We start from the raw sequence: 57,671 nt of genomic DNA, 5'->3' as shown, positions 1-57,671 counted from the left end.
CGTCCCACTTCACGGCGCGGCGCCTGCCGTCCTTGGAGGAGTGGCCGACCACGATGCCGTCGTTGTTGATGGCGATCGGTTCGGTCAGGCTGCGGCTCTCGGTGAGGTGCGGCAGCTTGCGGAAGCCGGTCGCCGCGCTCCAGACGAAGCCCTCGTTCACTTCGAGGTTCCGGCCGGTGGCCGGGTCGGTGATGTTGCCCGTGGCGTTGCCGACGACCGTACCGGAGTCGTTGACGGCGAAGCCGCGCGCGAAGCGGTACGCCTCCCAGTCGGGCAGCGGAAGGACGGTGAGGTTGCCCGCCGCGTCCCAGAAGCCGGCCCGGGTGCCCTCGGCGGGCGTGAGCTGACCGGTGGCGTAGCCCTTGGTCGGACTCTGACTGTAGACATGGCCGTCGCGTGCGTCGGCGTTGTCGAGCAGTGTGACTCCGTTCTCCGCGTCCCAGCGCATCGGGCGGCTCTTGTTCGAGACCTGCTGGGAGCCGGAGACCCGGCCGTTGTCGTCCAGGCTGAACGCGAGGGCCGGGCCGAACGAGGACGTGATCTCCGCGTGCGGGGTGGACACCTTGCCGATCAGCACGTCGGCGCTGCCCAGCAGGGTGCCCGTGTCGGAGGCCAGAGAGAACCGGCCCACCATGCGGCGGCCCGCCGGGGGCACGGTGTCCGCGACCAGCCGGCCGCTGATCTTCATGGACCTGCCGTTGGCGAGGCGCACCGGCTTGTCCTGGTCCACCGTCACCGAGCCGAGCGACGAGGAGAACATCGTGTCCTGGATGTCGAACTCGGTGCTGCCCGACGGTACGTCCGTGCCCGCGATGTAGAGCAGGTAGTAGCCGGGTGCCGGCTTGTCCACCACGATCGACTCGCGGGAGCCGCCGTTGGTCGAGGAGGCGACGAGCGCCCCCGACTGCGCGACCAGGTACAGATCCAGGTCCGCGTCCGGGTCGGAGGCGTTGCCCATCGACACCTCGAAGCGCGTCGCGTCCCGGGGCACCGTGACCTGCTTGCCGGTCATGTCCTGGTCGGCGACGGTCGGGTGGGCCTCGGACAGCGCGCCCAGGGAGCCGCCCACCGCGTGCGCGGTCACCGGGGCGAACCGGTTGACGGCCGTGAAGCTCTTCTCGGCCGCCGAGTGCAGCGCCGCCACGTCGATCACCGAGGACGCCGGGTCGAGCGTGGCGCCCTGCACGGTCGCGGTCAGCCGGTAGGGGTTGGTGAGCACCGGCGAGGTGCGGCGGGCCTCCACCTCGAACTCCCAGACGCCGGGCATCGGCTGCTGGTAGGTGCGCGAGCCGGAGGCGCAGTCCTTCTCGTCCGAGAAGTGGGAGTAGCAGCGGCTCACGGCGGTGTCCTCGACCGGCATGCCCTGCGGGTCGACCGCCAGGAACCGGGTCTGGCTGTCCTTGGTGACGCCGGACAGGTCCACCTTCAGCGCTGCCGCGCCCTTGGGCACGGAGACGAAGAACGAGCGGGTGGCGTTGCGGTCCACCGAGCCTGCGGTGGACACCGCGTACGACGGCTTCGCCGGGTCGGCGGCGGCCACGACGGTGACCGGGACCAGCTGGTCGACGCCCGGGGTGGCCGGGTCGTCCACGCGCAGCAGCGCCGAGTGCGCGCCGGTGGACCTCGCCTGGGCGCGGACGGTGACGGAGGTGGCCCGGCCCCGGTCCAGTCGCACGGTGCGAGGGGCGCTGAACGTACCGTCGTTGCCGACCCAGGAGAGGCGGGCCTCACGGCTGCCGGAGCCGGTGCGGGTGAGCTTCACCGTGTAGTTCTTCGGGCGGTGCAGCGGCTGCCCGCCGTCCTGGGAGGAGCAGCGGTTGTAGATGCCGGTGCCGGACCCGGGGGTGGTCAGCATGTCCGCGAGGACACCGCAGACCGGCGCCTCGACGGAGTAAGCCGTCGGCTTCAGGCCCTTCGCCAGCAGCTTCCACGCCGCCGGTACGGAGACGAGGCCGGCGCCCTGCGCGTACGCCGGCTGGTCCGGCAGATACGTCGCCGAGCCGGTCAGCGCGGACCGCAGCCCGGCCGGCGACACCTTGACGTGCGAGGCGGACGCGGCGGAGAGCAGGACGGCGACGGCACCCGCGGCCTGCGGCGAGGCCATCGACGTACCGTTGAACATGCCGTAGCCCGGAGGCAGTTCGTAACCGGCCTGGGGCACGCCCTCGCCGGGCAGCCAGGTCGGAATGGAGGAGACCGCGGCGCCCGGGGCGACGATCTCCGGCTTCATCCCGCCGTCCTCACGCGGCCCGCGCGCGGAGAACGGGAACAGCGACTGGCGGTCCTTCACCTCGGAGCCGTAATCCGCCCACCAGGTGTCCTTGCTGACCGAGGCGCCCACCGCGATGACCTTGTCCGTCACCGCAGGGTCGGACACCGTGTTCATGCCGGGACCGTCGTTGCCCGCCGACGACACGATGTGCACGCCGTACTCGTCGATCAGCCGGTTGTAGAGGACCGAGCGGACGTTGGCGCCGTCGTTGAGCGCGGGCAGCCCGCCGATCGACAGGTTGACGACGTCGGCGCCCTTGTCCACGACGACGTCGATCATGCCCTCGGTGAGGGCGTACGAGGTGCAGCCGGCGGCGAAGAGACAGACGCGCTCCGAGACGATGCGGGCGCCGGGGGCCGCGCCGTCCATCTTCCCGCCGAACAGCCCGTGGCCCGCGGTGATACCGGCGACATGGGTGGCGTGGGCACCGGAGACGATGCCGATGTTCACGAAGTCGGCCGTCTTGCCCGCGCTCGTGCCGCCCCGCGCCGACAGGTCCACGTCGTCGCGGTACTCGACGGTGAACGGCATCGACTCGGCGACGGCCGTCGCGGGGTCGTCCTTGCCGAAGGTGGCCCACTTGCCGGACTTCGCGTACGGCTCGACCACATCGGCGTCGCCGAAGGTCTGGTCGAGGTCCGCGTCGACCCACACCCGGTGGTCGGCCTTGCGGTACAGGACGCCGAACACGTCCTTGTAGTCGCCGTCCCGGTTGACGTCCCCTTCCAGCTCGCCGCCCCAGGTGTCGGACTCCTTGAAGAGCTGGAACTCGTAGTCCCCGTCCGGCGCCTTGTAGTCGACCCCGCCGTAGCGGAAGGTGCCGTCCTTCGCGGTGACCTTCAGCCGCATCTCCAGCCACGTCGGGTCGGCGTCCGTCACCGGGTCGGTCGCGGTCACCCAGTCCTTGATCTTCGGCTGCCCGGTCGTGGTGGTGCGCAGCGCCGGGTGGGCGAGGTCGACCCCGGTGTCCAGGATGCCGACGGTGACGCCCCGGCCGTCCCAGGAGCGGTGGTCCTCGGTGAAGCCGGTGGCCCCGGTCTCGGCCACGGGCAGGTAGGGGTTGTCGGCCGGGGTGGTGCGGTCGGGGGCCTTCGGCGTGGTGGGGCCGTGGCCGCCGTGGTCCTTCTTGTCCTTGGCGGTGACCGGTGACGGGTCGGGGATCTTGAAGGTCTCGTTGAGGTCGACGGCCCGGACCGAGGAGAGGGCGGCGAGCGCGGTGACCTTGCCGGTCGGCACGGTGGCGCGGACGTAGCCCAGCTTGTCGTCGGCCCTGGCGACCCGGCCGCCGAGGTCCGCGACCTTCTCGCGCAGCGCCTCGGTGTCGCCCTCGCCGGTGGCCAGCAGGACGGTGACCGTCTTGGCCTTCTTGCTCTCGGCCTTCTGGAGCAGCGTACGGTCGTGGGCGCCCAGCTTGTCGTGCGGGGCGGTCAGGGCCTTCTTGGGCGCGTCCGGGACGGCCGTGCCCAACGGGTGCGGCACGTCGGCGGCTTGCGCGGGCAGTGCCGACAGGCTCATGAGTGAGCCGGTCAGGCCGGCCGCCAGCACGGCGGCGGTGAACCGGCGTCTGCGGCGCGTGGTGGTGGGGCGGGACATGGGTGCCCTTTCGCATGGCGGGGGCCTCGGCAGGACCGGGACCACGTCGGCGATCTCCCGCCGGAACCCGGGCACCGGCGGAAGGTCGTGGCACGGGTCTACCGAGCCCGGCCGGGGCGCCGCAGCACACTCGCGTGGCGGATACATGACACGACGTGTTGTCGCCAGCCCCCGAACTCACCTTCTCCCGATGGCGACTTGACGACAGACGTGATCTCGCCACCGGTTCCCCATTCCCACCGGAGGCCCACGCACCGACGATCATGCGATGCCCGTCCCCCGCAGCTCACGAGGTGAGGGGGACCCCGTCCGTCCCTGCCCAGAGGAGCCCACGAATCATGACGCAAGCCCCGGGGCGCAGACACCTCGCCCTGGCCGCGGCGGCAACCGTGCTCGCCACCCTCGCGGCCACCGCCCCCGCAGCCTTCGCCGCACCCGCCACCTCCGGTACGTCGGGTGCCGGCGCGCTGCTCGCCTCCCTGGACGACCAGGAGCGGGGAGCCCTGCACCGGATGGCCGCCCTGGACATGGGCGGCCTGCACCTCACCGACAAGGCCGCGCTGCGCAGCAGCAAGCCCGTCGACGTCATCGTCCAGCTGAAGACCCCGCCCGCCCGGACCGCCCGCCTGCTCGCCGCGGCCGAGGGCCGCACGGTCGGCGAGGACGCGGCGAAGGACGCCGTGACCAAGGCGCACCAGCGCTTCCGCACCGCGCTGGACGGCATGTTCGCGAAGGGCGCCAAGACGGCCAAGGCCCCCAAGCCCGGGCGCACCTACACCCACAGCTTCGACGGGGTCAGCCTCCGGCTCCCCGGCGACCGCGTCGCCGAACTCCTCGACAACGATGAGGTCACCGCCGTCTGGCCGGACACCACCGTCAAGGCACTCGACCGCCCTTCCCCCGTCGACGGCGGCGGGGGAGGGGTTACCGGCGCCGCGCAGGACGACGACGGCGTGGCCCGGCTGCACGCCGAGGGCATCACCGGCAAGGGCGTCAAGGTCGGCATCATCGACACCGGCATCGACTACCACCACCCCGACCTCAAGGCCGCGTACAAGGGCGGCTACGACTTCGTGGACGACGACGCCGACCCCATGGAGACCACGTACGCCGACTGGAAGGCGTCCGGTCAGGCCGAGACCAACCAGGGCTCCGCCTACTACACCGAGCACGGCACGCACGTCGCCGGAATCGTCGCCGGCCGGGGCGACACCGCGCAGGAGCGCGCCGCGCACGGCGTGGCGCCCGGTGCCTCCGTGTACGCGTACCGGGTGCTGGGCCCGTACGGGAGCGGCCGTACGAGTGACATCATGGCCGCGATGGACCGGGTGGCCGACGACGGCATGGACGTCGTCAACATGTCGCTCGGCGCGGCCGTCAACGACCCGATGAGCCCGCAGGCGATAGCCGCCGACAACCTGGTGCTCGCGGGGATCACCACCGTCATCGCCGCCGGCAACAGCGGCCCGGGCGCCAACACCCTGGGCACCCCGGGCGCCGCCGCGCTCCCGCTCACCGTGGGCGCGCACGACGAACCGATGACCCTGCCGGAGTACCGCATCGGGGCGGGCGCCACCACCGCCACGGGGCGGCTGCTGGCCCGGCCCTTCGGCGACGCGCTCTCCCACCTGGCCTCGGGCACCTACCCGGTCGCCGACGTCGGGACCGGCACCGCGGCCGGCTACAGCGGCAAGGACGTCAAGGGCAAGGCCGTCCTCGTGAAGCGCGGCGGGATCACCCTGGACGAGAAGGTGCGCCGCGCCGCCACCATGGGCGCCGTCGCCGTCCTCCTCGTCAACGACAACGCGGACGAGGGGCACATCCCGAACTACATCGGCGAGAGCCCGTCCTATGTGCCGGCCTTCTCGCTCACCGCCGCCGAGGGCGCCGCGCTGGCCGCCGGGACCGCCGACTCCACCGCCCGCCTCACGTTCACGGAGGCCGGCACCTTCGTGCTCGGCAGCGGCGGGCTCGCGGACTTCAGCTCGCGCGGCCCGGCGTACGGTACCGGCGCCATCAAGCCCGAGGTCACCGCGCCCGGCGTCAGCGTGCTCTCGTCCGTCCCGGCGGACACCGTCGCGCCGGAGACCGGTGACTACACCGACGCGTACGCCCGCCTCAGCGGCACCTCCATGGCCTCGCCGTACGTCGCCGGGGCCGCCGCGCTGCTGCTCCAGCACGACCACCGGCTCACGCCGGACGGGGTCAAGGCGGCGCTGATGAACACCGCCCGCCCGATGCCGGGCAAGGTGAGCGTCTTCGACGCGGGCGCCGGCGCGGTCGACCCGTACACCGCCGTGCACACCGAGACCTCCCTCCAGGTCACCGCGAAGACCCCGTACGTCTCCCTGGACGGCACCCGGTCCGAGCTCGACCACCGCACCGGCGCCCTCGATCTCGGGGTGCTCCCGGTCGGCCGGTCCACCCGTGTCGAGAAGCGGCTCGACCTGGTCAACGACAGCGGCTCCAAGGGCCGTTACGCGGTCGAGGCCACGTTCACCCGGGGCAACGGGGCCTCCGGGGACGCCCGCGCCGCCGGTATCACCCTGTCCGCCGACCGCCAGGTGACCAGCAAGCCGCACGGCAGCACGCCCGTCCGCACCACCCTGCGCGTGCCGCACGACGCGCCGGCCGGCTACTACGAGGGCTTCGTCACCCTGACCCCCGTACAGGGCAAGGGACTTCACACCCTGCGGATGCCGTTCGGGCTGCGCGTCGCCGAGTCCGGCTTCGCGGAGATCGACATGACGAAGCCGGTCATCTCGACCAACCAGTTCTCCGACGCCGGGTCCGTGGGCGGCGGCGCCGCCACCTTCAACCTGCGCATGGCCGGCCAGCTGACGAGCGTCGACATCTTCCTCGCCGACGCCCGCGGCAAGGACCTCGGCTACGTCGGCGGGATCAACACGACGGGCCTCACCGAGGGCGTGCTGTACGGCCCGGCGACGGTCGGCGGCTGGTACTTCCCGGTGACCGGGCGCAAGGCCACGCCGTTCGACCCCCGCGGCCGCTGGATCGCGGACGGCCACTACAAGCTGCGCATCGTGGGCACGGACGCCTTCGGCGGCACCGACGCGGAGCTGCGCGACATCTACGTCGACTCGCACGCCCCGGCGTACGAGGACACGTACGGTGCTTGGGACCCGTCCCGCCCCACGGTCGTGGAGATTCCCGCCGACGCCACGTCGTTCGCCTTCTCGGGCCGGCTGCGCGACGGCGAGGCCGACGCGATCCACAAGGCCGGGCTCGACATCGGCCAGAAGGACAACGCGCTGTACTACTCGACGTACAGCCCCAACGCGCCCACCGGTCATGTCAACGCCGACGCCGACGGAAACGTGAACGCGTCGGTGGCCGTCTCGCCCGGCCCGCCGACCGCCTACGTCAAGATGTGGCCCACGGACGCGGCGGGGAACATCGGGGGCGTCCGCTCCCTCAACCTCATCAAGGAGGGCATCCCCTACGTCGTCGCCGACGCCGACGCCCCGGTGGCGCGGGCCGGCGACCGGGTCACGTACACCCTGACGGCCCACGACCTGAAGCACTGGAAGTCCTTCAGCTCCCAGATCCGCTACGACGACCGGAACGTGAAGATCACCGGCATTGAGCCGACCGCCGAACTGGCCGCCCACGGCCCGTCGGAGATCACCACCACCGCCGTGTCCGCCGGGGCCTCCTCGTACACCACGCTCAACTTCGACGTCTCGGACGCGGAGGGCCTGAGCGGCGACTCGATGCCGCTGCTCAAGGTGACGTACGAGGTGACGGGGGAGCACTGGACGGCATCGGCGGGGCTCAACACGGGCACCACGAGCGCCACGGACACCACCGGCACCAAGGTGCCGCTGAACATCCAGTTCTACGGCTCCGTGCGGATGCTCAACCCGCAGTCCACCTTCGCCGCCAAGCCCGCCGCCGAGGCGCTGCTGACCAAGGACTACGCGTACGACACGAAGCGCGACTACAGCCTCGACGGCTTCCAGGCCGAGCTGACCGCCCCGGACGGCACCCGGCACCCGATGGCCGCCGACGCGACCGCCCGGATCTCGGCGGACGGACTGAAGCCCGCCGCGAAGCCGTACCGCCTGAAGATCCGGGTGCCGGGCCACTTCGCCTGGACCGAGGACATCGACCTCGGCCTGGACGGGTACGGGGCCGTGGCCGGGACGAGCGCCACGTCGAAGGCGGCGCTGATCGCCGGTGACGTCAACGGGGACGACGTCATCGACGTCCGCGACGCCGCCGCCGTGTACGACGCCCGGGGCACCTCGAAGCGTTCCGCCGACATCAATCACGACGGGACGGTCGACGGGAAGGACCTGACCTGGGTGGTGACCAACTACCTCCAGCAGAACTCCATGTCCGACCGCTACACCGACCCGGTGAAGCGCCTGCACGGCCGGACGCTGGAGTACTACACCGCCCGGATGTGACGGCCCGCCGCCCGGGGTGCCCACGTGCCCCGGGCGGCCCGCTCACACCCAGTTGTTGCGCATCGCGTACCAGCCGAGCTGGACGCGCGAGGAGACCGAGGCGGCGTCCATCAGGGCGCGCAGCCTGCGCTGGACCGTACGGGGCGACGTGCCGAGCTGGTGGGCCGTCGCCGCGTCCGTCAGCCCGGACAGCATGAGCTGGAGCAGCCGCCGGTCGGCCGGGTCCAGGTCGCCGTCCTCCCGCAGATACGGCCGCGAGCGCTGCCACACGGACTCGAACAGCTCGACCGCCAGCCGGACCAGGGGCGGCCCGAGGATGATCGAACGGCCCGCCTCCAGCTGGACCATGGCCGTCTCCTCGTCCGCTATGAGGAGCTTGATCAGGGGCTGGTCCACCACCCGCACCTGATTGCCGGACGCCAGCCGCTCGTCCAGCGCGCGCAGTGCCTCCGGCTCGGTGAGGAAGGCCCGGTCCACGACCACGCGGTACGCGGCGTGGGGATTGCCGTCCTTGCGCAACGGGGGCTCCGCTTCGGCGTCCCGCGTCTCCTCCGCCTCTTCCTCCTCGGCCTCTTCCTCCTCCGCCGACGCGTCCACCGGGTTCGCCAGCGTGGACGGGACCGGGGCGACCGTGTTGGCCCCCGACTGAAACCCCATCAGGGACGTCCGGGCCCCGTACTCCAGCTCGTACAGACGGCGGGCCTGGGCCTCGCGCCCCTCCCAGAACTCCACGAACTGCCCAGGCACCTCGGCGCCGTCGGGCCGCCACGCCGCGAGCAGACGCACCAGCGAGTCATCGGCTCTGCGCAGGTCCTCCTGCAACCGGATCAGGGAGGAGCGCGCGGCGGCGGACGGCCCGGGTGGCGGCTCGGCCGACGGGAACGGTGGCACTTCTGGCTGGGACGACATGGCACAAGTGTCGCCACCTGCGCGGCGGCCTGGCAACGGACCCCCCGCGCGGTGCCGGCGACCGGCTCGTCACCCGTGTCGGGATTACGTCATGGCAGCCACTCGCCAGCCCCAAGGCCCCCACGGAGCAGCGGTGTTGGCCACGCTGCTGCTCACCGGGCGCCTCCCTCCGAGGTCACCGGACACCTTCTCTCCTGGAGACCCACGATGAGACGTACGAGGCCATGGCGCCGGACAGCCGCCGGGCTGGCCACCGCCGCCCTGCTCGCGGCGGCCGCCCCCGCCGCGTCCGCCGGCACCCCGGCGGACGCCGACCGGCCGCTCACCGACGGCCCCGGCCGCGCGGTGACCGTCACCCTGATCACCGGTGACGTGGTCGAGGCCCAGGTGGACGACGCCGGCCGGGTCCTCTCGGCGGCCCTGCGCGGCGGCGACTCCACCGGGCACGCCGCAGCGACCTGGCAGGACGGCAAGCGGACCTATGTGTTCCCCCAGGGCGTCGAGCGCCTGGTGGACGCCGGGCTCGTGGACGCCGCGCTCTTCGACATCGGACGGCTCGTCGCCGACGGCTACGACGACGCGCACACGGACACCCTGCCCGTCGTCGTGGAGTACGCGGGCGGCGCCGCCGCCCGGGGCCTGCGCGGCGCCCCCGCCGCCGTCCCCGGCACCCGGACCACCGCGACCCTGGAGTCCATCGGCGGCGCCGGACTCGCCGTCAGCAAGGAGTCCGCCGCCGACGCCTGGCAGAAGCTCGCCCCGAGCGACCCGAGCGCCCCGAACACCGAGCGATCCACGGCCCGGACGACCGCCACCGCGACCACCGTCAGCAAGATCTGGCTCGACGCCAAGGTCCGAGGCACCGCCGTCAGCGGCCTCGGCTCCCCCACCGTGCCCCTCACCGGCGCCACCACCGCGCACCGGGCCGGGCTCGACGGCTCCGGCGTCAAGGTCGCCGTCCTGGACACCGGGGTCGACGCCGGCCACCCCGACCTCGCCGGACGCGTCGCCGCGAGCGAGACCTTCGTGACCACCCCGGCCACCGACGACCGCACCGGCCACGGCACCCACACCGCGTCCACCGTGGCGGGCACCGGCGCCGCGTCGCACGGCACCTACGCGGGCATGGCACCCAAGGCGGACCTGCTCATCGGCAAGGTGCTCGACGACGACGGCTCCGGCTCCCTCAGCGGCATCGTCAACGGCATGGAATGGGCGGTCGACCAGGGCGCCCGGGTCGTCTCCATGTCGCTCGGCTCCGACGGCGACACCGCCTGCGCCGGGCCCGGCGTCGACGCGGTGGAACGCCTCAGCGACAAGGCCCTGTTCGTCATAGCCGCCGGCAACGCCTCGCTGCACGGCACCGTCTCCACACCCGGCTGCGCGCCCAGCGCCCTCACCGTCGGCGCGGTGGACCGGAAGAACACCACCGCCTCCTTCTCCAGCCGGGGCCCCTCCGTCGACGGCGTGAGCGCCAAGCCGGACATCGCGTCCCAGGGCGTCGGCGTCGTCGCCGCCAACTCCGGTGGCCGGGGCGCCCAGGCGTACCAGGAGATGTCCGGCACCTCGATGGCCACCCCGCACGTCGCGGGCGGCGCCGCGCTGCTCCTCCAGCAGCACCCCGAGCTGACCCCGGCCGGGCTCAAGGCGCTGCTCACCTCGTCGGCCCGGTCCACCGACGCGCCGGTCCTGGAGCAGGGCGCGGGCCCGATGGACGTGGCCCGCGCGGTGACCCAGCCGGTCACCGCCCCGCCCGTGCCGCTCCTGGGCGACTTCGCGTACCCGCAGCGGAACCTCGCCCCGGCCGACAGGACGGTCACCCTGACCAACCTCACCGGCAAGGACGTGCGCCTGAGCCTGCGCGTCGAGGACGTCCGGGGCGACGACGGCAGCCGCGTCGCCGGCTTCGCGCGTCCGGCCCGCACCACGGTCACCGTCCCGGCGCGGGGGACCGCCGATGTGCCGGTCCGCATCGACCCGGGCGCCCGGCTGAGCGCCGGGGCGTACGGCACGGTCACCGGCCGCCTCGTCGCGACCGGGTCGCACGGGGTCCGCGTCACCGTCCCGTTCGGCGTGCACATGGAGGTCCCGTCCGCCGACCTCACCGTCAAGGGCCTCGACCGGCACGGCGACCCGGCGTCCTCCCCGTCCGCCTTCCAGCTGTTCGACGACCACCGCGACACGGCGAAGCGCTACACCCTCGGCTACCCCGAGCCCGGCAGCACCACGATCCGGGTGCCCCTCGGCACGTATGCGCTGAGCGGCCTCGTCATGACCCGCGACGAGCCCGGCGACATCGGCAGTGTGGAGTCGGTCAGCCAGCTCTACCGCGAGAAGCTGACGGTCTCCGGCGACACCGAGGTCACCCTCGACGCCCGCGCCGCGCGCCGCATCTCCTGGGACACCGAACGCCCCAGCCAGGGCGCCGGTTTCGCCATCGGCCTCGCCCTCGGGCTGGACGACTCGCGCCGCCTCCAGGCCGGCTACCTCACCTCCGTACCGTCCTACGCCAAGGAGATCTACGCCCAGCCGGTGCACGGTGACGACCGGCTGACGTTCCTCGCCTCCGCCCGGCAGACCGCGCCGCGCGCCGCCCTCACCATCCCCGGCGGCCGGGTCCTGGACTCGCTGCCGGTGCAGAAGGGGACCGAGTTCGACGGCAAGGGCTCGGCACCGGTGACGTACATCGGCAAGGGCACCGACGCGAACTTCGCCGCCCACGACCTCCAGGGCCGCATCGCCCTCGTGGACGCGGGCACTGGCGGCGGCAATGCCTTCACCTGGGACAAGGCCGCGCGGCAGGCAGGCGCCGCGGGCGTGCTGGCAGCCGTCCCGGAGAGCGAGGGCCGGTTCCAGATCACCGGCCCCGAGGGCATCCCGCAGGCCACCATCACGGCGGCCGACTCGCGGGCGATCAAGGCCGCCCTGGATCGGGGCGATGTCTCCCTGAAGTGGTCCGGCACCGCGACCGACCGCAGCCCGTACGTCTACAACCTCGCCCTCACCGGGCACGGCTCGATCCCGACCGGCACCCAGCGCGTCCGCGACCGCGACCTCGCGGCCACCGACGCCCGCTACCACGTACAGGGCGCCGACGACGCGACGTACTGGTCGGACGTCAAGGTCGGCCTGCCGGGCATCCCCGCGATCTGGGCCGGCGGCACCACCCTGCCGCTGCACGCGCCCCAGCAGCGCACCGAGTACTTCACCCCGGCCGGCCGCGACGGGGTCGCCTGGACCACCCTGATGCGCCGGGACCTCGGCCCGTACGGCAGCACCTCGTACGACGGGCCCCGCGAGCTCGACAAGGGCCGTACGACGTCCCAGTGGTACAAGTCGCCCTACGGGCCCGTCCGCAACACCTACGCGCAGCCCCTGATGAACCGCGAGAGCAACCGCCTCGGCTACACGATCGCCCCGTTCGGCGACGCGGGCGGGCACGACTCCACCCTCGCCATGACCGACTCCGGCACCCGCCGGCTCCTGGTCGACGGCGAACCGCGGGCCATGGTCTCCGGCACCTTCGACCTGCCCGACAAGAAGGCGGAGGTCACCTTCCAGCAGCAGTGGCAGCGGCGCGCGGGCACGCTCGACCGCACCGGCCTCGCCTACGCCACCGAGTGGGTCTTCACCACCGACGCCTCGGACCAGGGCGCCCAGCACCTGCTGATCCCGGCCCTCGACCTGCCGTCCGACCTGCGCAACTCCCGTCCGGCGGGGGAGCCGACCACGATCGGCCTGAGCGCCGTCACCGACGACTCGGCGCGGCCCGCCACCCTGCGGAAGGTGAGCCTGTCGTACGCGTACGGCACCGAGTCCACCGTCGAGGCGGTCACCGGCTGGCACGAGGCCCGCGCCACGTCCACCCGCGACGGCTGGCAGGTCCGGCTCCCGGGTGACGCGCCCGCCGGAACGTTCGTCCACCTGAAGGTCACGCTCACGGACAAGGAGGGCGCCCGGGTGAGCCAGACCATGATCAGGGCGTACGAGGTGCGCTGAGCGCGCGATGTGGTCTGCGGCACACCCGCCATCGCCCCTCGCACGGTTTCCGCACGTCGTGGGGGCGGTGGCGGTCCCGGCCGCCCGGGAGCAGTGACGGACGTCTCTACCCCGGGACCCGCCGGGCTGGCACTGTGGTCGGGTCCCGGCCGGGTGCTGGGTACACCTTCTGCCGGCCGACCGAACGAGATGCCATGAGCGCGACCGCCGCCACCCTCACCGCCGCCCGCCGCCGCGCCCGTACCGGCGGCCCCGAAGACGGCCCCAAGCTGCTGGAGCACATCGCGGGCTGGACCCTCGTGGTCGTGGTCGCCATGCTCGTCACGCAACTCGGCCTGCTCTAGGGCCTTTCGTTTGGATCAGGGGCGGGGAGTCCGAAAAGGCTCCCCGCCCCTGATGTTTCACCGCGTCACCGGGTCAGTCGATCGCCTTGATCAGCTCGCCGTCGGTGGTGTCACCGCTCAGCTCCCAGAAGAAGGTGCCGCCCAGGCCCTGCTGGTTCTTGTACGCCATCTTGGTGCCGATGGTGGCGGGGGTGTCGTAGCTCCACCAGTTGCTGCCGCAGTGCGCGTACGCCGTGCCCGCGACGGTGCCCGTGGCGGGGCAGGTGTTCTTGAGGACCTTGTAGTCCTCGATGCCCGCCTCGTACGTGCCCGGGGCCGCGCCGGTCGCCGTGCCGCCCGGCTCGTCCTGCGTGACGCCGGTCCACCCACGCCCGTAGAAGCCGATGCCGAGCAGCAGCTTCGAGGCCGGGACGCCCTGCGCCTTCAGCTTGTCGATGGCGGCCTCGCTGTTGAAGCCGTCCTTCGGGATGCCCTCGTAGGAGGTCAGCGGGGAGTGCGGGGCGGTCGGGCCCTGCGCGTCCCAGGCGCCGAAGAAGTCGTACGTCATCGGGTTGTACCAGTCGACGTACTGCGCCGCGCCGCCGTAGTCGGCGGCGTCCAGCTTGCCGCCTTCCGAACCGTCCGCGCTGATCGCCGAGGTGACCAGGTTGTCGCCGCCGAACTTCGTACGCAGCGCCGACAGCAGGTTGCCGTAGGCCTCCCGGCCGCTGGTGTCACAGGTCAGGCCGCAGTCGTTGGGGTACTCCCAGTCGATGTCGATGCCGTCGAACACATCGGCCCAGCGCGGGTCCTCGACCAGGTTGTAGCAGGAGTCGGCGAACGCGGCCGGGTTCTTCGCGGCCTCACCGAAACCGCCGGACCAGGTCCAGCCACCGAAGGACCACAGCACCTTCAGGTCCGGGTGGAGCTTCTTCAGCTTGCGCAGCTGGTTGAAGTTGCCCCGCAGCTCCTGGTCCCAGGTGTCGGCGACCCCGTCGACGGACTGGTCGGCGGTGTACGCCTTCTCGTAGTCCGCGTACGAGTCGCCGACCGTGCACTTGCCGCCCTGGACGTTGCCGAAGGCGTAGTTGATGTGCGTGAGCTTGTCGGCCGAGCCCGAGGTCTCGATGTTCTTGACGTGGTAATTCCGGTCGTAGACACCCCATTCGGTGAAGTATCCGACCACCTTGTCACCGGCCGCTGTGGGGGCGGCGGGTGCTGCTGCCGGTGCGGCGGCCCGGGGCGCGGCGGGGGCCGCGCCGGCGGAGCCGGTGCCGGCGACGCCGAGCAGGGCCGCGCCCAGAGCGGCGGTACACGCGGCAGCGGCGAGGGCCCGCAGTCGGGCTCCCGGGCGCCAATGGACTACCGGCTTCCGGCGCTCGAATTTGGCATGAACGCGGAAAGCCGGTTCGCCGGGAACGGTAGATGGACTAGACCAGTTGGGTCAATGGTTCGGACCAATATCGATGATCTCCGGGCGCCGAGAGCCGGGTGTCCGAAGCCCATTCATTCGTATGTTCGGTCAACCGGTGACGGATGCCATCCGATCGGGCATACTCGTCCCGCCACAGCCGCCTGCCTGCGCCTCTCGCAATCCGAGAGGGCAACATCGGCTGGGCAGCAGTGAATTCGGGCATCGCCCGGAGATCCCCCCGGCGGCGCCGCTCACACCCCGCGCGCGCGACCGCCGCAACGCCCGACAGGGAGGAGAGCGCCGTCATGTCCGACCGTGCCCCGCAGTGGGTCGAACGCCGTCTGCCCACCGAGGAGTCCAGCCAGCTGATCGACCTCGTACGGGACATCGCCCAGCGGGAGATCGTCCCCGGGGCGGCCGAGGAGGAGGAAGCGGGCCGCTTCCCCCGCGAGATCTTCACCCTGCTCTCCGAGTCCGGCCTGCTCGGACTGCCCTACGACTCCGAACACGGCGGCGGCGACCAGCCGTACGAGGTCTACCTCCAGGTCCTCGAAGAGCTCAGCGCCGCCCGGCTCACCGTCGGCCTCGGCGTCAGCGTCCACTCCCTCGCCTGCCACGGACTCGCCGGCTACGGCACGAAGGAGCAGCGCGCCGAACACCTCCCGTCGATGCTCTCCGGCGGCCTGCTCGGCGCCTACTGCCTCTCCGAACCCGCCTCCGGCTCCGACGCCGCCTCGCTGCGCACCAAGGCCGTACGGGACGGCGACGACTGGGTGATCACCGGCACCAAGGCCTGGATCACGCACGGCGGCATCGCTGACTTCTGCACCGTGCTGGCCCGCACCGGCGCCGAGGGCGCCCGGGGCATCACCGCCTTCCTCGTCCCCGGTGACGCCGCCGGGCTGAGCGCGGCCGTCCCCGAGAAGAAGATGGGCATGAAGGGCTCGCCCACCGCCCAGCTCCACTTCGACGGCGTCCGCGTCCCCGACGCCCGCCGGATCGGCGAGGAGGGCCAAGGCTTCGCGATCGCCCTCTCCGCCCTCGACTCCGGCCGCCTCGGCATCGCCGCCTGCGCCATCGGCGTCGCCCAGGCCGCCCTGAACGAGGCCCTCGGCTACGCCACCGGCCGCAAGCAGTTCGGCCGCCCCATCGCGGACTTCCAGGGCCTGCGGTTCATGCTCGCCGACATGGCGACCCGCATCGAGGCCGGCCGCGCGCTCTACCTGGAAGCCGCCCGCCTCAGGGACGCCGGCCGCCCCTTCTCGCGCCAGGCCGCCATGGCCAAGCTCTTCTGCACGGACGCCGCGATGCAGGTGACCATCGACGCCGTCCAGGTGCTCGGCGGCTACGGCTACACGCAGGACTTCCCCGTCGAACGCCTCATGCGCGAGGCCAAGGTGCTCCAGATCGTGGAGGGCACCAACCAGATTCAGCGGATGGTCATCGCGCGCCACCTTGCGGGCCCTGAGTCCCGCTGATCCGCAGCGGCCGCTCGGACCACACGGGCGTCGTCATGATCCGGTTCCAGTCCTGGTCATGACGGCCCGGCAGGGTCCGGCCCGTGCTCTCCCAGTGCCGCAGCAGCGCCCGGTAGATCGGCGGATCGCTCGAATGGGGCACCGCGCGCGGCGCCGACCGGGGTGGTTCGGACTGGGACGCCGGTACGGAACCGGGCTGCGGAACCGATTCTTCGGAGGGCGGAGCGGCGAGTCGGCGGCGTCCGGGGCCGGCCGTGGAATGCAGCGGGGTCATACCGGGCCAACGTCGTGGGACGCGGCGGGGTCACTGCCTGTTCGATTCGGGCGCATGTTCACCCGGTTCTCCCCGGCTGCCGGGTTGCTCACGCACCCCGGCCGCGCGTTCGGAAGGGGGAGGCTCAGGCGGCCTCGCGCCGGAGCGGGTGGTCCACCCGGATCGGGCGGGAACCGGCACCCCCGGCGTGCGAGAAGGGCTGCGTCCGCCAGTCGAGCCCCTGCGGGAGCGTCAGCAGCAGCGCCGTCTCCTGCTCCTGCATCCCGTCCGCCTCCGCGGGGCGGTCCCCGGCGGCACGCCCCGTACCGGGGCACACGGTGAGCACGAACGGGTTCCACGGGGACGGGCACAGCGCGTGCTCCGGGAGCACGTCCTCGTCCGCCAGGAGCGCGATGGGCTGCGCGCAGTCCGGGCAGACGACGCGGTACATCTCGAAGGTGTCGTACGCGTCGGGAGCGGAGTCCTCGAACGGATCAACGGGCTCCGGTTCGGTACGTCCGGTGAGCTTCAGGTGTGGCATGGGAAATCCCCCCTCGGATGGGCCGGCATGACGCTGTGGCCTCGGCCACAGCAAGCACTTCCCGCCACCGATCGGCCGTAACCGTTCCGTGTCCCCCTACTGCCGCGTAAACCTGTGGCGTTGGTCACATGCCCGCCGCAGGTGCCGTCCCAAGGGCTGGGCAGCTGTGCCGGGAACGACTCATGGCCATAGATTGATCCATATGGAGGAGCTGGACCGTCACATCGTGGAGTTGCTCGTCAAGGACGGGCGGATGAGCTACACCGACCTGGGCAAGGCCACCGGCCTGTCCACCTCGGCGGTTCATCAGCGCGTCCGCAGGCTGGAGCAGCGCGGGGTGATCCGCGGCTACGCCGCGGTCGTGGACCCGGAGGCGGTCGGCCTGCCGCTGACCGCGTTCATCTCGGTCAAGCCGTTCGACCCCAGCGCCCCGGACGACATCGCCGAACGGCTCGCCGGCGTCCCCGAGCTGGAGGCGTGCCACAGCGTCGCCGGCGACGAGAACTACATCCTCAAGGTCCGCGTGGCGACCCCGCTGGAGCTGGAGAACCTGCTCACCCGCATCCGCTCCCTCGCCGGCGTCTCCACCCGCACCACGGTCGTCCTGTCGACCCCGTACGAGGCGCGCCCGCCGCAGATCTGAGGGGGCGCGCACGGGGTGGGTGCGCGCAGGCGGGAGACTGGTGCCCATGACCGAGAGCACCGCCCCCCAGAGCGAACACCGCACCGTGCTGCTGCGCGGTGGAGACGTCCACAGCCCCGCCGACCCCTTCGCCACCGCCATGGTGGTCGAACGGGGCCACGTCGCCTGGGTGGGCTCCGAAGGCGCCGCCGACGCCTTCGCGAGCGGCGTCGACGAGGTGATCGACCTCGACGGGGCGCTGGTCACCCCCGCGTTCACCGACGCCCACGTCCACACCACCTCCACCGGTCTGGCCCTCACCGGCCTCGACCTCTCCGGCGCCCGCACCCTCGGCGACGCACTCGCCCGCGTCCGCGCCCACGTCACCGCCCACCCCGCCGACCGGGTCGTCCTCGGCCACGGCTGGGACGCCACCCGCTGGCCCGAGCAGCGCCCGCCCTCCCGCGCCGAGCTGGACGAGGCGGCGGCCGGCCGGGCCGTCTACCTGCCCCGGGTCGACGTGCACTCCGCCGTCGTGAGCACCGCCCTGCTCGACCTCGTCCCCGGCGTCACCACGATGCCCGGATACGACCCCGAGGGCCCGCTGACCGCCGCCGCCCACCACGCCGTGCGCGCGGCCGCCCACGACGCCGTCACGCCCGCCCAGCGCGCCACCGCACAGCGCGCCGCGCTGCGCCACGCCGCCTCCCTCGGTATCGGCTCTCTCCACGAGTGCGGCGGCCCCGACATCTCCGACGAGGACGATTTCACCGGGCTCCTGAAGGTGGCCGCCGAGCAGCCCGGGCCCCGGGTCTTCGGCTACTGGGCCCAGGAGGTGGCCGACGAGAAGGACGCCCGGCGCATCCGCGAACTCGGCGCCGTCGGCGCGGCCGGCGACCTCTTCGTGGACGGCTCGCTCGGCTCGCACACCGCCTGCCTGCACGAGCCGTACGCGGACGCCCCGCACACCGGCACCGCCCACCTGGACGCCGCCCGGATCGCCGCCCACGTCGCCGCCTGCACCGAGGCGGGGCTCCAGGCGGGCTTCCACGCCATCGGGGACGCGGCGCTCTCGGCGGTCGTGCAGGGCATCAGGGCCGCGGCCGAGAAGGTGGGCCTCGCCCGGGTGCGGGCTGCCCGGCATCGCGTCGAGCATGCGGAGATGCTCACCCCGGAGACCGTCGCCGCCTTCGCGGAGCTGGGCCTCACCGCCTCCGTCCAGCCCGCCTTCGACGCCGCGTGGGGCGGCGAGGAGGGCATGTACGCCCAGCGCCTCGGCGTCGGCCGGGCCGCCACCCTCAACCCGTACGCGGCGCTGCTGCGGGCCGGTGTGCCGCTCGCCTTCGGCTCGGACAGCCCGGTGACCCCGCTGGACCCGTGGGGGACCGTACGGGCCGCCGCCTTCCACCGGACGCTGGAGCACCGCGTCTCCGTCCGGGCCGCCTTCACCGCGCACACCCGGGGCGGCTGGCGGGCCCTGGGGCGGGACGACGCGGGGACCCTGGTGCCCGGCGCCCCGGCCGACTACGCGGTCTGGCGCACCGACGAGCTGGTGGTCCAGGCACCGGACGACCGGGTGGCGCGCTGGTCGACCGACCCCCGGTCCGGGACGCCGGGGCTGCCCGACCTCCGGCCCGGCGCCGACCTGCCGGTCTGCCTGCGCACCGTGGTCCTCGGACAAACTGTCTACGTAAGGCCGAACGAGTGACGTGCGGACATTCCGGTCCGCCGATCGAAGGCGGGCCGGCTCTTCCGCTACCTGGGGATCTTCGGGACTGACCAGGCAATTTCCGTAATCGATGCAGGTCAGCCAAGTATTGACAGAATGCGGCCATCGGCCGGTAGGTTCGGCCGAGTCCACCACAGGACGTCCGACCGGTGAAACCTCCACGCAGTCGTCGAACGCCGCTGGGTCACGGGGTGGTGTGCCGCACCGGCGCACCGCCACTGACAGCCAGGTTCAGCGCCCGCGCCTCGGGGGCGAGGGAAGGTTTCAGCCGGACGGAGGGTGCGACCCGGGTGGGGCCCGGACGTTCAGTAGACAACGGCTCTAGGTCGACCCGCAGCCAGCGGGTCCCAGGTCGGCCCGAAGGACACCGGGCCCCGATCCGCACTTCTGTCCCCGATTCCGCTCTTCTGTCCGCCGCGGCTCCCGCGCCACCCCGACCGGGTCGGCATTCCGCGCCGCCGCGCTCGATATGGTGTGCACCTGCGTACGGACGTGAGGGGCAGTAAGTGAACGACGGCGGTCAGCGGCAATTCGGCCCGCTCGGCAGTGTCTTGGTGATCATTCCGACCTATGACGAGGCCGAGAACATCAAGCCGATCGTGAGCCGGGTGCGCGCCGCCGTGCCGGAGGCCCACATCCTCGTCGCCGACGACAACAGCCCCGACGGCACGGGCAAGCTCGCCGACGAGCTGGCCGCGGAGGACGACCACGTCCACGTCCTGCACCGCAAGGGCAAGGAAGGGCTCGGCGCGGCCTATCTCGCCGGCTTCCGCTGGGGCATGGACCACGACTACGGCGTCCTGGTCGAGATGGACGCCGACGGCTCCCACCAGCCCGAGGAGCTGCCCCGGCTGCTCACCGCGCTCAAGGGCGCGGACCTGGTCCTCGGCTCCCGCTGGGTGCCCGGCGGCCGGGTGGTGAACTGGCCCAAGTCCCGCGAGTTCATCTCGCGCGGCGGCAGCACGTACTCCCGTCTCATGCTGGGCCTGCGGACCCGGGACGTCACCGGCGGCTACCGGGCCTTCCGCGCCGAGACCCTGAAGGGCATCGGCCTCGACGCGGTCGCCTCGCAGGGCTACTGCTTCCAGGTCGACCTGGCCCGCCGCGCGATCGAGGCCGGCTTCCATGTGGTCGAGGTGCCGATCACCTTCGTGGACCGCGAGGTCGGCGACTCCAAGATGAGCAAGGACATCCTGGTCGAGGCGCTGTGGCGGGTGACCGCCTGGGGCGTCACCAGCCGGACGAACAAGGTGCTGGGCCGCCGCACCCCCTGAGCCGGACCGGCACCCTCTTACGGCGTACGGATGTGTCTCCAGGCACACTGGGGGCATGACGACCGGCACACCGCCTCCGACCGCCCGCAGGCGCTCGCGCGCCCGGACCCTCGTACCTCTCGCCGTCGCCGCCTGGGCGGTGCTGGAGATCTGGCTGCTGATCCTGGTGGCGGACGCCGCGGGCGGGCTGACCGTCCTGATCCTGCTGGCCGCCGGGATCGTGCTCGGCGCCGCGGTGATCAAGAGCGCGGGCCGCCGGGCCTTCCGCAATCTCACGGAGACGCTTCAGCGGGTGCCGGGCCGGCCGGGCGCGGACGGCTCCTCGCCGGCCACCCCCGAGAGCGGCCGGGGCAACGGCTTCCTGATGCTCGGCGGGCTGCTGATCATGATCCCCGGTCTGATCTCGGACGTGGCCGGGCTGCTGCTCCTGGTCCCGCCGGTGCGCACGGCACTCAGCCGTTACGCGGAACGCTCGCTGGACCGCCGCATGCGGACGGCCGCCCCCGGCGGCTTCTCGGACGCCTTCCAGCAGGCCCGCATCCACCGTCCCGACGGCAAGGTCGTCCAGGGCGAGGTCATCCGCGACGAGCCCTCCGGCCCGGACGACGAGCCGCGCCCGCCGCTGACGCGGTGACCCCGCGATCTCAAGCCCGTCCGGCGATTGAGGACAATCCCTGACCCCGGCCGGGACGGCCCGCGCCGGACACGACAAAGCCGCGGGCCCGGCACGCATTGCGTACCGAACCCGCGGCCTGCCGCGGAACCGTGCTAGCGGGTCACGCAGACTTCCTGCTGTCCCGAGGATGCACGGCGATATTCATCGCCCCGGAGCGCAGGACGGCCAGCCGCTCGGCCAGCACCTCCTCCAGCTCCTCGCGCGTACGCCGCTCCATGAGCATGTCCCAGTGCGTACGTGCGGGCTTGCCCTTCTTCTCCTCGGGGCCATCCCCGTCCACCAGGAGTGCCTGGGCGCCACACGCCTTGCACTCCCACTCCGGCGGAATTTCCGCCTCTACCGAGAACGGCATCTCGAATCGATGTCCGTTCTGGCATGCGTACTCCACCGCCTGGCGCGGGGCCAGATCGATGCCGCGGTCCGTCTCGTAGCTGGTAACCACGAGTCGCGTGCCGCGGAGAGCTCGCTCACTCATGAATCGTGCCTCCCGGGCTTGTCGCCCACAGGACAGGTGTCGCTGTCGTCGTCAATCGGTCAACGTCCGGTCGGCGGCAAAGATTCCCGTTGCCGGTCATGCGTCGCCCGTCGAACCGCTGATTTTCAGGTTTCCCAGGGTTCAAGTACCCGCCCATACCCGGTTTGTCACCTTTGACGGAAGTTGTCACCCAACGGTTCGCGAAGTTCCACTCGCCGTAACGGTCACCCGGGGCAGGCCAAAGGCGTACACTACCGGCCTTTTACTTCAACGTCTAAATCCGCTCCGGTACGGGGTTTCCCGCCGCGGCCACCGCACGCCTGAGCGGGACCCGCGCGAGCAGGACCGAGCCCACGACGAAGAAGACCACCAGCGAGATGATCGCGTCCCGGTAGCTGCCGGTCAGCTGGTAGGCGAGACCGAACACCAGGGGCCCCAGCCAGCTCAGGCCCCGGTCGCTCATCTCGTACGCCGAGAAGTACTCCGCCTCCTTGCCGCGCGGCACCAGATGCGAGAACAGGGAGCGGGACAGCGCCTGGCTGCCGCCCAGCACCAGGCCGATCGCCGCCGCCAGTACGTAGAAGTAGACGGGCGATCCGGCGGGCAGGAAGTAGCCGGCGACCAGGATCAGCGTCCACACGACGAGCGAGCCCAGGATCGTGCGCTTCGCGCCGTACACCCGGGCCATTCGGCCCATCGCCAGCGCCCCGGCCACCGCGAGCACCTGCACCAGCAGCACCGCCGTGATCAGCGTCGACTGGCCGAGGCCCAGTTCCTCGGAGCCGTACACCGACGCCTGCGAGATCACGGTCTGCACGCCGTCGTTGTAGACGAGGTAGGCGAGCAGGAAGGACAGGGTCAGCGGATGGCGGCGCATGTCCGCCAGCGTGGCCCGCAGCTGCCGCCACCCCGAGCCCGTCGCCGCACCCCGGCCGCCCGGCGTCACCCGGCGGTCGCGCAGCCGGCGCAGCGGGATGACGGTGAAGACGCCCCACCAGAGGCCCGCCGACGCCAGGCAGATCCGCACCGCCTGGGACTCGGAGAGGCCGAAGGAGCCGTGGCCCGAGTACAGGATCAGATTCAGTACGAGGACCAGTGCCCCGGAGGTGTACCCGAAGGCCCACCCGCGCGAGGAGACGTCGTCGCGCTCCTCGGGCTCCGCGATCTGCGGCAGGTAGGAGTTGTAGACCATCATCGCCACCGCCGTCGCGGCGTTCGCCACGATGAGCAGGAAGGCGCCCAGCAGATAGCGGTCCCCGTCCAGGAAGAACATCGCGGTCGTCGCCGCGGCCCCGGTGTACGCCGTCGCCGCGAGGAGCGGCTTCTTGCGGCCCGTACGGTCGGCTGCCGCGCCCACCACGGGCATCAGGACGATCGCCAGGACGAGCGAGGCCGACACCGCGTACGCGAACAGCGACCCGGCGCGCACCGGGATGCCGAGCGGGTGGACGAAGCCGTCGGGGTCCGCGGCGGCCTTGGCGACCGAGGTCAGATAGGGGCCGAGGAAGACCGTGACGACGCTGGTGGAGTAGACGGAGCACGCGAAGTCGTAGAAGTACCAGCCGCGCTGCTCCCTGCGCCGGGCGGCCGGGTCGTCCGGGCCGGCCGTGCCCTCGGCCGGCTCGGCGGTGTCTGCGGTCTCGGCCGTCATGGCGCCCCCTGGAATCTCCCCGTGAAGACAACGGCCGGCCGGCGGCGGATCAGGCCCAGGCCCCCCGCTCGCGCAGTACCGTGCGCAGCGTCTCGATGTGATCGGTCATGATGCCATCCACCCCGAGGTCCAGGAGCGCGGCCATCCGCTCCGGTTCGTTCACCGTCCACACATGCACCTGGAGCCCTCGCGCGTGGGCCTCGCGCACGAAGCGGCGGTCGACCACCCGGATGCCGTTCTGGCTCTCCGGCACCTGTGCGCACACAGCCCCGGCGCGCAGCGCGGCCGGGATGCCGTACGAGCGCAGCCGCAGGCCGAGCACCCCGCGCACGCCGTACGAGGTGGCCAGGTGCGGGCCCGCCAGTCGGTGCGCCCGGGCGACCCGGGCCTCGGAGAACGAGCCGACGCAGACCCGGTCCCAGGCGTTCGTCGCCCGGATCAGCTCCAGGAGTGGTTCGAGGGCGGCCTCCGCCTTGACGTCCACGTTCCACCGGGCCCCGGGGAAGGTCTCCAGCAGCTCCTCGAACAGCGGCAGCGGCTCGCGCCCGGCGACCCTGGCCCGGCCTATCTCGCTCCACGGCAGCTCCGCCAGGCGGCCCCGGGCGTCCGTCACCCGGTCCAGCGTGGCGTCGTGGAAGGCGACCAGCCGGCCGTCCGCCGAGGCGTGCACATCGGTCTCGAAGTAGCGGTACCCGGCGTCGGCGGCCCGGCGGAAGGCGGCGGCCGTGTTCTCGGCGCCGTCCGCCGCCCCGCCCCGGTGGGCGAAGGCGAGCGGAGCGGGGTGGTCCAGATAGGGGTGGCGTTCGGAGGTCACCGCCGCAGTATGGACCGCCGGGCCGCGGGCGTCCCGGCCGAGGGGGCGCTTTCCCCGGGGATCGCGAAGACCCGCAGGAAGACCTGGGCGAGCGGGCCGATGGCCAGGGCGTACAGGACCGTGCCGACGCCGAGGGAGCCGCCCAGCAGGAATCCGGTGACCACGACCCCGATCTCGATCGCCGTGCGGACCAGCCGGATCGACCGGCCGGTCCGCCGGTGCAGCCCGGTCATCAGGCCGTCCCGGGGGCCGGGGCCGAACCGGGCGCTGATGTAGAGGCCCGTCGCCACACCGTTCAGCACGATCCCCGCCGCCATCACCCCGGCCCGCGCCGCCAAGCCGTGCACCTCGGGGACCAGGGCGAGCGTGCCGTCCATCGCGAGGCCCACGGCGAACACATTGGACACCGTGCCCAGGCCCGGCCGCTGCCGCAGCGGGATCCACAGCAGCAGCACGACCGCCCCGATGATGATCGAGACCACCCCGATGCTGATCCCGGTGCGCTCGGCGAGGCCCTGGTGCAGCACACCCCACGGCTCCAGACCGAGACCGGCGACGACCAGGAGCGCCGAGCTCGCCCCGTACAGCGCGAGCCCCGCGTACAGCTGGACCAGCCGACGGGTGAGGTGCGCCCCTTGCGGGACGAGGGTGTCGGACAAGGGGTGCCCCCTGGTGTGGTGGTGTTGGACTGCTCCGTGTCACTCTGTGGCAGGGGATTGGCCGCCAACCATGGCCAATCCGAGGAAGGTGGACTGATTCTCATGGCGCAGTGGACTTCGGCGGTCGGTGCGGCCCAGCTGGCCCGGCAGCTCCAGGCCCAGCAGCAGCGGCCGGCCGGCCCCGGCAGCCGCCGCCCGCCCGCCTACCGCGCCCTCGCCGACGGTATCCGGCTGCTCGTCCTGGAGGGCCGGGTCGCGGTCGCCGCCCGCCTCCCCGCCGAACGGGAGCTGGCCCTCGCCCTCGCCGTCAGCCGGACCACGGTCGCCACCGCCTACGAGGCGCTGCGGGCCGAGGGCTTCCTGGAGTCCCGGCGCGGCGCCGGCAGCTGGACAGCGGTCCCGGCCGGCAGCCCGCTGCCCTCCCGAGGCCTGGAACCCCTGCCGCCCGAGGCCCTGGGCTCGATGATCGACCTGGGCTGCGCCTCGCTCCCGGCCCCCGAGCCCTGGCTGACCCGGGCCGTCCAGGGCGCCCTGGAGGAGCTCCCCCCGTACGCCCACACGCACGGCGACTACCCCGCCGGGCTGCCCGCCCTGCGTCAGATGATCGCCGACCGCTACACCGCCGACGGCATCCCGACCATGCCCGAGCAGATCATGGTCACCACCGGTGCGATGGGCGCCATCGACGCCATCTGCCACCTCTTCGCCGGGCGCGGCGAGCGCATCGCGGTGGAGGCCCCGAGCTACGCCAACATCCTCCAGCTGATGCGCGAGGCGGGCGCCCGGCTGGTCCCCGTACCGATGGAGGAGGGGCTCGCCGGCTGGGACCTGAACCGGTGGCGCCAGGTCCTGCGGGACGCCGCGCCCCGGCTCGGATACGTCGTCGCGGACTTCCACAACCCGACCGGCGCGCTGGCCGACGAGGAGCGCCGCCGGGCGCTGGTGGACGCCGCCCGCTCGGCGGGCACGGTGCTGGTCGTGGACGAGACGATGCGGGAGCTTCATCTCGACGAGGACATGACGATGCCGCGCCCGGTCTGCGCGTTCGACCCGGCGGGCAGCACGGTCCTGACCGTGGGGTCGGCCAGCAAGGCGTTCTGGGCCGGCATGCGGATCGGCTGGGTACGGGCCGCGCCCGACGTCATCCGCAGCCTGGTCGCCGCCCGCGCCTACGCCGACATGGGCACCCCCGTCCTCGAACAGCTCGCGGTGAACTGGCTGATGCGCACCGGCGGCTGGCAGGAGGCCGTGCGGCTGCGCCGGGAACAGGCCCGCGAGAACCGCGACGCCCTGGTGACCGCCGTGCGCCGGGAACTGCCGGAGTGGGAGTTCTCCGTGCCCGACGGCGGGCTCACGCTCTGGGTGCGCACCGGCGGCCTCTCCGGCTCCCGGCTCGCGGTCGCCGGCGAAGGGGTCGGGGTCCGCGTGCCATCCGGGCCCCGGTTCGGGGTCGGCGGCGCCTTCGAGGGCTACGTACGGCTGCCGTTCACGGTCGGCGGCCCGGTCGCGGACGAGGCGGCCCAGCGGCTGGCCCAGGCGGCCCGGCTGGTCGGCGCCGGGGGCGGGGCGGGCGTGGAGGCACCGCGTACGTTCGTGGCGTGAGCCACGGGGGCCCCGAGCCCGGCGGCGGGACAGCCTCGGCGTGACGACGGAGGGGCCCCAGCCCGGCGGCGGGACAGCCCCTGAGCGCCGAGGAGGGCCCGGCGCGCCGCCGGGCCCTCCTCCGTCGCCGTCACGCGTTCAGTCGCCGACGGCCACGGCCTCCAGCGCGACCGGCGCCTCCACGGCCTCGGCCGGCGCCGGTTCCGGCGCCCCCGCCTCCACCGCCGTGCGCCGCTCCGGCAGCAGGCTGAGCACCGCCGCGCGCTGCGCCTCGCTGGTGGCGTCGTCGTACGGGTCGGGCGTGGCCGGGACCTGGATGCGCAGGACCGGACCGGCGCCGAACCGGGCGTAGCCGCGCCCGGCCGGGGCGTCCGGCGGCGGGGTGGTGTGCGGTGCGGTGCCGAGCACCGACTCGACCTGCTCGGCGGTGCACTCGCCGAGGACCACCCGGGCCCTGGTGTGCGTCCGTACCGTCTCGCCGAGGCCGTCGAGGTGGTCGAACGCCTCGGCCAGCACCACGACGACATGGGCGGCCCGGCCGTGCCGCAGCGGGATCTGGAGCAGTTCCTGCGCGTCGGGCGTGCCGTCGCCGGCCGGCCGGGCGAGCGCGCTCGGCCGGTCCAGCAGGATCCAGAGCGGCCGCGTCAGGTCCTCGGGGACCGGGTCCCCGGCCTGCCGGGCGCGGTTCGCCTCGATCAGCCGGCGCTCCGTCTCGTTGGCCGCCCACTCCAGCGTGGAGAGCGCCCCGGCGGGCCCGCATTCGACGGCCAGGACGCCTTCGCGGCCGGTGAAGCAGGCGTACTCGCCGGTGCCGCTGCCCTCCACGATGAGGATGTCGCCCTGCTGGAGCGCCTGGAGGGCGATGGACCGCAGCAGGGTGGTGGTGCCGCTGCCGGGCTGCCCGGCGACGAGCAGGTGCGGTTCGGTGGAGCGGGGGCCGGTGCGCCAGACGACGCCGGGCGCGTCCCGGGTGCCGGTGCCGTCGCTCACCGGGAGGGTGCGCCGTACGGCGTCCTCGTCCGTGAAGCCGAGGACGGTCTCGCCGGGGGCGGTGACGAAGCGCTGGGCGGTGAGCGAGGTCGGCAGGGCGTCCAGGACGCTCATCACGAGCCGGTTGCCCTCCTCGTCCCAGCCGAACCGGTACTCCCGGCCGCGGCCCGACTTGGCGTGCAGCAGCTGTTCGATCCGGGCCCGGGACTCGGGCTCGCTGTCGGTGAAGTACGCGGGATAGGCGACCTGGAGGCGCGAGACGCGGCCGTCGCCGTCGAACTCGTAACCGCTGAAGACCTTCTCCCAGTCGCCGCCGTGGCTGAACAGCGGCTCGGGGTCCTCGGCCGTCGAGAAGTACGGCACGAGGGCTTCGTACAGGGAGCGCAGCCGCGCGGTCTCCGCCTCGTCGGGGCCGGTCCTGACGGGGGTGCGGTCGCGTCCCGTCCATGCGGCTGCGCCCATCACCGTGACGAGGGCCAGCACCGGCCCGTACGGGATGAGCGCGACCACGAGTACGCAGGCCGCGACGAGGAACAGCGTGGGGCCACGCCGGTCCTTGGGTGTCGCGGCCCACTTCTGCCGTCCTGCGCCGGCCAGCAGCCGCAGACCGCGCGTCAGCGTGATCAGCGGATGGAGCACGTCGGTGGCGCTGTCGGCGGCCGTGCGCGCGAACTCTCGACTGCGAGTGATCGAAGCGCTGCCGCTGCTCAGAATGCGGGGGAGTGGTCGCCTGGCCACGTCTGTCTCCTGAAGGGGTCGGTGCGGAGGCGGAGGGTCAGAACTTGATCCCGCCCAGGAGTCCGGCCAGGCTCGCTCCGCCCGCGGTGATGCTCGGTGCGATGGCGGTCCCGGCCAGGTAGAAGCCGAACAGGGCGGTGACAAGGGCGTGCGACGCCTTGAGGCCGTCCTTCCTGAAGAACAGGAAGACGATGATGCCGAGGATGACGACGCCGGACATGGAAAGGATCATGAGTGTTCTCCTGGTTGGAGGGGACGGTCACCATGAGTCCTTCCAGGCTCACCCCAAGTATCCGTAGGATAAAAGGCGCAATTGGGTGAAAAGGGTGATTATCCACTCGATCGGCGGAGGGGAAGCCCGGACCTGATCATGTAGTCGCCCGGGCAGTACCCTGTCGGTTCACTCGCACGGCCCCCGCCGTGCACGTCCCGGCCGCCGCTGGCGGCCCGAGCGGTCAAGGAAGGCGGTACCCCGATGAGCGACGCCCCCGATCCCGAGGTCGTGGAGCTGGCCTCCAAGGTGTTCGACCTGGCACGCGCCGGCGACGCCGACGCCCTCGCGGCCTATGTGGACGCCGGGGTGCCCGCCAACCTCACCAACGACCGGGGCGACTCGCTGCTGATGCTCGCCGCCTACCACGGGCACGCCCCCGCGGTCGCCGCCCTCGCCTCCCGTGGCGCCGACCCGGGCCGGGCCAACGACCGGGGCCAGACCCCCCTCGCCGGAGCCGTCTTCAAGGGCGAGGAAGCGGTGATCCGCGCCCTCCTCGACGCGGGCGCCGATCCGGCCGCCGGAACGCCCTCCGCGGTCGACACCGCACGCATGTTCGGCAAGGACGACCTGCTGGAACTCTTCGGCGCCCGCTGAACGGGTACGTCGTAAATGTGGTCGCGGTGGCGAAATGGCTGGGTCATCATGACGTCGCGGGCCCGATCCGGGCCACCCGACGAGAGGCAGAGGAAGATGCTCTACACCAGGCAGAAGACGGCGGTCGGCGAATCATGTTGCTGCGCGGCCTAGGGCTCGCCCCAGTGCTCGTCCCGGAGCACGTGGAACTGCACAGTCCCGGTTGTGTCGACAGCTTGATGTGAGGCTTTCCCCATGTTCGATCCGTTCATAGCGCCGAGCGGCACCCTGCTCGGCCTGCTCCAGAGAGGCCGCGGCGACGGCACGCTCCACGCGCTCGCCGCACCGCGCTCCGAGGCCCTGGCGGCCCTCAACCACTGCGTCCTGAGCGACCCGCGCCACGACTGGCAGGTGGAGAACCGCTCCCTGTACTACGCGCGCCTCTACCTCGACCTCGACGGCGGTATCGAGGAGATCGAGCGGCATCTGACGGACCCCGAGGACCACCTCGACACCGAGGACGCGCGGACCGGCCTCGCCCTGTCCGTCCTCGGCCACCTCGCCTCCTACGGGCGCGGCGACGCCCTCGCCCTGCTGCGGCGCTACGCCGCGACCGGCTCCAACTGGGCCTGGGCCCTGGACGAGCTGGCCCTGCGCGACGACGACGCCGGACTCCGCTCCCTCGCCGAGCCCGTGCTCACCCGCTTCCCCGACGACCCCGAGGGCCGCGCCGAACTCGCCGCGACCGTGCGGGACGCCTACGAGCCCCGCCCCTGGCGGCTGTGGGCCGACGACCCGCGCGAGGCGGTCGGCGCCCGCGTCCGGGCCGCGTCCGAACAGGGGTCCTTCGACCGCTGGCAACGCCAGATGCGCCCCGGCGGCCCCCGGCCCGGCTGGAGCGTCCAGGCGGTCTTCGACTGGGCCCAGCAGGGTCTGGAGCGCGGCAGCGTGCTGCACGTGCCCGCCGCCCGCTGCCTCGCCGCCGTCGCGGGCCCCGAGGACCGGGCCCACATCGTCGCCGCCGCCCGCAGCGGACCCGACGCCGCCCGCTGCGCCGCCCTCCACTATCTGGCCGCCGAGGTCCGCGACCCTGTCGTGCTCGACCTGATCGAGGCCGCCGCCACCGAACCCCGGGGCACCGTCGCCGACGCCGCCGTCGCCGCCTTCGAGCGGATGTGCGGCGAGGACGCCGTGGAGCGCGCCCGCCGCTGGGCCCGCAGGCCCGACGCGCTCGGGGCCTCCGCCGCCGGCGTGCTGGCCGGACGCGGCGGCCCGCAGGACGCGCCGGCGGTGCTCGGCTCACTGCGCGACGCCGTACGCGGCGACGGGCCGGACGCGCCACGGCTGTGGGCGCTCGTGGACGGCGCCGGCCGCCTCGGCATCGCCTGCGCCGCACCCGTACTGCGCCACATCTACCGGGAGACGTCCTCCTCGCAGCTGCGCGGCCGGACCGCCCGGGCCCTCGCGGCCACCGACCCGTCCTTCGCCACCGGGTTCGCCGTCGAGTGCCTGTGGGACTGCGAGGAGACGACCCGCGAGGTCGCCGCCCGCCACGCCGAGACCGGTGACCTGCGCGTCGCCGAACGGCTGCGCCGGCTGGCCGCCGACCCCGCCGAGGAGGCCGAGGTCCAGTCGGCGGTACGCAGCAGGATCGGCCCGGACGCCCCGGCGGTCTGACCGGCGGAACACCCCGCGGTACCCAGGAGTGCAGCGCGTCGGGGGCGCGCCGCTCCCCGCCCTGTTCTGCGATCACCGGACGGCGGGCCAGTATGGGGGCATGACCGGGCGCTGGGAGTTCTGGATCGACCGTGGCGGCACCTTCACCGACGTGGTGGGGAGGCGCCCCGACGGACAGCTCGTCACCCGCAAACTCCTCTCGCACGACCCGGACCGCTACCGCGACGCCGCCGTCGCCGGCATCCGGCTGATGCTCGGGCTCGGACCCGGTGAGCCGGTCCCCGCCGAGCGGGTGGCCGCCGTCAAGATGGGCACCACCGTCGCCACCAACGCCCTGCTGGAGCGGCGCGGCGAACCGACCGTCCTGGTCATCACCGAAGGCTTCCGGGACGCCCTGCGCATCGCGTACCAGAACCGCCCCCGTCTCTTCGACCGCCGCATCCTGCTCCCGGAAGCCGTCTACGACCGGGTCATCGAGGTCCCCGAGCGCATCGACGCCCACGGCCGCGCCCTCACCCCGCTCGACCGCGACGAAGTCGCCCGCCTGCTCCGCGAGGCCCGCGCAGACGGGCTGTCCAGCGCGGCCGTCGTCCTGATGCACGGCTACCGCCACCCGGTCCACGAGCAGGCGGTCGCCGACGAGGCCAGGGCCGCCGGCTTCACCCAGATCAGCTGCTCCCACGAGGTCAGCCCGCTGATCAAGCTCGTCCCGCGTGGTGACACCACCGTCGTGGACGCCTACCTCTCACCGATCCTGCGCCGGTACGTCGACTCGGTCGCCGCCGAACTCCCCGGCATCAGGCTCATGTTCATGCAGTCCAACGGCGGCCTGCGCGAGGCCGCCCACTTCCGAGGCAAGGACGCCGTGCTGTCCGGGCCCGCCGGCGGGGTCGTCGGCATGGTCCGCACCTCCGCCCAGGCCGGCCACGACCGGGTCATCGGCTTCGACATGGGCGGCACCTCCACCGACGTCTCGCACTACGCGGGCGAGTTCGAACGCGAACTGGGCACCGAGGTCGCCGGCGCCCGGATGCGCGTCCCCATGATGAACATCCACACCGTCGCGGCCGGCGGCGGCTCCGTCCTGCACTTCGACGGCCGGCGCTACCGGGTCGGCCCCGACTCCGCCGGCGCGGTCCCCGGCCCCGCCTGCTACCGCCGGGGCGGCCCGCTGACCGTCACCGACGCCCAGGTCATGCTGGGCCGCATCCGCCCCGCCCACTTCCCCGCCGTCTTCGGGCCGGACGGCGACCAGCCGCTCGACGCGGACATCGTGCGCGAGCGCTTCGAGGAACTGGCCGAGGAGGTCGCCCGGGCCACCGGCACCAAGCGGACGGCGGCCGAGACCGCGGCCGGCTTCCTGGAGATCGCGGTCCTCTCCATGGCCAACGCCGTCAAGAAGATCTCCGTACAGCGCGGCCACGACATCACCCGCTACGCCCTCACCGGCTTCGGCGGCGCCGGCGGCCAGGCCGTCTGCGCCGTAGCCGACGCCCTCGGCATCGACACCGTCCTCGTCCCGCCGCTGGCCGGGGTGCTCTCCGCGTACGGCATCGGGCTCGCCGACGCCACCGCCATGCGCGAGCAGTCCTTCGAAGCCGGCCTGGACACGGAATCCGAGGCCCGGGTGCGGGAGCTCTGCGACGAGCTCGCCGCCCGTACCGGCGACGACCTGCGCGCCGACGGAGTGCCCGCCGACGCCATCACCACCCGCGCCCGGGTCCTGCTGCGGTACGAGGGCACCGACGCGAGCCTGCCCGTCGCCCTGGACACGGCCGCCGCCATGACCGACGCCTTCACCCGCGAGCACCGCGCCCGCTACGGCTTCACGGCCGACCGCGGGCTCGTCGTGGAGACGGTCTCCGTCGAGGCCACCGGGACCGCCGGCGGCCACGCCGAGATCCGGCCGGCCGGGCGGGACACGGGCGCCCCCACGACACCCCGCCCCCACGACACCGCCCGCATGTTCGCGGAGGGGCACTGGCAGGAGGCCCCGCTCCACCGCCGGGACGATCTGAGGGCCACCGACGTCGTCACCGGCCCCGCCGTCATCGCGGAGGCCGACGCCACCACCGTCGTGGACCCCGGCTGGCAGGCCGAACTCGCCGCCACCGGCCACCTCGTCCTCACCCGCGCCCGCCCGCGCCCCGCCCGGCAGGCCGTCGGCACCCAGGTCGACCCGGTGATGCTGGAGGTCTTCAACAACCTCTTCATGTCCATCGCCGAGCAGATGGGCGTGACCCTGGAGAACACCGCCCGCTCCGTCAACATCAAGGAGCGCCTCGACTTCTCCTGCGCCCTGTTCGACGCCGACGGCAACCTGATCGCCAACGCGCCCCACATCCCCGTCCACCTCGGCTCCATGGGCGAGTCGATCAAGGAAGTGCTCCGGCGCAACGCCGGCACCCTGCGCCCCGGCGACGTCTACGCCATCAACGACCCGTACCACGGCGGCACCCACCTGCCCGACGTGACCGTCGTGACCCCCGTGTTCGACACGACCGGCGACGGGTCGGTGCTGCGCTTCCTGGTGGCCTCGCGCGGCCACCACGCCGAGATCGGCGGCATCACCCCCGGCTCCATGCCCGCCTTCAGCCGGACCGTGGACGAGGAGGGCGTCCTCTTCGACAACTGGCTCCTGGTCCGGGACGGCGCCTTCCGCGAGGACGCCACCCGCGACCACCTCACCACCGCCCCGTACCCCTCCCGCGACCCCGACACCAACCTCGCCGACCTGCGCGCCCAGATCGCCGCCAACGAGAAGGGGATCGCCGAACTGCGCGCCGTGACCGACCAGTTCGGCACCGAGGTCGTGGACGCCTACATGGGTCATGTGCAGGACAACGCCGAGGAGTCGGTGCGCCGCATCATCGCCGGGCTCGACGACGGCCACTACCGCTACGAGACGGACAACGGAGCCGTCATCGAGGTGACCGTCACCGTCGACCGCGAGGCCCGCGCCGCCGTCATCGACTTCACCGGTACGTCCCCGCAGCAGCCGGGCAACTTCAACGCCCCGAAATCCGTGGTCATGGCCGCCGTGCTGTACGTCTTCCGCACCCTGGTCGCCGACGACATCCCGCTCAACAGCGGCTGCCTGAACCCGCTGGAGATCCGCATCCCCGAGGGCTCCATGCTCGCGCCCGTCCCGCCCGCCGCCACCGTCGCCGGCAACGTCGAGACCTCGCAGGCGGTGACCGGCGCGCTGTACGCGGCCCTGGGCGTCCAGGCCGAGGGCTCCGGCACCATGAACAACCTGACCTTCGGCAACGACCGCGTGCAGTACTACGAGACCGTCGCCAGCGGCTCCGGCGCGGGCGAGGACTTCGACGGCACCGACGCGGTCCAGACCCATATGACCAACTCCCGGCTCACCGACCCCGAGATCCTGGAGTGGCGCTACCCGGTCCTGCTGGAGAGCTTCCGGGTGCGCGAGGGCAGCGGGGGAACGGGCCGGCACCGGGGCGGCCGCGGGGTCGAGCGCCGCATCCGCTTCCTCGAACCGGTCACCCTGGCCCTGCTCACCGGACACCGCCGCGTGCCCCCGTACGGCATGGCGGGCGGCGGACCCGGCGCCCTCGGCAGCCAGCACATCGAACGCGCCGACGGCGGCCGCACCGAGCTGGCCGCCTGCGACAGCGCGGACGCCGCACCGGGCGACGTACTGGTGCTGCGTACGCCCGGGGGCGGGGGTTACGGGAACCGGGACGGGGAGAACGCGGGGGCCTGACCGGTCCGCCGGGAGCGGCCCTTCTGCGCCGTTTCGACCGTTGTCGGTGCGAGGACCTAATCTGTGCACCGTGACTTCGCCTGCCTACACGGACAACGCTGCGCCCCAGCTCAGCGCGGGGCCGCGGCCCGCACCGGGCCCGGCCGCCGACGAGGGGCTGTCCCGGCGGCTGCGCGCGCTCGCCTGCACCGCGCCGCTGCACGACCTGGACGTGCGCAAGGCGAACCTCGCCGGTGAGTACAGCGGTTACGCGATGGCCGAGGTCGCCCTCGCCGCGATCGACCACGTCACGCTCAACATGGACTTCGACACGGGCGCGGACCACGACCAGATAGTGACCAGGCTCCTCCCGCGCGTCGCCGCCCAGGCCCCCACCCGCCCCGCCGCCGAGCACGAACGGGTCGCCCGCTGGGTCCTGGAGAACCTGATCAACGTCGGCAGTGTGGACCGCGGATTCCGCGCGGTCTACGGCACCTTCGGGCCCGACGGCGCCTACGTCCGCCGCGACTACGACTTCAAGCTGATCGAGGAGGTCCCCGGGCACGGCGGCAGCGTCTATCTGAGGGCCACCGACGAGGCGGTCAACGTCCTGGTCGGCGCCCTCGACACGGACGTCACCAGCGCCCAGATCGCCGCCGAGGTCAAGCTGGAGGTCCTGATCAGCCGGGGCCGCCTGGCCGACGCCCAGCTCGCCGCCGAACAGGCCCGCTACCGGACCGTGCAGTACGCGGAGACGCTGCGCAAGACCCTCGACGCCACCCGGCGCAACGTCCGCGCGGTCGACTGGCTCAACGCCGTGCCCGACATGATCGCCGAGGCCCTGGACCACGTCGCCGACCGCTACCGCCACGAGAACGCGATCCTGACCAACATCCGCAAGGCCCGCGACGAGGCCGAGGACCCCGAGCACAAGCGCCGCGCCGCCGAGCTGGTCGACATCGTCAAGGACTGCATCCGCCGCCACACCCAGCTCCAGTCCCGGCTCCTCGAGGCCGGCCCGCTCTTCCGCGCCGAGCAGGACCGCCAGGCGTTCGCCGCCCCCGCCGCCCGCACCGGACTCGACCTGTACGGGCAGCTCCTCGGCCCGCTGCTGCCGCTCCCGGTCGAGCAGGCGAGCCGCGCCACCGACGCCTTCTTCGCCCACGGCACCGGCCTGCGCACCCCGGTCTCCGTCCGGGTGGGCGACCTGGTCGACCTGCTCCTCAGCCCGCCCCCGGCCCGCGAACACCTCGGCGCCGAGATGCCCGAGCCGGACCTGATCGCCACCCCCGACGACAGCCGCTTCAGCGAGGAGCAGCTGACCGCCGCGATGGAGCTGCTCGACCTGGAGCACGACGCGCCGCGCCGGCTCTCCGGCCTCCTCGCCGACGCCCGCCGCCGCGACCCGGACCTGCCCTACCTGGTCGCCCTGCTCGCCGTGCACGCCGCGAGCCCCCCGGTCGGCACCGCCTACCGCCAGGGCGAGCGCCGCCTGCTGTTCTCCGTGGACGACGGCACCCCGCTGGAGGACGAGGAGTTCGGCGGCGCCGACCTGATCGTCGGCACGGCCCTGCTCGACGCCGCCGGCATGGCGGCCGACCGCACGGAGGCGCCGTGACAGCCCCCGGCCCCCGTACCCCCTTCCGCAACACCTTCCGCACCGAGGAGCCCGTGTCGTGAGCGACCACCGCGCAGAGCACGCCGACGCGTGGAGCGAGCCCGCCGACCGGCCCGCCCCCGCCTACGAGCCCGACCGCCCGGCGTCCGCGCCGGCCGCCGTCACCCCGGCGGACGTGGCCGACGCCGCCCGGCTCGTCGCCTTCGGCCTCCAGCCCAAGCTGCTCCCCGCCCGCGACGCCGAGTACGCCGAACTGCTGCGCCGCTACCGGGACGACCCCGCCTTCGCCCGGCTCGCCGACGCCGTAGCCACCGGCCTCGGCCTCATCGTCCTGGAGGTGTCCCCCCGGGCCGGCATGGCCGTCACGGCGGGCGAGGACTCCGTCTTCGCGGTCCGCATGGGCGACTACGCGCGCCGCGCCTCCTCGGACAGCGCCGACCGCTTCCTGCACGGCCTCGCCCACCTCGCCGTCGCCGCCATGGCCTTCCCGCGCCCCGAGGACCTGGCCGACGACGCCTACATCGGCCGGATCACGGTCAACGGTGTGGACGCCTTCGTACGCCAGGCCTGCGACCGGCTGGAGCAGCGCGCCGAGGAGCAGGGCGACAACACCGACCCGGCCAGCGACGCCCCGGGGCTGGAGGCCGGCTGGCGCGTCTACGCCCGGCGCAGCGCCACCGGCGCCACCAAGGACGCCCGCCGGCTCGCCGGATCCACCACCGGCATCATCGGCAAGGCCGCCGCCTTCCTCACCGACTCCGGCTTCCTCCAGCGCACCGGCGACGACGCCGGAGGCACGTACCGCACCACCGCCCGCTACCAGCTCCAGGTCCGCGACATGGCCGGCAGCGCCGCCATGGCCGAGCTCCTCGACCTGGGCGTCGTCCCCGTCACCGACGGAAGCGCCACACTGCTGCCGCCCCCGGACCCCGACGACCTGGAACTGGTGGCCGACGCGGGCCTGCCGTTCCACGGCTGACCGCCGCCCGTCACCGACGCCCTCCCCCCGCTCCCAGAACGACGAGAGTCCGCCGCCATGTACGAGCTGTCCCGGGTCCGCCTCTACTCCATCGGACCGGCCGGCGCACGCTACGCCGACACCGTGCTCGACCTGCGCGGAGTCGGCGAGCCCGTGCCCCGCCCCGCCCCGGCGCAGGCGGAGTTCTTCGAGGACGAGCCGGTCGGCCCGCCGCGCCGCCCCGCCCCCGCGGGCGTCCTCTTCCTGGAGAACGGCGGCGGCAAGTCCGTCCTGCTGAAGCTGATCTTCTCGGTGATGCTCCCGGGCCACCGCAACACCCTCGGCGGCGCCAGCTCCGGCGTGCTGCGCAAGTTCCTGCTCGCCGACGACTGCGGGCACGTCGCCCTGGAGTGGCAGCACACCCTGACCGGCGAATGCGTGGTCGTCGGCAAGGTCAGCGAGTGGCGCGGACGCCAGGTCTCCAACGACCCCCGGAAGTTCGCCGAGGCGTGGTACTCGTTCCGGCCCGGCCCCGGGCTCGGCCTGGACTCGCTGCCCGTCGCCGAGTCCACCGCCGTCGGCCGCCCCGCCGAGGGCGTCTCCGGCGCCCGTGGCAGGCGCCGCACCATGAAGGGCTTCCGCGACGCGCTCACCGAGGCCGGGAAGTTCTACCAGCACCTCGATGTGCACTGGGAGGAGATCCACGACCGCTGGAACGAGCACCTGGGCGACCTGGGCCTCGACCCCGAACTCTTCCGCTACCAGCGCGAGATGAACGCGGACGAGGGCGAGGCGGCCGGTCTCTTCGCGGTCAAGAAGGACTCCGACTTCACCGACCTGCTGCTGCGCGCCGTCACCGACACCCGCGACACGGACGGCCTCGCCGACCTCGTCAGCGGCTTCGGCAACAAGCTCGGCCGCCGCGCCGAACTCACCGCCGAACGCGACTTCACCGCCGGCTCCGTCGACCTCCTCGGCCGCATCGTCGAGGCCGCCGGGACTCGCGCCCGCACCCGCGACATCCACGCCGGATCCGAGCGCCGCACCCGCACCCTCGCCCGCCGCCTCTCCGCCCGCGCCGGCGACGAGCGCGGCCGGGCCGCCGAGCTCGCCCAGCAGGTCACCGCCGCCGCCCACACCGTCACCGGCGCCGAGGAGACCCGCGGCCGGCGCGCCCTGATCGCCGCCGAACTCGCGTACCGGCACGCCTCGCTGGCGCTCACCGCCGCCGAGAAGAGCGCCGCCGCCCAGCGCCGCGAACTGGGCGACGCGCGCACCCTGCACTCCGCCTGGCAGGCCGCCGAGGCCGTCCTGCGCCACCGCGCAGCCGCCGACCGCTCCGCCCGCGTCGCCGTCGCGATCCGGGAGGCCGAGCGCGACGCCGCCCCCGCCCTCGCCGCCCGCGCGAGCGCCGCCGCCGACCTCGTACGGGCCCTGCACACCGCCGCCGAGGCGGGCGAGAGCCGGGCCAACGAGGAGGAGGAGCGCTCCGACACCCTCCAGAGCGCCGGCGAGGCCGCGCACCGGGACGCCACCACCGCCGCCACCGAGGCCCAGCGCGCCCGCAGCGAGGCCGGCCACCTCCGCCAGCGCCTCGCCGAGGTCGAGCAGGAGACCGCCGAAGCCGTCCGGGCCGGCTGGCTGGACGACACCGCGCCGCACGCCGACCCGGCGAGGGCCGCCCTCGCCGCCAACGACGCCGAACAGGCCGCCGTCGCCGCCTGGGACACCGCCCGCGAGGCTGCCGGAGCCGCCGCCGACCGGGCCCGCCAGGCCACCGCGGACGAGGCCCGCGCCGAGCTGGCCGCCGCCCGCGCCGCCGACGCCGCCCGCGCCGCCGAGCAGGCGTACGAGGCGGAGCTGAGGGCCGCCGACTCGATCGCCGCCGAACCCCGCCTCGCCGAACTGCTCGGGCTGTCCGCCGACCGGACCGGCGCGGTGCCCCGCCCCCGCCAGGCCGCAGCCGGGACCGGCCGGACCACTGACGCCCAGCACGGGCACGACGAGGGGCAGGCCCCCGCACCGGCCGCCCCGGACGGAGCCGAGCCCGCCCCGCACGGCGCGCCCGCCGCCACCGCAGCCCTTCCCGGGCCCGCCGGACCGGCCCTCACCGCCGACGAGTTCGACCGCAGCGCCGACGAGCTGCGCGACCTGCTCGACCAGAGCGTCACCTCCGCCGAACGGCGCCTGTTCGAACTGCGCACGGCGGCCGCCGACGACGCCCGCATCCTCGGCGCGCTCGGCGACGGCGGCCTCCTCCCGCCGAGCCCCGACGTCCTGGCCACCGTCGAATACCTCGGCGAACAGGGCATCCCCGCCCTCCCCGGCTGGCGCTACCTCGCCCAGGCCGTCGACCCCGCCGACCACGCGGCCGTCCTCGCCGCCCGGCCCGAGCTCGTGGACGGCGTCGTCATCACCGACCCCGACGCGCACGCCCGCGCCCGCGACGTCCTCGGCGCCGCCGCCCTGCTGCCCCGGTCCGCCGTCGCCGTCGGCACTGCCGCCGCCCTCCTCGCCCCCGTGCCCGGCACCGGCGCGTCCGGCCCCGGCGAAGGCGTCTTCCTCGTACCGCCGAACCCGGCCATGCACGACGAGCACGCCGCCGACGAGGAGCGCCAGGCCCTGCGCAGCCGGGCCGCGGCCCGGGACGAGGACATCCGGGTGCTCGCCGCCCGCCTCGGCGCCGACCGCGCGCTCGCCGCCCGCATCGGCTCCTGGCGCGCCGACTGCCCGCCCGGCATGCTCGCCGAGCTCGCCGAGGGAGCCCGCACCGCCCGCACCGCCGCCGAGACCGCCGAGGCCGTCCTCGCCGAGGCCCGCACGGTCCGTGCCGAGGCCGACGAGGCCGCTGCCGACACCGCCCGCGTCCGCGAGGAGCGCCAGGAGGCCGCCCAGCGCGCCCGCCGGGCCGCCGACGCGCTCGCCGGACTCGCCTTCCGGCTGCGCGAACGGGCGGGCTGGCAGGCCAAGCTGCGCGAGCTGACCGACGAGGCGGCGGAGAGCGAGGCCCGCGCCACCGTCTTCCTGGAGCGCGCCCGGGCCGCCGATGAGGACCGCCGCGCCGCCCAGCGCGCCGCCGACGACGCCCGCCGCACCGCCCGCGCCCTGCGCGCCGAACGCGCCGAGATCGCCGGCGCCCCCGAACACCTCCCCGACCTCGGCGAGGACGCCCCCCGCCAGGCGCTGCCCGCCCTGCGCGAGGCGTACCGGGCGGCGTCCCAGCTGTACGAGAAGGTGGGCGTCGGCGCCGACCTGCGCGCCGAGCAGGCCCGCGCCGAGAGCGACGAGAGCGCCGCCCTCGCCGAGCTGGACCGCCTCACCAACAAGGTCCGCACCCGGGCCGCCCAGCTCCTGGAGGGCACCGACGGCGCCGACGGCCCGTCCCGGCAGGCCGCGGCCGCTCGCGCCGAATCCCTCGTCCAGCTCCTGGAGACCCGGGCCTCCGCCGCCAGCGAGCAGCTGGGCCGGCTGCGCGGCGAGGCCGAACGCCTGGCCCCCGCAGACGGCGAGAGCCTGCACACCGAGCTGCCCGACGGCCAGGTGCCCGCCGACGCCGAACAGGCCCAGGCCCTGCTGCGTACCGCCACCGCCGAGCTGGCCGCCGCCACCGCCGCGCTGGACACCGCCCGGGCCGCCCACGCCGAGCTGCTGCACGCCCACCGCGCCTCCGAGGACGCGGCGGGCGGCTTCGACGAGACGGCCGCCCTGCTGCGCGACCTGCTCAGGGACCACGGCGCCGAGGACGACTCGGAGGAGCCCGAGCCGTACCCGGGCAGCCTGGAGGAGGCCCGGCAGTCCGCCGCCGAGGCCCGCCGCTCGCTGCGCGGCTGCGCCGCCGACCTCTCCGCCGCCGAAGCGGCCGTCCGGGAGGCGAGCGACGTCCTCGTACGGCACGCCAACTCCACCCGCTACGAGCAGGTGCGCACCCCGGCCCGGCAGCAGATCCGCGAACTGCCCGCCGCCGCGCTCCCCGAGCACGCCGCGAAGTGGGCCGCCGCCTTCGCGCCCCGGCTGCGCGTCCTCACCGACGAGCTGGCCCAGCTGGAGCGCAACCGCGACTCCATCGTGGACCGGCTGCGCGGCCTGGTGGAGTCCGCGCTCACCACGCTCCGCTCCGCCCAGCGGCTCTCCCGGCTCCCCGAGGGCCTGGGGGAGTGGTCCGGGCAGGAATTCCTCCGTATCCGCTTCGAGGAGCCCGACCAGGCCACCCTCACCGAACGGCTCGGCGAGGTCATCGACGAGGCGACGAGGGCGGCCCTCCGGAAGAACTCCGACCTGCGCCGGGACGGCATGTCCCTGCTGCTGCGCGGGGTGCAGGCGGCCCTGGAACCCAAGGGCATCGCCGTGGAGATCCTGAAGCCGGACGCCGTGCTGCGCGCCGAGCGGGTGCCGGTCGGGCAGATGGGCGACGTCTTCTCCGGCGGCCAGCTGCTCACCGCCGCCATCGCCCTGTACTGCACGATGGCCGCCCTCCGCAGCAACGACCGGGGGCGCGACCGCGCGGAGCACCGGCACGCGGGCACGCTGTTCCTGGACAATCCGATCGGCCGGGCCAACGCCACCTATCTGTTGGAGCTCCAGCGCGCGGTGGCCGACGCGCTCGGCGTACAACTGCTGTACACGACCGGCCTGTTCGACACGACGGCCCTCGCGGAATTCCCGCTCGTCATCCGGCTGCGCAACGACGCGGACCTGCGCGCCGGGCTGAAGTACATCAGCGTCGAGGAGCACCTGCGCCCCGGGCTGCCGCAGCAGGACCCCGGCAGCGAGACGGTGCACGGCGAGATCACCGCGACCCGCATGTTCAAGCGCGGCGCCCCGGCGCCGAGGACCCCGGACGCGTCCGAAACCGTCGAGGGGACCCGGACACCGTAGGCGGCGTCAGGCCCGCGAGAGGCGGCGGTCCGCGCCCCGGTGGCCTATCCGCGCCGCGTCCCGCTGCGCGGCGCGGGCCTCACGCCGCGCCCTGCGCCGCTCGCGGCGCAACTGCCGGGCCGAGCTGCTGGGTTCGGAGACCACGCCGTTGCGCTGGTTCCACACCTGGCGGGTGACCCAGACGTCCAGCACCGCCCACGTCGCCACCACCGTGCTCGCCACCCCGCTCAGCACCATCGGGAAGGAGAGCCAGGACCCGGCCAGGGCGGTGAGGAACGCCACCATCGCCAGAATCATCGTCAATGACATGACGAGCACCGCCCGCACCGCCGCCGTCCGCACCGGATCGGGCATGCGCCTCCGCGTCGTCGGCTCCTCCACCCACAGGGGCGGCCGCCCCGGCTCGCTCACATCCCCCACCGGCTCCACCGCGCCCTCACGCTCCTGTGTGTCCAAGGCCCTTCACTCCCACCGCTGTCCGACTTCAGGGTTGCTGCCCGGCATACACCCTTTCTACGCGGCCGGTCCGTCCCGTCCGCCCGAGCGTGCCCCGTTGGTCCCCCTACCCCCGTACAGACAGACGAGTGGTCAGCGGTGAAGATTCCTCCCACCCGTCACGAAACGAAGAATTCCAGCCAACCGGGACGTGAAGGAACCTGCCATGCCCCAGGGCCTCTTCTGTCGCTTTCGTGAATTTCATCTCCTGGAATACCGGGACAAGCCATGGTCAACTCCCGGTAAGGCGGCCGAAAATCGTCCGGACATGCCTTCGAGTTGTCTGTGTGTCGGTAGTAGGCTCGCGCCGTTTGTTGACGAAACCCGTCCCCGGTCCCGCGGGGATGACCTGGGGGAGGCATGCGCTTTCGCGGAAAGTCCATCCGCAGGAAGATCGTGGCGTTGCTCGTGGTGCCTCTCGTATCGCTCACCGCCCTCTGGGGATTCGCCACCTATCTCACCGGGCGCGAGGCCGGGAAACTGCTCGGCGCGAGCACCGTCGTGGAGAAGGTCGGCCACCCGCTGGAGGACACCGTCCGGGTCATCCAGAGCGAACGCCGCCAGACGCTGGTCTTCCTCGCCGACCCGCGTGCCTCCGACGCCCTGCCCGTGCTGCGCCGGCAGCGCGCCGCCACCGACCGGGTCGTGGCCGAGGTACGCGCGAGCGCCGGGCAGAAGGACATCCGCGACGCGCTCGGCCCGACCGCCGAGACCCAGCTCGGCTCGATACTCGGCGCCGTCGAAGGACTCGACGCCCTGCGCGACTCCGTCGACAAACGCACCATCGGCCGGCTCAAGGCGATGGCGTACTACAACCGCCTGATCGACCCCTGCTACCGATTCCTGACCGGTCTGCACACCATGGAGAACGTCTCCATGGACCGGCAGGTCCGGGCACTGACCGGCCTGTCCCGCGCCCGCGAAATGCTCTCCAGGGAAGACGCCCTGGTCGCCTCCGGACTTCTGGCCGGCCGCCTCACCGCCCCCGAACTCCGCCAGATATCCGACCTCGTCGCCCAGCGCGGCCTGCTCTACGAGACCAACCTCGACCTCCTTCCCGCCTCCGAACGCCGCCGCGTCCAGGAGTACTGGCAGGGCCCCGACAGCGAACCGCTGCTCTCCGCCGAGGACGGGATCATCTCGCGGGGCCCCACCACCAGCCCGCGCACCGCCGACGCCGCCCGCTGGCAGGAGGTCGCCCCGGCCGCCCTGGAACGGCTGGCCAACGACTCCACGGAGATGAACAACCGCTTCAAGGACCGGGGCAAGCCCGCCGGCTACGGCATCCTGATCAAGGCGGGCATCGCCGGCGTCCTCGGCTTCCTCGCCCTCGTCGTCTCCGTCTTCGTCTCCGTGCGCATCGGCCGCGAACTCGTCCGCGACCTCACCCGCCTCCGCAAGGACGCCCACGAGGTCGCCGGCGTCCGCCTGCCGAGCGTGATGCGCCGCCTCGCCGCCGGTGAACAGGTCGACGTGGAGACCGAGTCCCCGCACCTCCAGTACGAGCGCGACGAGATCGGCCAGGTCGGCCAGGCCCTCAACACCCTGCAACGCGCCGCCGTCGAGGCCGCCGTCAAACAGGCCGACATGCGCCGCGGCGTCTCCGAGGTCTTCGTCAACCTCGCCCGCCGCAACCAGGTCCTGCTCCACCGCCAGCTCACGCTCCTGGACACCATGGAGCGCCGCACCGAGAACACCGACGAACTCGCCGACCTCTTCCGCCTCGACCACCTCACCACCCGCATGCGCCGGCACGCCGAAGGCCTGGTGATCCTCTCCGGCGCCGCCCCCTCCCGGCAATGGCGCAAGCCCATCCAGCTGATGGACGTGGTCCGGGCCGCCGTCGCCGAGGTGGAGGACTACGAACGCATCGAGGTCCGCCGGCTGCCCCGGATCGGGGTGGGCGGCCCCGCCGTCGCCGACCTCACTCATCTGATCGCCGAACTCCTGGAGAACGCCACGGTGTTCTCGCCGCCGCACACCGCGGTCCAGGTGCACGGCGAGCGCGTCGCCAACGGCTTCACCCTGGAGATCCACGACCGGGGCCTCGGCATGCCCCCCGATGTCCTGCTCGACGCCAATCTCCGGCTCGCCGAGACCCCCGAGTTCGAGCTGTCCGACACCGACCGCCTCGGCCTCTTCGTGGTCAGCCGGCTCGCCCAGCGGCAGAACGTCCGGGTCTCCCTCCAGACCTCCCCGTACGGCGGCACCACCGCCGTCGTGTTCATCCCGGCCGCCCTCCTGACCGACGCCCCCGAATCGCACGGCACCGGCTTCCGCCTCGACCGCAGGGCCGAGAAGGCCATCTCCGGCAGCACACCGGACGGCGACACCCGGCGCCCCGAGGCCGACGACTCGGTGCCGGGCCGGCCGAACGGCCTCTCGCCGGTCCCCACCGGACTCGTCGACCCGGGCCTCCTCAACGGCCCGGTCGAGTTGGAGGGCGACGAGCCGCTGGACTTCACCCGCGACCCGGTCCTCGAAGCGGTGGCGGGCCCCGGGCTCGACTCCGTGCTCGACGGCGTCTCCGACCTGGAGGACACCGAGAGCGAACGCGGCGGCATCTTCCGCGCCCGCGCCCTGCGCCGCGAGGGCGACCGCGAGCAGCACCAGCAGGCCCCGGACGACGGGGTGCGGGCGCTGCACCCCGAGGGCGTCCGGCCGCTGCCCCGCCGGCGCCGCCCGCCGACGCTGGTCACCGACCGCGGCCGCCGGGTCGACGGGGACGGCCGCGCCCATCCCGCGTCCGATGACCGCGAACCGGCCCGCCCGGGGGAGCGCGAGCCGGCCCGCCCGGTGGACCGAAGGGGCGACCGCCGCCCCGCCGTGCCCGCACCCCGTACGCCCGAACCCGCCCCCGACACCGTGGGCGGCCTGCCCCGACGCGTCCGGCAGGCCAGCCTCGCCCCGCAGCTGCGCGAGGGGCCGGACGGCCGCACGGCGCGGCCCGCCCCGGTGGAGAGCGCCGACGACATCGAGCGGGACGCCGAAGAGGTACGCAGCCGTATGGCTTCGCTCCAGCGCGGCTGGCAGCGCGGCCGCCAGGAGAACGCCGAGGACCCGACGGGCCCCGGCGACATCGCACCAGGAACCACTCCGGGAGGGGACGGTCCATGACCGCACCGAACGCCGCCGCAACCGAATCCGAACGCCAGGGGTCCGGTGAACTCAACTGGCTCCTCGACGAACTCGTCGCGCGCGTCGCCAGCATCCGCAAGGCGCTGGTGCTCTCCAGCGACGGGCTGCCCACCGGCGCCTCCAAGGACCTGACGCGGGAGGACAGCGAGCATCTGGCCGCCGTGGCCTCCGGCTTCCACAGCCTGGCGAAGGGCGTCGGCCGCCACTTCGACGCGGGCAGGGTCCGCCAGACCGTCGTGGAGCTGGACGAGGCGTTCCTCTTCGTCACGGCGGCCGGTGACGGCAGCTGTCTGGCCGTGCTCGCCGAATCCGAATCGGACGTGGGGCAGGTGGCGTACGAGATGACGCTCATGGTCAAGCGCGTGGGGAGCCACCTGGCCAACGCGCCCCGGACGGCCGGTCAGCCCTCCGGGGGGTGAGCGGACGCCATGAGCGCCGCATCGCCCGGTTCCCCGGAGACCCCGGAAAGGCCGCGGACCCCGCGCTGGTACGACGACGACGCGGGGCCCGTCGTCCGCCCCTACGCGATGACCCGCGGGCGCACCAGCAGTGCGTCCCGCCACCGACTCGACCTGATCGCGATCGTCGTGCCCGAACCCGCGGCCGACGACCCCGACAACGACCAGCTGCTCTCCCCGGAACACGTCGAGATCCTCGAACTCTGCGGTGAGCTGCCCCAGTCGATCGCCGAGCTCGCCTCCTCCCTGGACCTGCCCGTGGGCGTGGTACGGGTGCTGGTGGGCGATCTCGTGGACGACGAGCTGGTCCACGTGACCCGTCCCGTTCCGCCGGCCGAGCTGCCGGACGTGAACATTCTCCGTGAGGTGATCAATGGCCTTCGGGCGCTCTAGCCGCAGCAGGCGGCCCGTGGAGCCCGTCACCCTCAAGATCCTGGTGGCGGGCGGCTTCGGAGTGGGCAAGACGACGCTGGTGGGCGCGGTCAGCGAGATCAGGCCGCTGCGCACGGAGGAACGGCTGACCGAGGCCGGCCGTCCGGTGGACGACCTGGACGGCGTCGAAGCGAAGACCACGACGACCGTGGCCATGGACTTCGGGCGGATCACGCTCCGCGAGGACCTGGTGCTGTACCTCTTCGGCACGCCGGGCCAGGACAGGTTCTGGTTCCTCTGGGACGAGCTGGCGCAGGGCGCGCTGGGCGCGGTCGTGCTCGCGGACACCCGCCGCCTGGCCGACTGCTTCGCGGCCGTCGACTACTTCGAGCGCCGCGAGATCCCGTTCGCCGTCGCCGTCAACCGCTTCGAGGGCGCGGAGCTGTTCCCGGAGGAGACGGTACGGGCGGCGCTCGACCTGGACCCGCAGGTGCCGCTCCTGATGTGCGACGCGCGGGACCGGGCCTCGGCACGCGATGTGCTGGTGGCCGTGGTCGAACACGCCCTGGCCCGCGCGGACCGCCCGCGCGAGCCGGTCACGACCTAGGGCCTTTCGTTTGGATCATGCCGGGCTGATCCAAACGAAAGGCCCTAACGGCCGTTCTCCGCCAGCCACTTCTCGGCGGTCTGCGCCAGCTCGTGGTCGCGCCCGGCCAGCATCATCCGGATCATCTGCGCGTCACCGCGCAGCGACCAGGCCGGGTGGCCGAAGGTGGCCGGGTTGTTCTTCTCGATCAGGAAGTGCGCGGGCCAGGCCGTGCCGTACCCGATGAGCGGCAGCGCGGCCAGATACCGCTTGCGGCCGCGCGCCAGCCCGTACGCGCTGATGGCGAGGCCGGTCAGGGTGCCGGTGAGATGCACCCAGCGGGTCGCCGCCCGCGAGTGCATCGCGACGTAGTACGGCCAGAACTCTTCGTACGAATCGAACGTCTGCTGTGACATACCGGCACCGTAATGGCCGATCCGGCAACCGGAAACGGCTGCGCCGCGTCCGAAAAGGAGAACGGGCGGCCGGAACCCACGGGGGTGGTCCCGGTCGCCCGTTCCTTCGTGCCGGCTCAGTGCCCGGCGACCGACCTGCGGGCCACCGGGAAGTCGAAGTAGGTGTCGGGGAACGCCTCGGGCTGGAAGGTGTAGTGCCACCACTCCTCGGCCAGGTTCACGAAACCGGCCTCGGTGAGCGTCTTCTTCAGGAATTGCCGATGGGCGCGCTGCACACCCTGGATACGGGGATCATCGGTGTGCGAGAGCGTGTCGAAGCAGTCGAAACCCGTGCCCATGTCCACCGAGTTGTCCGGGAAGCGGTCGGCCTGCGGCGCGTAGCACGGCACCAGCTTCTGGCCCGGGTGGTACGGCCTGGTCGGCAGCGCGGGCAGCCGTACGAGCGTCAGGTCCACGGTGCTGCCCCGGCTGTGCCCGGACTTCTCAGCGATGTAACCGTCGGCGAACAGGCGGGACTTGTCGACCCGGGGATAGAACTCGCCCTTCATCGTCTCGTCGTCCAGATCCTTCGCCCACCGCACGAAGTGGTCGACGGCCCGCTGCGGGCGGTAACAGTCGTACACCTTCAGCGAGTAGCCCTGGCGCAGCAGCCGGAGCTGCGCGCGGTGCAGGGCCTCGGCGGCCGGCCGGGTCAGGATGCAGAGCGGCCGGCGGTAGCCGTCCACGGGCTCGCCCATGAAGTCGTGGGCGGTGGAGTAACGCATCTCCTGGATGATCGTGGGGTCCACCGAACGCAGCGAGACGAACTCCCGGGGCGCCTTGGGCTCGGGTTTCGCCTGCGCCACCGGGGCGGTGACGGTCACGGCGAGCAGGGCGGCGGCGGTGGCCGCCAGGGCACGGAAAGCGGTCGCGATGGCTGTCATGAGCACATCCTCCACGGTCCGCGCCCGCCGCAAAGGCGATCCGGTACAGTCCGCGCGTGTCCGCCACCGGTTCCCCGCCCGGTCACCACGAGAGCCGGCCCCCCGAGGAACGGAGCAGCCCATGACGTTCTCCCACTGCCCCGCCTGCGGAGCCGCGTACACCGGCCTCCCGGCCCCCGACACCTGGCCCCGCACCTGCGCCGCCTGCGGCGAGACCGCCTACCGCAACCCGCTCCCGGTCGCCGTCGCCCTGCTCCCCGTCACCGAAGGCGACACCACCGGCCTCGTCGTCATCACCCGCACCATCGAACCCGCACGCGGCGGCCTCGCCCTGCCCGGCGGCTTCATCGACCACGCCGAGGACTGGCAGCACGCCGTCGTACGGGAACTGCGCGAGGAGACCCGCATCGAGGCACGCCCCGAGGACGTCCGCCTCGCCGACGCCCTCAGCTCACCCGCCGGACACCTGCTCCTCTTCGGACTCCTCCCCGAACGGCCCGCCGCCACGCTCCCGCCGTCCGCCCCCACCGACGAGACGTCCGGCCACACCCTGCTCACCGCCCCCGCCCCGCTCGCCTTCCCCCTCCACACCGAGGCCGTCCACCGCTGGTTCGCCGGCCGCTACCGCTGAACCCCCGCGCCGCCGCCCCGCCGGGTACGCCGCAGCGCCACGCTCACACACCCCGCACCCGCACCGGCCACTCCACCGCCCCGCCGTCCCGCTCCACCACGACGCGCCCGCCCTCCAGCCGGGACGTGTACCGCTCGACCACCACCGGCTCCCAGCCGTCACCCGCGTCCCGGACCACCGTCCCGCCACCCGGACGCCCCGCCACCGGCGCCCACACCTCCAGCTCAAGCCCGCCGTCCGCACCCCGCACCGGAATCACCGCCCCCGCCCGGGCCAGCACCGGCACCCGGGACAGCGGCGCCTCCACCACCACCCGCCCCGGCCCCTCGTACACCGCCCCGCTCACCGTGTCGTACCAGCGCCCCGGCGGCAGCCGCACCGCCCGCCGCACCACCCCCGGCTCCATTACGGGCGCCACCAGGAGGGCGTCACCCAGCAGGAACGCGTCCTCGCAGTCCCGCAGCCCCCGGTCCCCGGGCACCGACCACCACAGCGGCCGTACGTACGGCGCGCCCGTCAGCGCCGCCAGCCGCGCCAGGGTCACCCAGTACGGCCGCAACCGCTCCCGCTCCAGCAGCACGTCCCGCGCCCCCGCCAGCACCTCGGGACCGAACTCCCACGGCTCCCGGCGCCCCGCGTCGATCGCCGCGTGCGTACGGAACAGCGGCAGGTACGCGCCCAGTTGGAACCACCGCAGATACAGCTCGGGCGACGGCGACCCGTCGAACCCGCCCACATCCGGACCCGAGTACGGCACCCCGCACAGCCCGAGCCCCAGGACCAGCGCCAACGACGCCCGCAACCCCGGCCAGCCCGTCGCCACATCACCGGACCAGGTGCCCCCGTACCGCTGCATCCCCGCCCAGCCGGAACGCGAGAACAGGAACGGCCGCTCCTCCGGCCGCAGCCGGGCCAGCCCCTCGTAACCGGCCCGCGCCATCGCCAGGCCGTACACGTTGTGCGCCTCCCGGTGGTCACCGCCGCGCCCCTCCAGCGCGTGGCGCGCCGAACGCGGCAACGACGGGTCACCGAACGCCGCGAACGACACCGGTTCGTTCATGTCGTGCCACACCCCGGAGAAGCCCTGCGCCAGCCGCTCCGCGTACAGCCCGCCCCACCACTCCCGTACCCCCGGATCCGTGAAGTCCGGATAGACGCACGCACCGGGCCACACCTCCCCGCGCACCTCACGCCCGCGCGCGTCCCGGACGAACGCGCCCGAAGCACCCACCGCCCGCCCGGAGTCGTAGACCGCGTTCCCCCGGACCGCGGCGACCGCCGGGTCCACGATCGACACCAGCCGCACCCCGGCCTCCCGCAACTCCTCGGCCAGCCCCGGCAGATCCGGGAACCGCCCCCGGTCCACGGTGAACACCCGGTGCCCGTCGTAGTGGTCGATGTCCAGGTGCAGCACCGACAACGGCAGGCCCCGCTCCCGATACCCCGCCACGATCCGCCGGACCTCCCGTTCCGACCCGAACCCCCACCGGGCGTGCTGCGGACCTGGGTCCTGTCTGGAGTTCCCCGTCTGCGCCGCGGCGCCCGGCACTTCCCCAAGCTCTCGGCTTCGCTCGACCGGGGGAGACCCCATTGCTCGCCGCACGGCGCCCCAGGACAGGTGGCTCCGCCACATGACCTGTGCCCCCGCACACCGATCGCACGCACCGACCGCCCCGACGCCCGCGCTCCGCGCAGACGACGGGGAACCCCAGACAGGACCCAGCGCCCAGGACGGCGGCACCGCGGCCGCCCCCGTCAGCGCCGACCACCCCGCCAGCACCCGGGCCGGCGTACCCGCCACCGCCCAGCAGCGCAGCGGACCGCCGTCCACCCGTATCTCCGAAGCGCCCGGCCGGTCGTGCCCGGACCCCGCGCCCTCCTTCCCCTCCCGCAACGACACCTGGCCCGACCAGGAGTTGTCGTAGAAGACCAGGTGCGTCCCCGCGTCCGCCACCACCAGCTGCACCGGCATCGTCAGATACAGCGGATCGTCCCCCGGCCCGAACCGCCCGCCCGGGTCCGTGTTCCACAACGCGTACGACCCGTCCCGCAGCCGGGGCCCCGCAGCCCGCCCGCCGAGCCCGAAGAACCGCGCGTCCGCCGCCACCTCCGAACGCTGCACCCACCGGGCCGCCCCGCCGGCCACCGGCTCCCACCAGCGCGGCGGCAGCTCCCGGCGCAGCACCACCCCGCCCGGCGTCCGCAGCTCCACCGCCCCGTGCCGCGACACCGCGACCGTCAGCCGCTCCGCCACCACCTGCCAGCCGCCGTCCGTACCCGGCTCCAGCACCGCCCGCGGATTCGTGGCGGGCGCCTCCCCGTCCACCGCGTACGACGGCCCCGGCTCAGCCCCGTCCCACCCCCAGAACACCGCACCGCCCACCGCCACCCGAATCCGCAGCTCCGAACGGGCGAACCGCACCACACCGCCCCCGGGCCCCGGCTCCGCCCCCGTCACCTGACCCGGCACCCGCGCCCGCTCCGGCCCGCGCCCCGGTAGCGCCCGCGCGTCCGCACGCGCCCGGCGCCACGCCGCACGCACCGTGCGCAGCCCCCGCTTCGAACCCACCAGTTTCACCGAGCGCACCAGGTCACGACCGTCCATGCCGCCCACCCTGCCACCCGCCCGCCCGCGAACAGACGCCGTTCAACTTCCGTTCACCCCGCACCGGACATGGCCCGACCACATACCGGGACACGACAGCATGTACGGGCAACCCTGGTGCTCGGGACGATCACATGGCATCGTCCGTGACGTCGCCTCACGCGCACACCCCGCACGTGCGCGCGGCCTGCGCACACTCCGCGTACCCGCTACAGCCAGGGAGCCGCCCCCATGACCTCAGCAGCCGACGAAGCCCCCCTGTGGCAGCCCGGCCCCGACCGCATCGCGGCCGCCGCCGTCACCCGGTTCCAGAGCTGGGCCGCCGAACACCACGGCGCCCCCGCCGAGGGCGGCTACGCCAGTCTGCACCGCTGGTCCGTCGACGAGCTCGCCACCTTCTGGAAGGCCGTCGCCGAGTGGTTCGACGTCCGCTTCTCCACCCCGTACGAAGAGGTCATCGGCGACCGCTCGATGCCCGGCGCCACCTGGTTCACCGGCGCCACCCTCAACTACGCCGAGCACGCGCTGCGCGCCTCCGAGGACCCCCTGCGCGCCGACGCGCCAGCCCTGCTCCACGTGGACGAGAGCCACACCCAGGCCCCGACCTCCTGGTCCGAGCTCCGCCGCCAGGTCGGCTCGCTCGCCGCCGAACTCCGCGCACTCGGCGTCACCCCCGGCGACCGCGTCAGCGGCTACCTCCCCAACATCCCGCAGGCCGTCGTCGCCTTCCTCGCCACCGCGGCCGTCGGCGGGATCTGGACCTCCTGCGCCCCCGACTTCGGAGCCCGCAGCGTCCTCGACCGCTTCCAGCAGGTCGAACCCGTCGTCCTGTTCACCGTCGACGGCTACCGCTACGGCGGCAAGGAGCACCACCGCGCCGACACCGTCGCCGAGCTCCGCCGCGAACTGCCCACCCTGCGCGCCGTCGTGCACATCCCGCTGCTCGGCACCGAAGCCCCCGAGGGCGCCCTCGACTGGGCGGACCTCACCTCCGCCGACACCGAACCGGTCTTCGAGCAGGTCCCCTTCGACCACCCGCTCTGGGTCCTCTACTCCTCGGGCACCACCGGCCTGCCCAAGGCCATCGTCCAGTCCCAGGGCGGCATCGTGGTCGAGCACTTGAAGCAGCTCGGCCTCCACTGCGACCTCGGCCCCGAGGACCGCTTCTTCTGGTACACCTCCACCGGCTGGATGATGTGGAACTTCCTCGTCTCCGGCCTCCTCACCGGCGCCACCGTCGTGCTCTACGACGGAAGCCCGGGCTACCCGGACGTCAGCGCCCAGTGGCGCGTCGCCGAACAGACCGGCGCCACCCTCTACGGCACCTCGGCCGCCTATGTCATGGCCTGCCGCAAAGCCGGCGTCCACCCGGGACGCGACTTCGACCTCTCCCGCGTCCAGTGCGTCGCCACCACCGGCTCCCCGCTCCCGCCCGACGGCTTCCGCTGGCTCCACGACGAGGTCGCCGACGACCTCTGGATCGCCTCCGTCAGCGGCGGCACCGACGTCTGCACCTGCTTCGCCGGCGCGGTGCCCACCCTCCCCGTCCACATCGGCGAGCTCCAGGCCGCCAGCCTCGGCGTGGACCTCCACTCCTGGGACCCCGCGGGCGAACCCCTGACCGGCGAGGTCGGCGAGCTCGTCGTGACCGCGCCGATGCCCTCCATGCCGGTCCGCTTCTGGAACGACCCCGACGGCAGCCGCTACCACGACAGCTACTTCGACGTGTACCCCGGCGTCTGGCGCCACGGCGACTGGATCACGATCACCGACCGCGGCTCCGTCGTCATCCACGGCCGCTCCGACTCCACCCTCAACCGGCAGGGCGTCCGCATGGGCTCCGCCGACATCTACGAAGCCGTCGAACGCCTCCCCGAGATCCGCGAATCGCTCGTCATCGGCCTGGAGGAACCGAACGGCGGCTACTGGATGCCGCTCTTCGTCCACCTCGCCGAAGGCGCCACCCTGGACGACGCCCTCCGCGACAGCATCAAGCGCACCATCCGCGAGAACCTCTCGCCCCGCCACGTCCCCGACGAGGTCATCGAGGTCCCCGGCATCCCGCACACCCTTACTGGCAAGCGCATCGAGGTTCCGGTCAAGCGCCTGCTCCAGGGAACAGCCCTGGAAAAGGCCGTCAACCCCGGTTCGATCGACAACCTGGAGCTCCTCCACTTCTACGAGAAGCTGGCCCGCGAACGCCGCTGACCACCCCGTTGTCAGTGCCCATGGTTACGCTGAGTGAGCAATGATCGACAGCGCACTGGGGGACATCATGGCGCAGACAAGGAACAAGCGGACCACCGTCCACGGACGGACCGTGACCACCACCATGCGACGCACGCTGCGCCGCGAAGCACCCACCACGATCGGCCTGCTGACCGATGAGGAGGACTTCGCGGCGATGCGCCGCTTCCGCACCTTCACCTTCGACGACCACGGCGTCTACCTGGAACAGGTGGAGGCCCTGCTCAGGGCCCTCACCGCACAGGGCGTGCACACGACGGTCGCCCTCTTCGACCCGCAGGAGTACGTGCAGTACTGCGCGGAGGCCGGCATCGCCCCCGACACCCCGGCCGGCCGCAGCCGCTTCACCGCGGAGATCGCCGCCTGCGGAGCCACCGTCACCTACGAAGGACAGCCCCTGGACGCCCTGATCCAGGTCCTCGTCGGCCGCGCGGTCCGCCGCGCCACCTGGGAGTACGCCACGATGCTCCTGGCCGGCCTCGGCGACTGCGCGGACTGCGGCCGGGACATCGGCAGCGCCGCCTTCGACCGCGCATCCCACCTCCTGGAACGCACCCTGGAAGCGGCCGGACCCGGCACCCACCACCTGGTGTGCAGCACCCCCACGGAGCACGACCAGCTGCTCGCCGCCCTGCACACCGACCACCTCACCGCGGGGTCCGTCCTGCTCGACACCTCGGAGGGCGCCGAGTTCGTGAGCGTCCTCGCCGTCGCCATCGCCCTGGAGAGCCACGGCGGAGTCGTCCTGCGTACGAGCACCCCCGGCGCCCCGGACCGCGTGCACGGCTGGCGGCTGAGCCGGGGCACCCTCGACCCGCTCACCGCCGGCGAGGTCTTCAGCGCCTACTGCACCGACGCGGACACGGGCGAACCCGTCGCCCCCGAGTCCGGTGTGGAGTACTGCGCGGGCTTCGACATCGGCGCCGACGAACCGGAGGAGCACCGCTGACATGACGAAGGGGCTTCCCGCCGGTCCCGGCGGAAAGCCCCTTCACCTCGCGTCGTCCGGTCCAGGACTACTCGCCCGAGAGCACCGCCTGCGCCGCCCGGCGCGCCTCCTCGGCGGAGTCGGCCGCACGCGCGGCCGAAGCGGCCCGCTCACACTGCGCCAGCGTGTACTTGGCCAGCGTGGCGCGGACGTAGGGAATGGAGGCCGCACCCATCGACAGGGACGTCACACCCAGACCCGTCAGCACACAGGCGAGCAGCGGATCGGAGGCCGCCTCACCACACACACCACAGCTCTTGCCCTCGGCCTTCGCGGCCTCGGCGGACAGCGCGACCAGATCCAGCAGCGCCGGCTGCCACGGGTCCTGGAGCCGGGAGACGGCACCCACCTGCCGGTCGGCGGCGAAGGTGTACTGCGCCAGGTCGTTGGTGCCCAGCGACAGGAACTCCACCTCCTGGAGCACCGAACGCGCCCGCAGCGCGGCGGACGGGATCTCGACCATCGCGCCGAACTTCGCGTTCAGCCCGGCCTCGCGGCAGGCATCGGCGAAAGCCTTGGCATCCGCGCGGTCGGCCACCATGGGCGCCATGACCTCAAGGTAGACGGGCAGCCCCTCGGCGGCCTTCGACAGCGCGGTCAGCTGGGTACGCAGCACGTCCGGGTGGTCCAGCAGGCTCCGCAGCCCACGCACGCCCAGCGCCGGGTTCGGCTCGTCCGCCGGGGTCAGGAAGTCGAGCGGCTTGTCCGCGCCCGCGTCCAGCACACGCACCACGACGCGCCCCTCGGGGAAGGCTTCGAGCACCGCGCGGTACGCGGCGATCTGCTTCTCCTCGGACGGCGCCTGCTTGCTGTCGTCCAGGAAGAGGAACTCGGTACGGAACAGGCCGACGCCCTCCGCACCCGCCTCCACGGCCGCCGGTACGTCAGCGGGACCGCCGACGTTGGCGAGGAGCGGCACCTTGTGACCGTCCGACGTGGCACCGGGGCCCGTCGCGGCGGTCAGCGCGGCCTTGCGTGCGGCGGCGGCGCTCTCCAGCTCCGCCCGCTTGGCGTCGCTCGGGTCCACGAAGATCTCGCCGGTGCTGCCGTCCACGGCGATGAGCGTGCCCTCGGCCAGCTCACCGGCGCCGGGCAGGGCCACCACGGCGGGGACACCGAGCGCCCGGGCCAGGATGGCGCTGTGGCTGGTCGGCCCGCCCTCCTCGGTGACGAAGCCGAGGACCAACGCGGGGTCCAGCAGCGCCGTGTCGGCGGGCGCGAGGTCCCGGGCGATCAGCACGTAGGGCTCGTCGCTGTCCGGCACGCCGGGCATCGGCACACCGAGCAGCCGCGCCACGATGCGGTTGCGGACGTCGTCGAGGTCGGCGACCCGGCCCGCCAGGTACTCGCCGGCACCGGCGAGGAGCGCCCGGTACGAGGCGAACGCGTCGTACACACCGCGCTCGGCGGTGCTCCCGACGGCGATGCGACGTTCGACATCGGCCATGAGCTCGGGGTCCTGGGCCATCATGGCCTGGGCCTCCAGCACGTGCTGGGCCTCGCCACCGGCCAGGTTGCCGCGCGCGATGAGGTCGGCGGCCACGGCCTCCACGGCCTGCCGGGCCCGCCCCTGCTCGCGCTCGGCCTCCTCGGCCGGGATCTGCTTGGCCGGCGGTTCGAGCACCGCGGTGCCCATGTGCCGTACCTCGCCGATCGCCACACCGTGGCTCACGCCTACGCCTCGCAGCGTTGTCTCCATTTCACCCGTCTCCGGTCGTGCGGTGGCCGTTGCCTCCGCGGTGGTGGATATCCAGTCGGCTGTCACTGCGCCGATCGCGTTACTGCCAGCCGAACAGGGAGTCGCCGACCGTTACGTCGCCGGACTCGGCCAGGTCGGAGAGGGAGTCGGCGGTCGCCTCCAGGGCCACGATCGGGCAGATCGGCGACTTGCCGGCCTTCTCGACGGCGGCGGGGTCCCAACGGACGACGCCCTGGCCGCGGGTGACGGTGTCGCCCTTGCTCACGAGCAGCTCGAAGCCCTCGCCGTTGAGCTGGACCGTGTCGATGCCCAGGTGCGTGAGCACACCGTGCCCCTCGCTGTCGACCACCACGAAGGCGTGCGGGTGGAGGGAGACGACGATGCCGTCGACGGGCGCGACCGCCTCGGAGGGCTCGCGGACGGGGTCGATCGCGGTGCCCGGACCGACCATCGCGCCGGAGAAGACGGGGTCGGGTACGGCAGCGAGCCCAATGGCACGTCCGGCAAGAGGGGACGTCACGTTGGTCATGGGGGGCCTCCCAGTGGAGCTTCGAAGGTGCCGCCACGGCTTGATAGGAGGACGGCGTACTGCTCAGCAGAGTAAGTCATAAGAAGTCCCGGTTCCGCCCGAGTCCTGACGGTTCGAGGACCTAGGGGCGCACCGGAAACGATTTGCCTCGACTCCCGGCAGCCTGTACTGTCGTACTCCTGCCTGGCCCCAACGCGACTTTGAGTCGGGGGTCGGCAGCGGCTATTGAGCCCAAACCCTAACCCGAAATCGGGCACCCGCATGTCTGCGGGGGGCCGGTCAGGGGGACCGGAAAGGTTTGATAGTGTCGGACTCGCCGGAAAGGGAAACGCGAAAGCGAAGAACTGGAAAGCGAAAATGGCTTGACCCGCTTCGACCGGGAATCGGACACGAAAGAGTCTGATAGAGTCGGAAACGCAAGAACGAAGGGAAGCGCCCGGAGGAAAGCCCCAGAA

At 73.3% G+C, this 57,671-nt stretch carries 38 protein-coding genes (1 of these 38 running past the window's edge); 22 read left to right on the top strand and 16 right to left on the bottom strand.

Annotation, left to right across the window (positions count from 1 at the left end):
- On the bottom strand, nt 1-3,865 hold the 5' portion of the coding sequence (locus tag ACIQZN_RS20785) for a S8 family serine peptidase (protein ID WP_403995770.1). The gene continues 410 nt to the left of window position 1, outside the view; only the first 3,865 of its 4,275 coding nucleotides appear in the window; its start codon is at nt 3,863-3,865; the stop codon falls past the left edge of the window.
- Nucleotides 3,866-4,203: 338 nt separating this feature from the next.
- On the opposite strand from ACIQZN_RS20785, the gene ACIQZN_RS20780 reads away from it, so the two are divergent.
- Nucleotides 4,204-8,298, top strand: a complete 4,095-nt coding sequence (locus ACIQZN_RS20780; RefSeq protein WP_403995767.1) for a S8 family serine peptidase — start codon at nt 4,204-4,206, stop codon at nt 8,296-8,298.
- A 42-nt stretch (nt 8,299-8,340) separates the two neighbouring features.
- On the opposite strand, the gene ACIQZN_RS20775 is transcribed toward ACIQZN_RS20780, so the two are convergent.
- Entirely contained in the window at nt 8,341-9,207 is an 867-nt protein-coding gene (locus ACIQZN_RS20775) for a helix-turn-helix transcriptional regulator (RefSeq protein ID WP_403995764.1), read from the bottom strand.
- Between the two features lie 207 nt (nt 9,208-9,414).
- Here ACIQZN_RS20775 and ACIQZN_RS20770 point away from each other — a divergent pair, with 207 nt between their 5' ends.
- Together ACIQZN_RS20770 and ACIQZN_RS20765 are read left to right on the top strand one after the other, a co-directional pair.
- Nucleotides 9,415-13,206: a S8 family peptidase gene (locus tag ACIQZN_RS20770; protein WP_403995761.1), complete on the top strand. Its 3,792-nt coding sequence runs from the start codon at nt 9,415-9,417 to the stop codon at nt 13,204-13,206.
- 194 nt (nt 13,207-13,400) lie between these two features.
- A complete protein-coding gene (locus ACIQZN_RS20765) occupies nt 13,401-13,550 on the top strand; it encodes an SCO1431 family membrane protein (protein WP_403995758.1) in 150 nt (49 codons plus the stop codon).
- A gap of 73 nt (nt 13,551-13,623) precedes the next feature.
- On the opposite strand, the gene ACIQZN_RS20760 is transcribed toward ACIQZN_RS20765, so the two are convergent.
- A complete protein-coding gene (locus tag ACIQZN_RS20760; protein ID WP_403996126.1) occupies nt 13,624-14,868 on the bottom strand; it encodes a glycoside hydrolase family 18 protein in 1,245 nt (414 codons plus the stop codon).
- Nucleotides 14,869-15,248: 380 nt separating this feature from the next.
- On the opposite strand from ACIQZN_RS20760, the gene ACIQZN_RS20755 reads away from it, so the two are divergent.
- Entirely contained in the window at nt 15,249-16,421 is a 1,173-nt protein-coding gene (locus ACIQZN_RS20755) for an acyl-CoA dehydrogenase family protein (protein ID WP_403995755.1), read from the top strand.
- 398 nt (nt 16,422-16,819) lie between these two features.
- Here ACIQZN_RS20755 and ACIQZN_RS20750 read toward each other — a convergent pair whose 3' ends face one another.
- Complete coding sequence (locus ACIQZN_RS20750; RefSeq protein WP_403995752.1) at nt 16,820-17,215, bottom strand: hypothetical protein; 396 nt, start codon at nt 17,213-17,215, stop codon at nt 16,820-16,822.
- 202 nt (nt 17,216-17,417) lie between these two features.
- On the opposite strand from ACIQZN_RS20750, the gene ACIQZN_RS20745 reads away from it, so the two are divergent.
- From ACIQZN_RS20745 to fxsA, 4 genes are all read left to right on the top strand, one after another.
- A complete protein-coding gene (locus ACIQZN_RS20745; RefSeq protein WP_018103953.1) occupies nt 17,418-17,858 on the top strand; it encodes an Lrp/AsnC family transcriptional regulator in 441 nt (146 codons plus the stop codon).
- A gap of 46 nt (nt 17,859-17,904) precedes the next feature.
- The gene (locus tag ACIQZN_RS20740; RefSeq protein WP_403995748.1) at nt 17,905-19,545 is read left to right on the top strand and encodes an amidohydrolase; all 1,641 of its coding nucleotides are present in this window, start codon (nt 17,905-17,907) and stop codon (nt 19,543-19,545) included.
- Nucleotides 19,546-20,072: 527 nt separating this feature from the next.
- Nucleotides 20,073-20,840 carry a glycosyltransferase gene (locus ACIQZN_RS20735; protein WP_391263635.1) on the top strand — a complete coding sequence of 256 codons (768 nt, stop codon included), beginning with the start codon at nt 20,073-20,075 and terminating at the stop codon, nt 20,838-20,840.
- 55 nt (nt 20,841-20,895) lie between these two features.
- Nucleotides 20,896-21,474 carry an FxsA family membrane protein gene (gene fxsA, locus ACIQZN_RS20730; RefSeq protein WP_403995744.1) on the top strand — a complete coding sequence of 193 codons (579 nt, stop codon included), beginning with the start codon at nt 20,896-20,898 and terminating at the stop codon, nt 21,472-21,474.
- 142 nt (nt 21,475-21,616) lie between these two features.
- Here the strand turns inward: fxsA and ACIQZN_RS20725 are convergent, their stop codons facing one another.
- The 4 genes from ACIQZN_RS20725 to ACIQZN_RS20710 form a co-directional block, all read right to left on the bottom strand.
- The gene (locus ACIQZN_RS20725) at nt 21,617-21,991 is read right to left on the bottom strand and encodes an RNA polymerase-binding protein RbpA (protein ID WP_003959706.1); all 375 of its coding nucleotides are present in this window, start codon (nt 21,989-21,991) and stop codon (nt 21,617-21,619) included.
- Between the two features lie 274 nt (nt 21,992-22,265).
- The gene (locus ACIQZN_RS20720) at nt 22,266-23,642 is read right to left on the bottom strand and encodes an MFS transporter (protein WP_403995741.1); all 1,377 of its coding nucleotides are present in this window, start codon (nt 23,640-23,642) and stop codon (nt 22,266-22,268) included.
- A 49-nt stretch (nt 23,643-23,691) separates the two neighbouring features.
- Nucleotides 23,692-24,456 (bottom strand): glycerophosphodiester phosphodiesterase, encoded by a 765-nt coding sequence (locus ACIQZN_RS20715; RefSeq protein WP_403995738.1) that lies wholly within the window; start codon nt 24,454-24,456, stop codon nt 23,692-23,694.
- Nucleotides 24,453-25,115, bottom strand: a complete 663-nt coding sequence (locus tag ACIQZN_RS20710; RefSeq protein ID WP_403995735.1) for a YitT family protein — start codon at nt 25,113-25,115, stop codon at nt 24,453-24,455. The genes ACIQZN_RS20715 and ACIQZN_RS20710 overlap by 4 nt, the downstream gene beginning before the upstream one ends.
- 102 nt (nt 25,116-25,217) lie before the next feature.
- Between ACIQZN_RS20710 and ACIQZN_RS20705 the strand changes: the two genes are divergently transcribed.
- Nucleotides 25,218-26,717: a PLP-dependent aminotransferase family protein gene (locus tag ACIQZN_RS20705; RefSeq protein WP_403995732.1), complete on the top strand. Its 1,500-nt coding sequence runs from the start codon at nt 25,218-25,220 to the stop codon at nt 26,715-26,717.
- 138 nt (nt 26,718-26,855) lie between these two features.
- On the opposite strand, the gene ACIQZN_RS20700 is transcribed toward ACIQZN_RS20705, so the two are convergent.
- Together ACIQZN_RS20700 and ACIQZN_RS20695 are read right to left on the bottom strand one after the other, a co-directional pair.
- On the bottom strand, nt 26,856-28,445 hold the full coding sequence (locus ACIQZN_RS20700; protein WP_403995729.1) for a hypothetical protein: 1,590 nt from the start codon (nt 28,443-28,445) through the stop codon (nt 26,856-26,858).
- A 37-nt stretch (nt 28,446-28,482) separates the two neighbouring features.
- A complete protein-coding gene (locus tag ACIQZN_RS20695; protein ID WP_018103962.1) occupies nt 28,483-28,677 on the bottom strand; it encodes a hypothetical protein in 195 nt (64 codons plus the stop codon).
- A 243-nt stretch (nt 28,678-28,920) separates the two neighbouring features.
- Here ACIQZN_RS20695 and ACIQZN_RS20690 point away from each other — a divergent pair, with 243 nt between their 5' ends.
- From ACIQZN_RS20690 to ACIQZN_RS20665, 6 genes are all read left to right on the top strand, one after another.
- Entirely contained in the window at nt 28,921-29,313 is a 393-nt protein-coding gene (locus tag ACIQZN_RS20690; RefSeq protein ID WP_403995726.1) for an ankyrin repeat domain-containing protein, read from the top strand.
- A gap of 234 nt (nt 29,314-29,547) precedes the next feature.
- Nucleotides 29,548-30,969, top strand: coding sequence for a HEAT repeat domain-containing protein (locus tag ACIQZN_RS20685; protein ID WP_403995723.1), 1,422 nt, complete (start codon nt 29,548-29,550; stop codon nt 30,967-30,969).
- Between the two features lie 100 nt (nt 30,970-31,069).
- Complete coding sequence (locus tag ACIQZN_RS20680; protein ID WP_403995720.1) at nt 31,070-34,699, top strand: hydantoinase B/oxoprolinase family protein; 3,630 nt, start codon at nt 31,070-31,072, stop codon at nt 34,697-34,699.
- Nucleotides 34,700-34,769: 70 nt separating this feature from the next.
- Nucleotides 34,770-36,296, top strand: coding sequence for a hypothetical protein (locus ACIQZN_RS20675; protein WP_403995717.1), 1,527 nt, complete (start codon nt 34,770-34,772; stop codon nt 36,294-36,296).
- Nucleotides 36,297-36,354: 58 nt separating this feature from the next.
- Nucleotides 36,355-37,275 (top strand): hypothetical protein, encoded by a 921-nt coding sequence (locus ACIQZN_RS20670; protein WP_403995714.1) that lies wholly within the window; start codon nt 36,355-36,357, stop codon nt 37,273-37,275.
- A gap of 57 nt (nt 37,276-37,332) precedes the next feature.
- A complete protein-coding gene (locus ACIQZN_RS20665) occupies nt 37,333-42,129 on the top strand; it encodes a hypothetical protein (RefSeq protein WP_403995711.1) in 4,797 nt (1,598 codons plus the stop codon).
- Between the two features lie 6 nt (nt 42,130-42,135).
- On the opposite strand, the gene ACIQZN_RS20660 is transcribed toward ACIQZN_RS20665, so the two are convergent.
- The gene (locus tag ACIQZN_RS20660; RefSeq protein WP_403995708.1) at nt 42,136-42,585 is read right to left on the bottom strand and encodes a hypothetical protein; all 450 of its coding nucleotides are present in this window, start codon (nt 42,583-42,585) and stop codon (nt 42,136-42,138) included.
- 399 nt (nt 42,586-42,984) lie between these two features.
- Here ACIQZN_RS20660 and ACIQZN_RS20655 point away from each other — a divergent pair, with 399 nt between their 5' ends.
- From ACIQZN_RS20655 to ACIQZN_RS20640, 4 genes are read left to right on the top strand one after another with little or no spacing between them, the layout of a single operon-like run.
- Nucleotides 42,985-45,741 carry a nitrate- and nitrite sensing domain-containing protein gene (locus tag ACIQZN_RS20655; RefSeq protein WP_403995705.1) on the top strand — a complete coding sequence of 919 codons (2,757 nt, stop codon included), beginning with the start codon at nt 42,985-42,987 and terminating at the stop codon, nt 45,739-45,741.
- Nucleotides 45,738-46,181, top strand: a complete 444-nt coding sequence (locus ACIQZN_RS20650) for a roadblock/LC7 domain-containing protein (protein WP_403995702.1) — start codon at nt 45,738-45,740, stop codon at nt 46,179-46,181. The genes ACIQZN_RS20655 and ACIQZN_RS20650 overlap by 4 nt, the downstream gene beginning before the upstream one ends.
- A 9-nt stretch (nt 46,182-46,190) precedes the next feature.
- Nucleotides 46,191-46,613 carry a DUF742 domain-containing protein gene (locus ACIQZN_RS20645; protein ID WP_403995700.1) on the top strand — a complete coding sequence of 141 codons (423 nt, stop codon included), beginning with the start codon at nt 46,191-46,193 and terminating at the stop codon, nt 46,611-46,613.
- On the top strand, nt 46,594-47,199 hold the full coding sequence (locus ACIQZN_RS20640) for a GTP-binding protein (RefSeq protein WP_403995697.1): 606 nt from the start codon (nt 46,594-46,596) through the stop codon (nt 47,197-47,199). Before ACIQZN_RS20645 ends, ACIQZN_RS20640 begins: the two co-directional genes overlap by 20 nt.
- 44 nt (nt 47,200-47,243) lie before the next feature.
- Here the strand turns inward: ACIQZN_RS20640 and ACIQZN_RS20635 are convergent, their stop codons facing one another.
- Both ACIQZN_RS20635 and ACIQZN_RS20630 read right to left on the bottom strand, forming a co-directional pair.
- The gene (locus ACIQZN_RS20635; protein WP_018103974.1) at nt 47,244-47,594 is read right to left on the bottom strand and encodes a DUF962 domain-containing protein; all 351 of its coding nucleotides are present in this window, start codon (nt 47,592-47,594) and stop codon (nt 47,244-47,246) included.
- 116 nt (nt 47,595-47,710) lie between these two features.
- Nucleotides 47,711-48,517 carry a M15 family metallopeptidase gene (locus ACIQZN_RS20630; RefSeq protein ID WP_403995693.1) on the bottom strand — a complete coding sequence of 269 codons (807 nt, stop codon included), beginning with the start codon at nt 48,515-48,517 and terminating at the stop codon, nt 47,711-47,713.
- A gap of 121 nt (nt 48,518-48,638) precedes the next feature.
- On the opposite strand from ACIQZN_RS20630, the gene ACIQZN_RS20625 reads away from it, so the two are divergent.
- On the top strand, nt 48,639-49,148 hold the full coding sequence (locus tag ACIQZN_RS20625) for an NUDIX domain-containing protein (protein ID WP_403995690.1): 510 nt from the start codon (nt 48,639-48,641) through the stop codon (nt 49,146-49,148).
- 43 nt (nt 49,149-49,191) lie between these two features.
- Here ACIQZN_RS20625 and ACIQZN_RS20620 read toward each other — a convergent pair whose 3' ends face one another.
- Nucleotides 49,192-51,753, bottom strand: coding sequence for a TIM-barrel domain-containing protein (locus ACIQZN_RS20620; RefSeq protein ID WP_403995687.1), 2,562 nt, complete (start codon nt 51,751-51,753; stop codon nt 49,192-49,194).
- Nucleotides 51,754-51,984: 231 nt separating this feature from the next.
- On the opposite strand from ACIQZN_RS20620, the gene ACIQZN_RS20615 reads away from it, so the two are divergent.
- Together ACIQZN_RS20615 and ACIQZN_RS20610 are read left to right on the top strand one after the other, a co-directional pair.
- A complete protein-coding gene (locus ACIQZN_RS20615) occupies nt 51,985-53,961 on the top strand; it encodes an acetoacetate--CoA ligase (protein WP_403995684.1) in 1,977 nt (658 codons plus the stop codon).
- A gap of 40 nt (nt 53,962-54,001) precedes the next feature.
- Nucleotides 54,002-54,949 carry a hypothetical protein gene (locus ACIQZN_RS20610; RefSeq protein ID WP_403995681.1) on the top strand — a complete coding sequence of 316 codons (948 nt, stop codon included), beginning with the start codon at nt 54,002-54,004 and terminating at the stop codon, nt 54,947-54,949.
- Nucleotides 54,950-55,016: 67 nt separating this feature from the next.
- On the opposite strand, the gene ptsP is transcribed toward ACIQZN_RS20610, so the two are convergent.
- Nucleotides 55,017-56,687: a phosphoenolpyruvate--protein phosphotransferase gene (gene ptsP, locus ACIQZN_RS20605; protein ID WP_403995679.1), complete on the bottom strand. Its 1,671-nt coding sequence runs from the start codon at nt 56,685-56,687 to the stop codon at nt 55,017-55,019.
- 79 nt (nt 56,688-56,766) lie between these two features.
- Nucleotides 56,767-57,216 carry a PTS glucose transporter subunit IIA gene (locus ACIQZN_RS20600; protein ID WP_403995676.1) on the bottom strand — a complete coding sequence of 150 codons (450 nt, stop codon included), beginning with the start codon at nt 57,214-57,216 and terminating at the stop codon, nt 56,767-56,769.
- Nucleotides 57,217-57,671: the final 455 nt, after the last annotated feature.

The organism is Streptomyces sp. NPDC097595 (assembly GCF_044761525.1).
In the GTDB taxonomy this organism is placed as follows: domain Bacteria; phylum Actinomycetota; class Actinomycetes; order Streptomycetales; family Streptomycetaceae; genus Streptomyces; species Streptomyces drozdowiczii_A.
Note: the sequence above shows the minus strand (reverse complement) of the source record. Positions and strands in the feature narration are given on the sequence as shown.

Excerpts from the sequence above, each read along its gene's own strand:
- ACIQZN_RS20780 (WP_403995767.1), top strand. The coding sequence starts at position 4,204 with ATGACGCAAGCCCCGGGGCGCAGACACCTCGCCCTGGCCGCGGCGGCA.
- ACIQZN_RS20775 (WP_403995764.1), bottom strand. The coding sequence starts at position 9,207 with ATGTCGTCCCAGCCAGAAGTGCCACCGTTCCCGTCGGCCGAGCCGCCA.
- ACIQZN_RS20770 (WP_403995761.1), top strand. The coding sequence starts at position 9,415 with ATGAGACGTACGAGGCCATGGCGCCGGACAGCCGCCGGGCTGGCCACC.
- ACIQZN_RS20765 (WP_403995758.1), top strand. The coding sequence starts at position 13,401 with ATGAGCGCGACCGCCGCCACCCTCACCGCCGCCCGCCGCCGCGCCCGT.
- ACIQZN_RS20755 (WP_403995755.1), top strand. The coding sequence starts at position 15,249 with ATGTCCGACCGTGCCCCGCAGTGGGTCGAACGCCGTCTGCCCACCGAG.
- ACIQZN_RS20750 (WP_403995752.1), bottom strand. The coding sequence starts at position 17,215 with ATGCCACACCTGAAGCTCACCGGACGTACCGAACCGGAGCCCGTTGAT.
- ACIQZN_RS20745 (WP_018103953.1), top strand. The coding sequence starts at position 17,418 with ATGGAGGAGCTGGACCGTCACATCGTGGAGTTGCTCGTCAAGGACGGG.
- ACIQZN_RS20740 (WP_403995748.1), top strand. The coding sequence starts at position 17,905 with ATGACCGAGAGCACCGCCCCCCAGAGCGAACACCGCACCGTGCTGCTG.
- fxsA (WP_403995744.1), top strand. The coding sequence starts at position 20,896 with ATGACGACCGGCACACCGCCTCCGACCGCCCGCAGGCGCTCGCGCGCC.
- ACIQZN_RS20725 (WP_003959706.1), bottom strand. The coding sequence starts at position 21,991 with ATGAGTGAGCGAGCTCTCCGCGGCACGCGACTCGTGGTTACCAGCTAC.
- ACIQZN_RS20720 (WP_403995741.1), bottom strand. The coding sequence starts at position 23,642 with ATGACGGCCGAGACCGCAGACACCGCCGAGCCGGCCGAGGGCACGGCC.
- ACIQZN_RS20705 (WP_403995732.1), top strand. The coding sequence starts at position 25,218 with ATGGCGCAGTGGACTTCGGCGGTCGGTGCGGCCCAGCTGGCCCGGCAG.
- ACIQZN_RS20695 (WP_018103962.1), bottom strand. The coding sequence starts at position 28,677 with ATGATCCTTTCCATGTCCGGCGTCGTCATCCTCGGCATCATCGTCTTC.
- ACIQZN_RS20690 (WP_403995726.1), top strand. The coding sequence starts at position 28,921 with ATGAGCGACGCCCCCGATCCCGAGGTCGTGGAGCTGGCCTCCAAGGTG.
- ACIQZN_RS20685 (WP_403995723.1), top strand. The coding sequence starts at position 29,548 with ATGTTCGATCCGTTCATAGCGCCGAGCGGCACCCTGCTCGGCCTGCTC.
- ACIQZN_RS20680 (WP_403995720.1), top strand. The coding sequence starts at position 31,070 with ATGACCGGGCGCTGGGAGTTCTGGATCGACCGTGGCGGCACCTTCACC.
- ACIQZN_RS20665 (WP_403995711.1), top strand. The coding sequence starts at position 37,333 with ATGTACGAGCTGTCCCGGGTCCGCCTCTACTCCATCGGACCGGCCGGC.
- ACIQZN_RS20655 (WP_403995705.1), top strand. The coding sequence starts at position 42,985 with ATGCGCTTTCGCGGAAAGTCCATCCGCAGGAAGATCGTGGCGTTGCTC.
- ACIQZN_RS20650 (WP_403995702.1), top strand. The coding sequence starts at position 45,738 with ATGACCGCACCGAACGCCGCCGCAACCGAATCCGAACGCCAGGGGTCC.
- ACIQZN_RS20645 (WP_403995700.1), top strand. The coding sequence starts at position 46,191 with ATGAGCGCCGCATCGCCCGGTTCCCCGGAGACCCCGGAAAGGCCGCGG.
- ACIQZN_RS20640 (WP_403995697.1), top strand. The coding sequence starts at position 46,594 with ATGGCCTTCGGGCGCTCTAGCCGCAGCAGGCGGCCCGTGGAGCCCGTC.
- ACIQZN_RS20635 (WP_018103974.1), bottom strand. The coding sequence starts at position 47,594 with ATGTCACAGCAGACGTTCGATTCGTACGAAGAGTTCTGGCCGTACTAC.
- ACIQZN_RS20630 (WP_403995693.1), bottom strand. The coding sequence starts at position 48,517 with ATGACAGCCATCGCGACCGCTTTCCGTGCCCTGGCGGCCACCGCCGCC.
- ACIQZN_RS20625 (WP_403995690.1), top strand. The coding sequence starts at position 48,639 with ATGACGTTCTCCCACTGCCCCGCCTGCGGAGCCGCGTACACCGGCCTC.
- ACIQZN_RS20620 (WP_403995687.1), bottom strand. The coding sequence starts at position 51,753 with ATGGACGGTCGTGACCTGGTGCGCTCGGTGAAACTGGTGGGTTCGAAG.
- ACIQZN_RS20615 (WP_403995684.1), top strand. The coding sequence starts at position 51,985 with ATGACCTCAGCAGCCGACGAAGCCCCCCTGTGGCAGCCCGGCCCCGAC.
- ACIQZN_RS20610 (WP_403995681.1), top strand. The coding sequence starts at position 54,002 with ATGATCGACAGCGCACTGGGGGACATCATGGCGCAGACAAGGAACAAG.
- ptsP (WP_403995679.1), bottom strand. The coding sequence starts at position 56,687 with ATGGAGACAACGCTGCGAGGCGTAGGCGTGAGCCACGGTGTGGCGATC.
- ACIQZN_RS20600 (WP_403995676.1), bottom strand. The coding sequence starts at position 57,216 with ATGACCAACGTGACGTCCCCTCTTGCCGGACGTGCCATTGGGCTCGCT.